This is a genomic window from Phycisphaerae bacterium (assembly GCA_019636475.1).
GTDB lineage: Bacteria > Planctomycetota > Phycisphaerae > UBA1845 > UTPLA1 > JADJRI01.
Genome location: JAHBXN010000007.1, coordinates 57,672 through 115,342 on the forward strand (window position 1 = coordinate 57,672; position 57,671 = coordinate 115,342).

Annotated in this window: 47 protein-coding genes (3 of these 47 running past the window's edge); 24 read left to right on the top strand and 23 right to left on the bottom strand. The window is 58.6% G+C overall.

Annotation, left to right across the window (positions count from 1 at the left end):
* Positions 1–7 carry the start of a HypC/HybG/HupF family hydrogenase formation chaperone gene (locus KF841_12305; GenBank protein MBX3396136.1) on the bottom strand. Its footprint begins 269 nt before the window's first position, so 7 of the gene's 276 nt are visible here — the first part of the coding sequence; the start codon lies at positions 5–7; the stop codon falls past the left edge of the window.
* Positions 1–1,116, bottom strand: the 5' portion of a protein-coding gene (locus tag KF841_12310) for a carbamoyltransferase HypF (protein MBX3396137.1). The gene continues 3 nt to the left of window position 1, outside the view; 1,116 of the gene's 1,119 nt are visible here — the first part of the coding sequence; the start codon lies at positions 1,114–1,116; its stop codon lies off the left edge, out of view. Before KF841_12310 ends, KF841_12305 begins: the two co-directional genes overlap by 10 nt.
* 560 nt (positions 1,117–1,676) lie before the next feature.
* Here KF841_12310 and KF841_12315 point away from each other — a divergent pair.
* On the top strand, positions 1,677–3,023 hold the full coding sequence (locus KF841_12315; protein ID MBX3396138.1) for a PLP-dependent transferase: 1,347 nt from the start codon (positions 1,677–1,679) through the stop codon (positions 3,021–3,023).
* A gap of 45 nt (positions 3,024–3,068) precedes the next feature.
* Here KF841_12315 and KF841_12320 read toward each other — a convergent pair whose 3' ends face one another.
* Positions 3,069–3,893, bottom strand: coding sequence for a methyltransferase domain-containing protein (locus tag KF841_12320; protein MBX3396139.1), 825 nt, complete (start codon positions 3,891–3,893; stop codon positions 3,069–3,071).
* A gap of 195 nt (positions 3,894–4,088) precedes the next feature.
* Here KF841_12320 and KF841_12325 point away from each other — a divergent pair, with 195 nt between their 5' ends.
* Genes KF841_12325 through KF841_12335 form a run of 3 tightly spaced genes read left to right on the top strand, consistent with a single transcriptional unit; the run spans position 4,089 to position 6,372 of the window.
* Entirely contained in the window at positions 4,089–4,925 is an 837-nt protein-coding gene (locus KF841_12325) for an ATP-binding protein (GenBank protein ID MBX3396140.1), read from the top strand.
* Positions 4,922–5,305 carry a DUF971 domain-containing protein gene (locus KF841_12330; GenBank protein MBX3396141.1) on the top strand — a complete coding sequence of 128 codons (384 nt, stop codon included), beginning with the start codon at positions 4,922–4,924 and terminating at the stop codon, positions 5,303–5,305. Before KF841_12325 ends, KF841_12330 begins: the two co-directional genes overlap by 4 nt.
* A gap of 2 nt (positions 5,306–5,307) precedes the next feature.
* Positions 5,308–6,372: an NAD(P)H-hydrate dehydratase gene (locus KF841_12335; protein MBX3396142.1), complete on the top strand. Its 1,065-nt coding sequence runs from the start codon at positions 5,308–5,310 to the stop codon at positions 6,370–6,372.
* Between the two features lie 59 nt (positions 6,373–6,431).
* Here KF841_12335 and rpsG read toward each other — a convergent pair whose 3' ends face one another.
* The 5 genes from rpsG to rpoB form a co-directional block, all read right to left on the bottom strand.
* Positions 6,432–6,908: a 30S ribosomal protein S7 gene (rpsG, locus tag KF841_12340; protein ID MBX3396143.1), complete on the bottom strand. Its 477-nt coding sequence runs from the start codon at positions 6,906–6,908 to the stop codon at positions 6,432–6,434.
* Between the two features lie 164 nt (positions 6,909–7,072).
* Positions 7,073–7,465 (bottom strand): 30S ribosomal protein S12, encoded by a 393-nt coding sequence (gene rpsL / locus KF841_12345; protein MBX3396144.1) that lies wholly within the window; start codon positions 7,463–7,465, stop codon positions 7,073–7,075.
* A gap of 182 nt (positions 7,466–7,647) precedes the next feature.
* Positions 7,648–12,135: a DNA-directed RNA polymerase subunit beta' gene (gene rpoC / locus KF841_12350; GenBank protein MBX3396145.1), complete on the bottom strand. Its 4,488-nt coding sequence runs from the start codon at positions 12,133–12,135 to the stop codon at positions 7,648–7,650.
* A gap of 108 nt (positions 12,136–12,243) precedes the next feature.
* Complete coding sequence (locus KF841_12355) at positions 12,244–12,750, bottom strand: hypothetical protein (GenBank protein MBX3396146.1); 507 nt, start codon at positions 12,748–12,750, stop codon at positions 12,244–12,246.
* A gap of 31 nt (positions 12,751–12,781) precedes the next feature.
* Positions 12,782–17,248, bottom strand: coding sequence for a DNA-directed RNA polymerase subunit beta (gene rpoB, locus KF841_12360; protein MBX3396147.1), 4,467 nt, complete (start codon positions 17,246–17,248; stop codon positions 12,782–12,784).
* A 604-nt stretch (positions 17,249–17,852) separates the two neighbouring features.
* Here rpoB and KF841_12365 point away from each other — a divergent pair.
* On the top strand, positions 17,853–19,034 hold the full coding sequence (locus KF841_12365) for a thrombospondin type 3 repeat-containing protein (GenBank protein ID MBX3396148.1): 1,182 nt from the start codon (positions 17,853–17,855) through the stop codon (positions 19,032–19,034).
* Positions 19,035–19,698: 664 nt separating this feature from the next.
* Entirely contained in the window at positions 19,699–21,234 is a 1,536-nt protein-coding gene (locus tag KF841_12370; GenBank protein ID MBX3396149.1) for a glycosyltransferase, read from the top strand.
* Between the two features lie 184 nt (positions 21,235–21,418).
* Here the strand turns inward: KF841_12370 and KF841_12375 are convergent, their stop codons facing one another.
* Positions 21,419–21,559, bottom strand: coding sequence for a hypothetical protein (locus tag KF841_12375; protein ID MBX3396150.1), 141 nt, complete (start codon positions 21,557–21,559; stop codon positions 21,419–21,421).
* Between the two features lie 168 nt (positions 21,560–21,727).
* Positions 21,728–22,498 carry a single-stranded DNA-binding protein gene (locus KF841_12380; protein MBX3396151.1) on the bottom strand — a complete coding sequence of 257 codons (771 nt, stop codon included), beginning with the start codon at positions 22,496–22,498 and terminating at the stop codon, positions 21,728–21,730.
* 115 nt (positions 22,499–22,613) lie between these two features.
* On the opposite strand from KF841_12380, the gene KF841_12385 reads away from it, so the two are divergent.
* Positions 22,614–23,111 carry a DnaJ domain-containing protein gene (locus tag KF841_12385; protein ID MBX3396152.1) on the top strand — a complete coding sequence of 166 codons (498 nt, stop codon included), beginning with the start codon at positions 22,614–22,616 and terminating at the stop codon, positions 23,109–23,111.
* Positions 23,112–23,157: 46 nt separating this feature from the next.
* Here the strand turns inward: KF841_12385 and KF841_12390 are convergent, their stop codons facing one another.
* The 3 genes from KF841_12390 to KF841_12400 all read right to left on the bottom strand — a co-directional run bounded on the left by KF841_12390 (position 23,158) and on the right by KF841_12400 (position 33,203).
* A complete protein-coding gene (locus KF841_12390; GenBank protein MBX3396153.1) occupies positions 23,158–23,703 on the bottom strand; it encodes a hypothetical protein in 546 nt (181 codons plus the stop codon).
* 323 nt (positions 23,704–24,026) lie between these two features.
* Positions 24,027–25,052: a prepilin-type N-terminal cleavage/methylation domain-containing protein gene (locus KF841_12395; protein MBX3396154.1), complete on the bottom strand. Its 1,026-nt coding sequence runs from the start codon at positions 25,050–25,052 to the stop codon at positions 24,027–24,029.
* Positions 25,053–25,676: 624 nt separating this feature from the next.
* Entirely contained in the window at positions 25,677–33,203 is a 7,527-nt protein-coding gene (locus tag KF841_12400) for a proprotein convertase P-domain-containing protein (GenBank protein ID MBX3396155.1), read from the bottom strand.
* Between the two features lie 589 nt (positions 33,204–33,792).
* Here KF841_12400 and KF841_12405 point away from each other — a divergent pair.
* The gene (locus KF841_12405) at positions 33,793–34,122 is read left to right on the top strand and encodes a 4a-hydroxytetrahydrobiopterin dehydratase (protein ID MBX3396156.1); all 330 of its coding nucleotides are present in this window, start codon (positions 33,793–33,795) and stop codon (positions 34,120–34,122) included.
* A 49-nt stretch (positions 34,123–34,171) separates the two neighbouring features.
* Here the strand turns inward: KF841_12405 and KF841_12410 are convergent, their stop codons facing one another.
* The 3 genes from KF841_12410 to KF841_12420 form a co-directional block, all read right to left on the bottom strand.
* Complete coding sequence (locus KF841_12410; GenBank protein ID MBX3396157.1) at positions 34,172–35,128, bottom strand: GDP-L-fucose synthase; 957 nt, start codon at positions 35,126–35,128, stop codon at positions 34,172–34,174.
* A 13-nt stretch (positions 35,129–35,141) separates the two neighbouring features.
* Positions 35,142–36,158 carry a GDP-mannose 4,6-dehydratase gene (gene gmd / locus KF841_12415; GenBank protein MBX3396158.1) on the bottom strand — a complete coding sequence of 339 codons (1,017 nt, stop codon included), beginning with the start codon at positions 36,156–36,158 and terminating at the stop codon, positions 35,142–35,144.
* 80 nt (positions 36,159–36,238) lie between these two features.
* Positions 36,239–37,240, bottom strand: coding sequence for a GDP-mannose 4,6-dehydratase (locus KF841_12420; GenBank protein MBX3396159.1), 1,002 nt, complete (start codon positions 37,238–37,240; stop codon positions 36,239–36,241).
* 419 nt (positions 37,241–37,659) lie between these two features.
* Here KF841_12420 and KF841_12425 point away from each other — a divergent pair, with 419 nt between their 5' ends.
* From KF841_12425 to KF841_12440, 4 genes are all read left to right on the top strand, one after another.
* Entirely contained in the window at positions 37,660–38,442 is a 783-nt protein-coding gene (locus KF841_12425; protein MBX3396160.1) for a type II secretion system protein, read from the top strand.
* Between the two features lie 530 nt (positions 38,443–38,972).
* Complete coding sequence (locus KF841_12430) at positions 38,973–39,851, top strand: hypothetical protein (GenBank protein ID MBX3396161.1); 879 nt, start codon at positions 38,973–38,975, stop codon at positions 39,849–39,851.
* A gap of 4 nt (positions 39,852–39,855) precedes the next feature.
* Entirely contained in the window at positions 39,856–40,431 is a 576-nt protein-coding gene (locus tag KF841_12435; GenBank protein ID MBX3396162.1) for a hypothetical protein, read from the top strand.
* Positions 40,432–40,513: 82 nt separating this feature from the next.
* Entirely contained in the window at positions 40,514–40,726 is a 213-nt protein-coding gene (locus KF841_12440) for a transposase (protein MBX3396163.1), read from the top strand.
* Here KF841_12440 and KF841_12445 read toward each other — a convergent pair.
* Both KF841_12445 and KF841_12450 read right to left on the bottom strand, forming a co-directional pair.
* Positions 40,716–41,612: a class I SAM-dependent methyltransferase gene (locus KF841_12445; GenBank protein ID MBX3396164.1), complete on the bottom strand. Its 897-nt coding sequence runs from the start codon at positions 41,610–41,612 to the stop codon at positions 40,716–40,718. The two genes, KF841_12440 and KF841_12445, sit on opposite strands and share 11 nt — an antisense overlap.
* Positions 41,613–41,759: 147 nt before the next feature.
* Positions 41,760–42,305, bottom strand: a complete 546-nt coding sequence (locus KF841_12450; GenBank protein MBX3396165.1) for a winged helix-turn-helix transcriptional regulator — start codon at positions 42,303–42,305, stop codon at positions 41,760–41,762.
* 221 nt (positions 42,306–42,526) lie between these two features.
* Between KF841_12450 and KF841_12455 the strand changes: the two genes are divergently transcribed.
* Together KF841_12455 and KF841_12460 are read left to right on the top strand one after the other, a co-directional pair.
* On the top strand, positions 42,527–43,285 hold the full coding sequence (locus tag KF841_12455) for an ATP-binding cassette domain-containing protein (GenBank protein MBX3396166.1): 759 nt from the start codon (positions 42,527–42,529) through the stop codon (positions 43,283–43,285).
* On the top strand, positions 43,282–43,689 hold the full coding sequence (locus KF841_12460) for an ABC transporter permease (GenBank protein MBX3396167.1): 408 nt from the start codon (positions 43,282–43,284) through the stop codon (positions 43,687–43,689). The genes KF841_12455 and KF841_12460 overlap by 4 nt, the downstream gene beginning before the upstream one ends.
* 89 nt (positions 43,690–43,778) lie before the next feature.
* Here the strand turns inward: KF841_12460 and KF841_12465 are convergent, their stop codons facing one another.
* Complete coding sequence (locus KF841_12465; GenBank protein MBX3396168.1) at positions 43,779–44,951, bottom strand: putative sulfate/molybdate transporter; 1,173 nt, start codon at positions 44,949–44,951, stop codon at positions 43,779–43,781.
* Positions 44,952–45,105: 154 nt separating this feature from the next.
* On the opposite strand from KF841_12465, the gene KF841_12470 reads away from it, so the two are divergent.
* From KF841_12470 to KF841_12480, 3 genes are all read left to right on the top strand, one after another.
* On the top strand, positions 45,106–45,447 hold the full coding sequence (locus tag KF841_12470; GenBank protein MBX3396169.1) for a helix-turn-helix transcriptional regulator: 342 nt from the start codon (positions 45,106–45,108) through the stop codon (positions 45,445–45,447).
* Positions 45,448–45,716: 269 nt separating this feature from the next.
* Positions 45,717–46,040: a DUF1801 domain-containing protein gene (locus KF841_12475; protein MBX3396170.1), complete on the top strand. Its 324-nt coding sequence runs from the start codon at positions 45,717–45,719 to the stop codon at positions 46,038–46,040.
* A 123-nt stretch (positions 46,041–46,163) separates the two neighbouring features.
* Positions 46,164–47,018 carry a DNA alkylation repair protein gene (locus tag KF841_12480; protein ID MBX3396171.1) on the top strand — a complete coding sequence of 285 codons (855 nt, stop codon included), beginning with the start codon at positions 46,164–46,166 and terminating at the stop codon, positions 47,016–47,018.
* 64 nt (positions 47,019–47,082) lie between these two features.
* On the opposite strand, the gene KF841_12485 is transcribed toward KF841_12480, so the two are convergent.
* The 4 genes from KF841_12485 to KF841_12500 all read right to left on the bottom strand — a co-directional run bounded on the left by KF841_12485 (position 47,083) and on the right by KF841_12500 (position 50,781).
* Positions 47,083–47,400, bottom strand: coding sequence for an HPF/RaiA family ribosome-associated protein (locus tag KF841_12485; GenBank protein MBX3396172.1), 318 nt, complete (start codon positions 47,398–47,400; stop codon positions 47,083–47,085).
* A gap of 39 nt (positions 47,401–47,439) precedes the next feature.
* A complete protein-coding gene (locus KF841_12490; protein MBX3396173.1) occupies positions 47,440–47,691 on the bottom strand; it encodes a hypothetical protein in 252 nt (83 codons plus the stop codon).
* Positions 47,692–48,061: 370 nt separating this feature from the next.
* On the bottom strand, positions 48,062–48,724 hold the full coding sequence (locus KF841_12495) for a uracil-DNA glycosylase (protein ID MBX3396174.1): 663 nt from the start codon (positions 48,722–48,724) through the stop codon (positions 48,062–48,064).
* A gap of 221 nt (positions 48,725–48,945) precedes the next feature.
* Positions 48,946–50,781 (bottom strand): HEAT repeat domain-containing protein, encoded by a 1,836-nt coding sequence (locus tag KF841_12500; GenBank protein ID MBX3396175.1) that lies wholly within the window; start codon positions 50,779–50,781, stop codon positions 48,946–48,948.
* A gap of 242 nt (positions 50,782–51,023) precedes the next feature.
* Between KF841_12500 and KF841_12505 the strand changes: the two genes are divergently transcribed.
* The 7 genes from KF841_12505 to KF841_12535 form a co-directional block, all read left to right on the top strand.
* Complete coding sequence (locus KF841_12505; GenBank protein MBX3396176.1) at positions 51,024–51,566, top strand: DUF2752 domain-containing protein; 543 nt, start codon at positions 51,024–51,026, stop codon at positions 51,564–51,566.
* A 5-nt stretch (positions 51,567–51,571) separates the two neighbouring features.
* Positions 51,572–52,282: a hypothetical protein gene (locus KF841_12510; protein ID MBX3396177.1), complete on the top strand. Its 711-nt coding sequence runs from the start codon at positions 51,572–51,574 to the stop codon at positions 52,280–52,282.
* The gene (locus tag KF841_12515) at positions 52,275–52,916 is read left to right on the top strand and encodes a hypothetical protein (protein ID MBX3396178.1); all 642 of its coding nucleotides are present in this window, start codon (positions 52,275–52,277) and stop codon (positions 52,914–52,916) included. The genes KF841_12510 and KF841_12515 overlap by 8 nt, the downstream gene beginning before the upstream one ends.
* The gene (locus tag KF841_12520) at positions 52,913–54,031 is read left to right on the top strand and encodes a glycosyltransferase family 4 protein (GenBank protein ID MBX3396179.1); all 1,119 of its coding nucleotides are present in this window, start codon (positions 52,913–52,915) and stop codon (positions 54,029–54,031) included. Before KF841_12515 ends, KF841_12520 begins: the two co-directional genes overlap by 4 nt.
* A gap of 171 nt (positions 54,032–54,202) precedes the next feature.
* On the top strand, positions 54,203–55,549 hold the full coding sequence (locus tag KF841_12525; GenBank protein MBX3396180.1) for a hypothetical protein: 1,347 nt from the start codon (positions 54,203–54,205) through the stop codon (positions 55,547–55,549).
* A 140-nt stretch (positions 55,550–55,689) separates the two neighbouring features.
* On the top strand, positions 55,690–57,099 hold the full coding sequence (locus tag KF841_12530; GenBank protein MBX3396181.1) for a VCBS repeat-containing protein: 1,410 nt from the start codon (positions 55,690–55,692) through the stop codon (positions 57,097–57,099).
* Positions 57,100–57,228: 129 nt separating this feature from the next.
* On the top strand, positions 57,229–57,671 hold the beginning of the coding sequence (locus tag KF841_12535) for a prolyl oligopeptidase family serine peptidase (protein MBX3396182.1). It continues 706 nt past the right edge of the window; only the first 443 of its 1,149 coding nucleotides appear in the window; its start codon is at positions 57,229–57,231; its stop codon lies off the right edge, out of view.

Genomic DNA, 57,671 nt, shown 5'->3' on the forward strand with positions numbered 1-57,671 from the left:
GGCACATTGTTGCACCCTATCGCTGACGGCCGCACCGGCAATGCACTGTCCAAGTGCCAATGTCTCGTCACCCCAAAGAAGCTGTCTCGAAGCGCACACGCGAAGATGGCGGTCCTCCAGTCGCTGGGTCAGCCGTGACCGCAGCTTCCGATTAGCGAAACAGCCGCCGGCGAGGACAACCGTTGTCAAACCACACGCATCGCAGGACATCAAGGCGGTAGCCGAGAGCATTCGCGCCACGGTCTCATGAAATCGTGCCGAGATTTCAGCTGCGGAATGCCCAGCGGCGATGTCTCGCACGATTCCACGAATCATTGGCGCCGGCGACATGATCATCGCGCCTCTTTCGAATCGTGTTTCATAGGGATAAGGCTCGGCGCGGCCGTCGACGGCGATTGCTTCGAGCGCGGAGGCCGCATCCGCCAGCCCGGTGTTGCGGTCGCAAATTCCCAGCAGGAACGCAACCGCGTCGAACAATCGCCCCATGCTGGAAGTCACCGGCGCATTGAGCGCGCGCGTCCGCATCTGCTCGAAAAGTTCCAGCGTCAACTGCGGAATGCGTGCGAATATCGGGGCGCAATCGACACGCCAATTGTTGCCGAATGCCTGGCATGCCAGCGCGGCCGCCGGCCGCCATGTCTCCACGGCCGCAAGGTTGCCGCCGACAAGGGGAAAGTATTCCAGATGCGCCCGCCGCTCGAAACTGGCGGTGTCACACGAAAGCACTTCGCCCCCCCAGGCCGCACCATCCGTTCCGTATCCAACCCCGTCACAGCAAATCGCGACAACTCGGCGGTCGATGCCCCACTCAGCCATGACGGACACGGCGTGAGCGTGATGATGCTGCACACCGACACAAGGCAATCCGATGGACTTGGCCAATATGGTCGACAGATACTGCGGATGCAGGTCATGTGCGATTACATCCGGTCGATAGTTGTCGTTCTTCATGATCGAACTGACGATTCTCGTAAAGTGCCGGTACACACTCGGCACTTTCAAATCGCCAACAGGCCCCATGAGCACGGCCCGCCGACCCCTCGTGGAGCAAACGGTTGACTTGAGTTCCCCACCGACGCCCAAGACGCGCACCCGAGATGCACGAAACAGTCGCAAGTGCCGAATCCGAAATGTTCGGTTCCGATCAGACGTTGCCGAATCGCTCTGCACGCTGTGTTCGAATGAGAGACTCGGGCTCTCTGTATTTACACCCGCTTTCGCCATCGATTGAACTCCGTTTCATAGATCCGCCGATGTCAGAGCGGTCCACTGAACTGGCATGTCGCAAACTGAGTGCCATTCGTGTGATGAGATTTTCAACGGGCCGGCCCGGGGGTGAACCGAATCTCGATGCCAATTCACGAATCGACTTGGAGGAATGTGGAGGCACTGCGAACTCCATCCACTTATCGGGACCGATCGGATCACTATGGCTGCCCCGGCAGAACTCGCCGGATGGAGTCCATTCGTGTATTTCCTCGCAACCCTGCGCGACAACTCGCACTTGAGCGGCGAGCGCGCCTCGAAGCACCGACTTCTCACGAGCCCAGGGGGCATCGGCGGACGTTCAATCCTTGCCGATAACGATCGGCAATCGAATTGCAGTCGCAAGAGTGCGATGACTGCGTTGCCGCCGAGCGCCGGCACCCGAGGGAACCTGGAGGCACGAGGTGGAGATGGACCTGACGCACAATCGATCTGACGGAGGCAGTCCAGTGAAAAACAAACAGGATGAGAAGAGTCCCGAACGACGCGCGCACCTGCGGACCCGCATGATTCACGGTCACGACCGCTCTCGTCATTGGGAATACAGTCACCATGTCGTCCCCCCCATCACGAGCTCTGTGACGTTTCGGCTTGACTCAGTCGAGCGTGGCGCAAAAGGTTTCACCGATTTCACTCACGAAACGGACGCAGACGCGAACCCGGTACCGATTTTCATCTACGACCGCCTCGACGAACCGACACGAGGCATGCTCGAAGAGAATCTCGCGTCAGCAGAGGGGGGTGACACTGCGCTTTGTTTTGCATCGGGCATGGCAGCGATCAGCGGCATTGTGCATTGCCTGCTCCGCTCTGGCGATCACATTGTCACACACCACGTTCTCTACGGATGCACCTATTCGCTGTTTACGAATTGGCTACCGCAGTACGGCATGGATGTCACGTTTGTCGACATGACGGACCTGAACTCAGTACGCGCCGCGATTCGGCCGAATACGCGAATTATCTACTTTGAGACGCCGATCAATCCCGACATGACGATCATTGACATGACCGCCGTGCGGGACATCGTCGCCGAATGCAACCGTTCCCGAAGCGAATCTCAGAAAATCCGGTCCATCGTCGACAACACATTCGCCACGCCTCACTGTCAGCGGCCGATCGAATTCGGAATGGACATCGTGTGCCACTCACTGACCAAGGGCATCGGCGGATTCGGCACGGACGTTGGTGGCGTGGTCGTAGTTCCGAATGAACTGCATGGCCGGCTGCTTCTGTATCGAAAGGATTTCGGAGGCATCCTGTCGCCCAAGTCGGCATGGGCGACGCTGGTGTACGGGCTTCCGTCATTGGCGGCCCGAATGGTCAACTATCAGAAGACCGCTCATCACGTCGCCAGGTTTCTATCGGAACATCCTAAAGTTGAGCGCGTCTTGTATCCGGGGCTCGAGTCTTTCCCGCAATTCGCATTGGCGAAGCGTCAAATGCGCGACACCAAAGGCCGATTCTCACCGGGCAGCATGCTCTATTTTGTGCTCAAAGACGCGACACCGGAAGGCCGGCGCGGCGCGAGATTCGTCGACTATGTCGCGAGAAATGCGTATTCCATCTGCCTGGCTGTCAGCCTGGGCCAGATCAAGACCCTCATCGAATGCCCATTTCACATGACACATTCGGCATTACCGCCAACGGAAATGGCGAGGCACGGCGTTGTGCCGGGAGGAATTCGCCTAAGCTGCGGACTCGAGGATTGGGAAGACATCGTCGCGGACCTCGCTGAAGCACTGGATGCGATCTGATTTCATAATCGCGACCGATACGATCAGGCCGGCGCGCCGCGAACGTCAAACCGGCCTGAACGCGATCAATGATGCAACGAATCGCCTCGGAGCCGCGAGTCCCTCCGATTTGTGGATAATTTCCCATCCCGGGAAATACCTACACAACTCGCCGTTCTTCAGCAGGTGAAGATCACTTCGAGGCTTGCCGAACAGCCGGCGTTGCTCCTCCACGAACGTTTCGTAAACTACGATTCCACCGGGCCGCACACCTCTTGCAATCGACGCCATCAGCGGCCGGTGCAGAAAGTTAAAACAAACGATTGCGTCATAAGCAGCGTCTTCAATCGACAGATCACATTCGACATCTCCAACACACGCGGTGAGGCGCACGCCATTCCGATCGGCCAGATCGCGGCAACGCTCGAGCGCATCCGGTAGAATGTCCCATGCCTCGACCGACATGCCGTGGAGCGCCATACTCACGGCATCGCGTCCAGTCCCACAGGCGATATCCAGCGCGCGACGACCGACGAGTCCTCCCCACCTTGATTCGGCCACCTCCAGACCCCGAAGCAGCAGGCTGTGTGGCGACCAGAGCCGTCCCATCGAGCGTCCACACTCGATCGGTCCGGACAACAACCAGTGCCTGCCGGCACGCCAGACCACCTGATCACGTCCGCGCGCCCGCAGTCGGGAAACGGCCCACCGCGCGCGACGCGCATCGTCGTCGTAAATGCAGACCGGGGCATGTCGCGACGGCAGTTCGTGAATCCGCGCCGTTAGTTCCTCCAGTGCGATGTTCACCGCACCCGAGCGATGCCCCTTCTCGAATGCCGACGGTTGCCGCACATCCAGAATGGCGATCCTGAATTCCGGACTCTTATCCACTTAACAGACCTTTCCAGCGTCTCTATTTGCTTCGTCGCCAGGCCCGCCCCGCTTTCGCCGCTTTGCGCGAGGCGGTCAGTTCCACCGATCGCTGGCATTCGCCCAGCCGTTTCGTTCTAATGAATGAAGCGGTTCCAGTCGGCCTGGCATGGGTTTGGAACGCCTTGCCACGCTGCATTCTCGCCGGGAATGACTATGTCCCCCGCCGTTATCCATCTCAGCGGACCAGCCGGAAGCGGCAAGACAGCGATGGCCAAACTGCTCATCAATGCACTTCCGGCGGAGCGATTCTATCACGTCCGGTTCGACATACACCGTCATAACACGCCCCACATGCTACGGGTCGTCTCCGGTGACGACGGCCGTGAAAAAAACTTCCATTGCTATGTTCGACCCGATATCGTATTCGAATCGTTTTCGGAGCTTGTCCCCACGATTGCGGCCGACCCCCAGCGTGCCGTCATCATCGCCGAAACAGATGTTCATCCCTGCTTTCGACATGCTTATCCATACGACGTCAAAATTTTCATTTTCGGCCCCCCGCCCTCGATCGGAGAGCTATTCCGATCCGAGAACGAGACGGCCCACGCGATCGATCGGGCAATGCATGACACCGCGGAGTTTGCCGCTGAGTTGTTCGGGCTCGATCGCGTCGGTCCGCAGGATTCGGCATGGGTTCCGGCGCTTGATTCAATGGATCAGGAGTTGCATGCCGGGCGGCAGACGTTTGACGACTTTCTTCAATCGCCTGTCGGCGCGGAGATCGCCGCTCGACTCCGACTGCGGCCCGAGTTCCAGGGCATCGTCGACAGCGACGTTGTGTTTCTTAATTGCTCGATTCGCCCTATCATGGGCCGACTGATTGACTATGTTGAACGTATCGAATCGCTGCTCACGCCGCTTCGGAATCGACTCGAGCGGCAAATTTACTTCGCAGCGTGTGATCCGACTGATCTCTGCGATCCGAAATCCGAAGCGGGCATCCAGAGAATTGCCGAGGCGCTGATCGAAGCTCGAACGAGCCTTCAATGACCGAAAACGAACTCATCGATCTCGCACTCAATCAACCGCTTGCCGCGAGCCAATTCAAACCGGTCGACCTGCGGCTGGATCGTCGCGATGGATTGACAGTCGTTTGGGGTGACGGGCGGACCAGCACATATTCGCTTGTGTTTCTCCGAAAAGTCTGTCCTTGCGCCTCTTGTCGGACCGCGCGAGAGACTCCCGGACCGAAAGGCTCGCCGCTTTCATTGAACATCCTGCCGGCGGGAATCGAGAAGGCGACCGAGTTTCGCAATGCGGGCCTCGTGGGGAAATATGCCATTCAGATCGACTGGGCCGATGGGCACAACACCGGCATCTATGACTTTCGATATCTCCGGTTGATCGATCCGAACGAACCGCGCGAATAGCCATGGCGAAACAAACAAAGCGCCGGCAGGTCGTTCAATTCTCGCGGCAGCCCGCGCCAACGCGAATCGTTACCCTTCCAAGAATTCCACGGCGACCCCGGGATTCCCACAAAGGTGATTTTGGCCGAGTGCTGGTGATCGCCGGATCGCGGGAAATGATCGGCGCTCCGGCGTTGGTCGCTTTGGCGGCGCTCCGGAGCGGCGCCGGATTAGTAACGATCGGATGCCCCCGCAGCGTGCAGCCCGCCGTGGCCGCGCTCTGCCCTTGTGCAACGTCGCTGCCCCTGTCGGAGGATTCCAACGGATGCATCCGACCGGCGGACGCGATTGCGATTCTTGAAGAGAACGAATGGTTCGATGCCCGATCGGCGCCGTCCGTTGTCGCGGTCGGCCCGGGAATCGGACAATTGGGCGTGAATGCGGGCGATTTCGTCGAACTGATTCGGCGGTTTACGCGTACGCCGCTGTCAATTCCACTTGTCCTAGATGCCGACGGACTCAACGCGGTTTCCTCAGTTCACAATCCGGCCGGCGGAAACCTGACTTGGGCGATTGGCTCGAATGTCGTATTGACGCCGCATCCCGGCGAGATGGCTCGCATGTACGGCATCTCCTCGAAGGCCGTGCAATCGGACCGCGAGCGCGTCGCGCGCCAGGCAGCATTCGATATTTCCACTGCAAATGGCACAGCACAACTCGCGAGTGACGCTCATTCGGTTTCCGAGGCCAGCCCCATCGTTCTACTGAAAGGAGCCGGGACGATCGTCACTGACGGCCGGCGCGTATTCAAATGCAAGACCGGAAACCCCGGAATGGCAACGGGCGGCTCGGGTGACGTTCTCACCGGCGTCATTGCCGGACTCATCGCACAGGGGCTCGCAAGATTCGACGCAGCCGTACTTGCTGCACATCTTCACGGGCGCGCCGGAGACATCGCGGCTGCAAAGCTAGGTCAAATCTCCTTAATTGCAAGCGATCTGATCGACCACCTGCCGGGCGCATTCCGAGAACTCTCGCGCCACGTCACGAAACAGGAAGGCCGACGATCGTTAAATCGTCGGCCTTGAATCGCATCAAAACTTTTGGAGACGACGGCCGATTGAGCCCGCCACTCAGACGGGAGATATCACCAGGCAAAGTGGGCGAAGGCCTTATTCGCCTCAGCCATGCGGTGAACGTTATCCTTGGTCGTCACGGCCGCGCCGGAGTTATTGAAGGCATCAAGCAATTCGGCCGCGAGACGATCCTTCATGGGCCGTCCCTTCTTCCCGCGGGCGGCTTCGAGAATCCATCGAATCGCGAGGGCCTGGCTGCGCTTTGGATTCACCGACATCGGCACCTGATAGTTGCTTCCGCCAACTCGCTTGCTGCGAATCTGAACGCTGGGCCGTACATTGTTGATCGCCTTCTCGAAAACCTCGAGCGGCGGAACGTCCTTCACTTTCTTCGAGACGGCATCAATTGCTTCGTAAAATACCTTCTGAGCGACGGTCTTCTTGCCGCTCCACATCATGCAATTGATGAATTTACCGACAAGGACACTGTTGAATCTCGGATCCGGTCGAAGCTGATCCTCCGACCTCGTCCACTTCTTGAAACCCATGCTGAAACCTCAAACTTCTGGTTCGCCGCATCCATCGTCGCGACGATCTGCCGACGAATTCCCTCGCCGGACACCATACTCGGCCGGGCACTCGCCGACCGTCATGTCACATATTAATCACACCGACGTCGCGAGAATGGCCGCGCCAGATCGAATAGCCGGGGTTACTTCTTTCGCTTGGTGCCATACTTGCTGCGAGAGCGATTGCGCCGTGTGCCGAACTTCTCCTGCTCCTCAACGGCCGAACAGTCCAGAACACCACGAATGATGTGGTATCGGATACCGGGAAGGTCTCGAACTCGACCTCCGCGAATCAACACAATCGAGTGTTCCTGAAGGTTGTGGCCGATGCCGGGGATATACGCAGTCACTTCACGGCCGTTCGAGAGTCGGACACGAGCCACCTTTCGCAGCGCGGAGTTCGGCTTCTTCGGCGTCATCGTTTTGACGATGAGACACACACCGCGCTTCTGTGGACAAGCATCCAGATCGCGCGACTTGGACTTCGCAACTTCCGGTCGTCGTGGCCGGCGGCAGAGCTGATTGATCGTGGGCATTAAAACCTCTTCTACTTCACAACACTTTCAAACGCCGCTTCGCGGCGCGATGAATCACACTTTTTCTGGTGCGGCAATCAAGCCGGCACCCATCCAAACGCCGATTGCGTCCGATTCGGCGACGATGCGCTATGCTTCGGCGGTGCGAAGCCACGCATCTTATCTTGAATGACAGCCGCTCGTCAATGCGACGATTGCGAGGCCGCATCATCCTTCGGCTCGGACGGCGATTCGCTGATTCCGGGCACCGTTGGCGTGCTGAATGGTGCGCCGCTATCCAGCGCCATGGTGGCATTGGCCGTGACGCCGCCGCCGAACGCAGGCTTGCCTTCCACTTCTCCAGCCGTCGCACTCGGAGGCAACTCGCCGACCGCTTCGGAGATTCTCATCTCCGAAGTCTCCTCCTCAATCGGCTCTCCAAGATGCTGTAACTCCATATCCTGAAAAGGCTTGAACGCCGTTCCCGCAGGGATCAGATGGCCGAGAATCACGTTCTCCTTCAGGCCGTACAACCGATCCATCTGGCTGCTCAAAGCTGCCTCGGTCAGGACCTTGGTGGTCTCCTGGAAGCTGGCCGCAGAGATGAACGACTCGCTTTGCAACGCGGCCTTGGTGATACCCAGAAGCAGGGTCGACGCGCTTGCGGGCTTGGGCTTACGACCCTTGGCCGGGTCCTTGCCTGCGGCTTCAAGCTGCTCATTTGCCGCAACGTAGTCCTCCTTGGAGACGATCTGGCCTTCCTTGAATTGCGAATCGCCGGGGTCGGCAATTTTGTAGCTGCGGATTAGTGCCTGGTTTATCGACTGGAATCGGTGACGATCGACGACCTCACTCGGCAGCAACTCCGAGTCGCCCTGATTATCGACACGCACCTTGCGGAGCATCTGCGACAGAATCGTTTCGATGTGCTTGTCGTTGATACTAACGTTCTGCGAGCGATAAACCGCCTGCACTTCATTGATCAGATAGCCATGCAACGCTTCTTCGCCCTTGATCGCGAGAATATCGTGTGGAACGAGCGGGCCGTCGCACAACGGATCGCCCGCATCGACATGATCTCCCGCATGCACGAGGAGGTGCTTGTCCTGCGGCACGTGGTGGTCGCGCGGTTCGAGTTCCTTGCTGTCCGGATGCACGGTGATGGTCATCTTGCCTCGACGCTTGTCGCTGCGAATCTCCACCGTCCCGGAAATCTCAGACATCACCGCCGGTTCCTTCGGCTTGCGAGCTTCGAACAACTCCGTGACGCGGGGCAGACCGCCGGTGATGTCCTGCGTACCTGAAAGCTCTCGCGGTCGGCGTGCAAGCAGCCAGCCGGCCGTCACAACCTGACCCTCAGAGACTTCGATTCGAGCCTTTGACGGCAAGTAGTGATACTCAATGATCTTGCCTTGCTCGTCCTCGATGATGACCTGCGGGTTCTTGTCGCCGCGGTGCTCAACCACAACGAGCTTGCTGGTGCCTCGGGCTTCCGAGTCGGTTCGGACCGTCTCGCCCTCCACGACGTCCTGGAAGCGAATGACACCTGCCGCTTCCGCAAGAATCGGCGTCAGGTGAGGATCCCACACAGTGATGACGTCGCGCCGCTGAACCTGCTGCCCCTCGCGGACCAGCACGCGTCCACCGTAGGGAATCTTGTATCGCTCAAGCTCGCGGTCCTTCTCGTCGTTGATCGAGATTTCGCCATTTCGCTTGAGAACAACGAGACACTGCTCCTTCGACTCAGGATCCGTGAATTCCACGGCATTCAGATTGTGGAACTTCACAAAACCGGCATTCGAACACTTGATGTCGCTCTCGATGACCGCGCGGCTCGCAACACCGCCGGTATGGAACGTTCGCATCGTCAACTGGGTGCCCGGTTCACCAATCGACTGCGCGGCGATGATGCCGACGGCCATTCCCCGCTCCACCAGTTGACCAGTGGCCAGGTCCATACCGTAGCAGCGAGCACACACGCCGGTGCCCGCCTCGCACGTCAACGGACTGCGGACACGAATCGTCTCAAGGCCCAATCCTCCCTCGGAAGGCGGGCTTTCGATTCGTCGCGCGATCACGTCGGTGATAATGTCATTCTCTCGAACGACGATATCGTCGGTCACGGGATGGCGGATGGTGTCGCGTGCCACGCGGCCGATGATTGACTCAGCCAGCGAGATATCAACTTCCTCGCCCTTGTACTGCACGCCCTTGATCACACCCTTGATCGTGCCGCAATCGAGCCGACTAACGATCAGATTCTGTGCAACATCCGCCAGTTTTCGAGTCAAATAGCCGGAGTCGGCCGTCTTGAGCGCCGTATCCGCCAAACCCTTTCGTGCGCCGTGGGTCGAGCTGAAGTACTCAAGAACCGACAGACCCTCGCGGAAGTTCGCCTTAATCGGTGTCTCAATGATTTCGCCGCTGGGCTTGGCCATCAGAGCGCGCATGCCGGCCAACTGGCGAATCTGGTCGACGCTGCCGCGAGCACCCGAGTCTGACATGAGGTAAATCGGATTCAGATATCGCCGAGCGCCGGCATCTCCCGAGTGGGCATATCGGAAATCGTCGGTGCGATAGTCGTTCTTGAATTCGGCCATCATCGCCTCGGTCACTTCCTCGCGGACGTGAACCCAGATGTCGATCAGGGCGTTGTATCGCTCGAGGTCTGTGATCGCGCCTTGTTGGCACGCCTTGACGATCTTGTCCACCTTCTTCTGGGCGGCTTCGATGATCGCCTTCTTCTTTACCGGGATACGCATGTCCGCCAGACCGAACGACAAGCCGGCCAGCGTGCTGCGCTTAAATCCAAGCTCCTTAATGCGGTCGAGCAGGATGATCGTTTCAGGACGACCGAGCAGCTCGTAGCAGATCGCGATGACGCGGGCCGCGCCCTTGGAGCTCAGCGGGCAGTTGAAGAACGGCATCTTCGGGTGAAGGATGTCGTTGAATATCAGCCGGCCGACCGTCGTGACGATCACCTTGTTATCCGGCATCGGCTTCGACAGTTCCTTGAAGTGTTCCACGATGCGCTCGCGGTCGACGCGCACCTTGATTCGCTCGTGAATCCCGATCTTCTTCAAGTCGTAAGCGAGCATCGCTTCAACCGGATTGGCGAATGTGTGCTTCGGATCATCCGGCTTGTCGAAGTAATGGTGCTCACAGGTCAGGTAGAAGACGCCCATGACGATGTCCTGGCTCGGCGACATGATGGGTGAACCGCTTGCCGGACTGAAGATGTTATTGGTCGCGAGCATCAGCACATGCGCCTCGGCCTGTGCCTCGATCGACAACGGAAGGTGAACCGCCATCTGGTCACCGTCGAAGTCCGCATTGAAGCCGCGACACACCAGCGGGTGGATTCGGATCGCATTGCCTTCGACAAGTACCGGCTCGAATGCCTGAATACCCATGCGGTGCAGTGTCGGTGCGCGATTCAGCAGCACCGGATGCTGATGAATCACTTCCTCGAGAATGTCCCAGATTTCCTGATCGCGACGCTCGAGCATTTTCTTCGCCGACTTGATCGTGTCAGCGAGGCCGAGTTCTTTCAGGCGACGAATGATGAATGGCTGGTAAAGCTCCAGCGCGATGCGTTTCGGCAGACCGACCTGATGCAGCTTGAGTTCCGGACCGATTACGATCACGCTTCGCGCCGAGTAGTCCACGCGTTTGCCAAGCAGATTCTCACGGAAACGGCCCTGCTTGCCCTTGATCATGTCGGTCAAGGACTTCAACGGTCGATTCGAAGAGCCGAGCACTGGACGACGGCAGCGACCGTTGTCGAACAGCGCATCCACCGCCTGCTGAAGCATCCGCTTCTCGTTGCGAATGATGACTTCGGGCGCGTTCAGATCGATGAGCTTCTTCAGACGGTTGTTGCGATTGATAATGCGGCGATAGAGATCGTTCAAATCGCTCGTCGCGAAGTTGCCGCTTTCAAGCAGAACGAGCGGCCGCAGGTCCGGCGGAATGACCGGAATGACTTCCATGACCATCCAGGTCGGGTCGTTTGTGCTGGATCGAAGGTTCTCGCAGATCTTCAGGCGCTTCGAGAGGTCCTTGATCTTCTGCTTGCTATTGGTCTTCGTGATTGCATCGCGCAGCTCGACCGACAATTGCTTCAAGTCGATCTTCGACAGCAACTTCTTAACGGCCTCGGCACCGATGCTCGCTTCGAAGCTGTTGCCATGCTTCTCGACGGCCTGACGATATTCGTCCTCGGAGAGAATCTGCCGCTCCTTCAGAGGTGAATCACCCGGCTCGATGACGACATAGTCCTGGAAGTAGACCACCTTCTCGAGATCGCTGGTCTTCATGTCGAGCAGCGCGCCCAAACGCGACGGCATCGCCTTGAAGAACCAGATGTGGACGATCGGCGCGGCCAAGTTGATATGGCCCATGCGCTTGCGCCGAACGCGGCTGTGTGTCACCTTGACGCCGCAACGATCGCAGATCATGCCCTTGTGCTTCGTGCCCTTGTACTTGCCGCAGAAGCATTCCCAGTCGCGCTCGGGACCGAAGATGCGCTCACAGAACAGGCCGTCCTTTTCTGCGCGGTAGGTCCGGTAATTGATCGTTTCCGGCTTGCGAACTTCGCCGTACGACCACGAACGAATGTCGTTGGGCGACGCCAGCGAAATCTTGACCGCTGCGTAGTCATTAATCCGGTCGTATACGCTCTCTGCCATCGATAAACCATCCTTCTGTTCAACGAAGGGATATCTTTCGTCTGTCGTACAGGTCAGCTGATGCAAACTCACTCGCAGCCGGCCGACGCCGTCATTCCCATTTGAAACTTACGCGTTCGCCCGGCGTTCCGACACCGAAGCGCGGTGCGCCGGGTGATTCGTCAGACTCAGGCTCATCGGCACAAGACCGACCGCGCGCTTGAAGCCCAACTCTTCACAAAAATCCACTTCCGTTCCGTAGGCCGCGGCGTCAACACGTTCGCAACCCATTTTCGCGAGCGACTCGATCACGCGCATCGCCATTTCCTTGGCGATGTTGAACTGATCGTGCTCGATGCGGCCATCAACGTGCGTTACGGCGCCGGGGCCCTGGCACGACGGATCCAGCTTGCACTCCGTCAGATAACCACGAATGCCGTCCGCCAGGCCGCGTGCAATGCCGAGCAAACGCCCGCTCGACTTCTCGCGGGCCGTGACAAAGCAAACCGACTTATCCACCATTGTCGTCAGCTTGTCGATCGACTGCGGCAACATAGAACCCTGAGCACTGTAAAATGCCCGAAGGTCATCCACATCGATCTGCTTGACAGCTTCGAACTCAATATCACTCTGCACCGATCTGCTCCAACGCAATGGCCGACGACGATTAGATTAACTTGCCTTTCTCCAGCTGAATGTTGAGGCCCAGACCCCGTATTTCGTTGCAAAGTACGTCAAACGAAACAGGCGTGCCGGCCTCCAGCGTGTTTTCGCCCTTGACCATCGATTCATAGATCTTTGTGCGGCCTTCGACGTCGTCGGACTTCACCGTCAGCAACTCCTGCAGGACATGCGCGCAACCGTAGGCTTCAAGACCCCAGACTTCCATTTCGCCGAATCGCTGACCACCGGTCCGCGCCTTGCCACCTAACGGCTGTTGGGTGATGAGCGAATAGGGACCGGTCGCCCGTGCGTGAATCTTGTCGTCAACGAGATGGTGCAGTTTGAGCATGTAGATGCAACCGACCGTGACGGGCTGGTCGAACTGCTCACCTGTTCGCCCATCAACCAGACGCAGCTTTCCGCCATAGGGCATCCGGGTGAGGATCAGCCGGTCGAGCTCGGCGCGCCGCACCATCTCAATGTCACTGCTGAGTTCGCCGACCTTGCTGTTCGCCTCTTCGACCGCGGCATGAAGCTCGGCTTCGGTGCAGCCGTCAAAGACCGGCGTGACTGCCTGGAACCCGAGGATTCTCGCGGCCCAGCCAAGGTGGGTCTCAAGAATCTGGCCGACGTTCATGCGGGACGGAACGCCAAGCGGATTCAGCATGATGTCCAGCGGTGTCCCATCTTCGAGAAACGGCATGTCCTCGACCGGCAGGATCTTGGCGATGACACCCTTGTTTCCGTGGCGACCGGCCATCTTGTCGCCCACGGACAATCGCCGCTTGGTGGCGATATACACCTTCACCATTTCAAGCACGCCCGACGGAAGTTCATCGCCGCGCTTCAACTGAGCGATCTTGCGCTCGCGCTCATCGAGTTGCTCGACAATTCGCGGCCAATACCGTTCATAGATCGGCATGCATTCATCACGCAGGTTCGCGGGCTTGATCCATTTCGGATCGAACGCCCAGTTACCCGGCTCGCCGATCTGTTCCATGATGACATCGGGGATGTCGCTGCGACCGACGAATTGCTTGGTGTTCGGATCGACAACAGGCTGTCCGGCGACCCTTTCGATTTCCTGAACCATGCGCCGGAACAACGCGATGGCCCGGAGATTCATCTGATGCCTGTATTCCTTGATTCGCTTCTGCAATGCCTGCTTCTGGTCTTCAGACATGCCGGTCCGGCGACTGAAGCGCTTGGTATCGATCACGATGCCGGAAACGCCCGCCGGAACCTCAAGCGAGTCGTTCTTCACGTCCTCGCCGGCGCGGCCGAAGATCGCATGAAGCAGCTTTTCTTCGGGCGACAGTTCGCTCTTGCTCTTCGGTGAAACCTTGCCGACGAGAATGTCGCCCGTCTTCACTTCCGTACCGATTCGAACGACACCGTCCTCGTCGAGGTTGCGAAGCGCACGCTCCGAGACATTCGGAATGTCGCGGGTGAACTCCTCCTTGCCCAATTTCGTTTCGCGGACTTCGACGTCATATTCCTCGATGTGAATGCTCGTGAAAACGTCATCTTGAACGAGGCGCTCGGAAATCAGAATGGCGTCTTCGAAGTTGTAGCCGTCATAGGTCATGAAGCCGACGAGCAGGTTGCGGCCCAGCGCGAGTTCGCCGTTACGACAGGCCGGGCCATCGGCGATGATCTCACCCTTCTTCACTTTCTGACCGATCTTGACGAGCGGCTTCTGATTCAGACAGGTTCGTTCGTTCAGACCCTGAAACTTCCGAAGAACCAATTCTTCCGTATCATCGATCACGATTCGCTCGCCATCGACGTACGTCACCGTCCCGTCGCGATCCGATCGAATCACCATACCGCTGTTCTGAGCGACAATCCGCTCCATGCCCGTACCGACGACCGGAGGTTCGGTCACAAGGAGCGGAACAGCCTGCCGCTGCATGTTCGAACCCATGAGCGCGCGGTTGGCGTCGTCGTGCTCGAGGAATGGAATCAACGCGGCCGACACACCGACCGTCTGCTTCGGCGAAATATCGACGTACTCGATGTCCGTCGAGCCGACCATCGACAAATCACCACGAACGCGAGCGACAATGTGATCGCCAAGCACACGATGGGTCTTCGGATCAACGGCGTCGGGCGGTGCAAGAATCGACTTCATTTCCTCGTCCGCGCGAAGGTATTCCGTTTGACCGTTGACTTTGCCTCCCCTTTCGACGCGGCGATAAGGCGTGATGAGGAAGCCGTATTCGTCCACGGTCGAGTAGATCGATAGCGATGCGATCAGACCGATATTCGTGCCTTCTGGCGTCTCGATCGGACAAATTCGCCCATAGTGGGAAATGTGAACGTCGCGAACCTCAAAGCCCGCTCGCTTTCGATTCAAGCCGCCAGGACCGAGCGCGGACAATCGCCGTTCGTGTGTCAGCGTGCTGAGCGGGTTTGTCTGGTCGACTACCTGTGACAGCTCACCACGACCGAAGAAGTAGTCGATCGCGCCGGACACCGCTTTTGAGTTCACCAGTTCCGCGATCTTGCCGAGCTGGTCAGGATCCTTCATGCTCATGCGCTCCTGCACCGTGCGCCGGAGCTTCAGGAAACCCTTGCGAATCTCGTCGCAGGCCAGTTCGTCAATGGTTCGAAGACGTCGATTTCCGAGATGATCGATATCATCTTCGGCGACAATGACGCGCGTCTGCTTCCACGCATATTCATGCACATTTCCAGCGATCGACTCCGTATTATGCTTGTTCTTCAGCAGCACAGAGACTTCTTCGATCGAACCGAACGCCACGTGCTTGGCCGAGACTCCGAACAAATCCGACCATTCAGACTGGTTCGCCTTCTCCGCGGCAGCCGCCTGCTTCTTCGCGCCGGCTTCGTCAAAATTGTAAATCGCGCCGGGCCGCGGGTAGTAGTTCATGAATTCCAATTGGGCGGTTTCCGGCCGGCCGTCCTGGTACACTGCGAGATAACGGTCAATTCCCTCAATGATTCGCAACGCCCGCGTTCGAATTGTCGACACGACGAAGTCCTTCGCGGCGCGCGTCACGTCCTGATCGCGATCCATCTTCGTGCGGCCAAGCAGCGGACGCATCACGTTCAGGTCGAGCGTGGTCGGCGGAATCCACTCCGTCGGCACATCAACAATCCCCTGCAATTGCCTGCGAAGCTCCTTTACGGCTTCGATCGGCGAGAGTTTCTTGCGGCCTTCCTTCAGCGCGCCGAACTCGCCGAGCAGAGTTTCCTCCTTCGGATCCTTCACGGGCTCATTATTGACACGATACGCCTTCAGTTGCTCGGCCAGCTCCCGCGTCCAGCGAAGCACCGCCAGTTCAAAAGGCAACCGCTCGGGAACCGAGATCCCGACGCGATTCTGGCTTCTCAGATCCATCAGATAGCGCAGACACGCCACGAAATCGGACACGGTCAGCGTATTCAGTGCCGTGGGAATCGACAGGCCGAACTTGCGATTGATTCGAAACCGGCCGACCTTCCCGAGGCGATAGCGGTTCTCGTCGTAGAATTTCTCGTGAAACAGCTTCACCGCCTTGTCAAGCTGGGCCGGATTACCCGGACGCAAGCTCTTATAGATGCGCATCAACGCGTCTTCATGCGTACGGCTGGCATCCTCGGCAAGCGTATTCAGGATGAGGGGATCGAGCACGTTTTCGATCACTTCAAGCTGCTTGTGACTCGTGGCCTGAATTCTCTCGATCGCGTCGCCGATCTGGCACCCGGATTTGACCAAGGGTTCACCTTCGGTCCGATCTGCCTCATCCGCCCAGACATCCGAAACGACGTACATGTCGGGCTTCAGGTTTGCGGTGCGCACAGTCCGTGTTTCGTAGAACGTGCGGATGATCGCCTCATCCGAGCCATAGGCCGGATCCATTGCGCGCAGAAAGCACGTCGCGGGGATCTTGCTGGACTGATCAATACGAACAGCCAGCACGTCCTTGCGGGTGATGTTGATCTCTATCCAGCTGCCGCGCTCAGGAATAATTCGACATGCATGAAGCGGCCGGTCCGCTTCGAGCGTCTCCTTGATGAAGTCAACGCCGGGCGACCTGTGAAGCTGCGAGACGATGACGCGCTCGGCACCGTTGATGATGAACTCGCCGCCGCCGATCATAATCGGGATTTCACCGAGATAGACACGATCCTCGAAAATCTCATCCTTGTCCTTGCGCGTCAGCCTCAGCCGAACGCGCAGCGGCATGCCGAACGTCAGCCGCAACTGCCGGCACTCGTCCGGCGTATAGCGCGGCTTGCCCAGTGTGTAATCAAGATAGTCGAGACTGATATTCTCATCGTAACTTTGAATCGGGAACACTTCCCGCAACAGCCCCTCAAGTCCGCTCGCCGTCCGAGCGTTTGGGGCCGCTTCCTCCTGAAGGAAACGTCGATACGAACCGACCTGAATCTCGATCAGGTCGGGCGTCTGCATGGCATCGCCGAGCTTGCTGAAATTCCGAACGTGCGTTGGAACGATCATGCCGATCCCTCTGTCATTAACCAGTCCGCAATGGGCGGATCACTCCGCCGCGCGAACGCGATCCTCTTGTTGCTTTGCGTGGGGAGCCCGGTGAATCGGAATGAAACCTGGGCGAATTTCGCATTCGCCGCCTGTCCCGGGAACTCACCCGCTCGCTGCTTGCGCGCAGCTCCACGCCTCCGGTTCGTGCCGGAGTTACGTCACTTCACTGAGTGCTCTTCGCTGGTAAGGCAAATCTGCAAGGCACCCAAAATTCACTGCCAGGGTTGAATTTCTTCCACGGGACTTGCCCGAAGCGCCCGCCATCTATTAGGAAGCCGATTAGTCCCACCGGATCGACCTAGTTCCGCGCGCACGTCGGTAACCGGGAAATTTTAACCGGACCTTCCGAGAACGCCAGCCCTTATCAACAATTTTCCACAATATTTTCTCGGACCTGCTCCCAATTGCACTGCAATCGGGTTAGCCTCGGCGGGGACCCGACTGACCCAGCCACGGCCTGGTGACCGTCAAACCCAATTTTGTCCGTAATTGACAGGTAGAATGCGGTAGAATTGTCCGGATACGGCCCGCCTGGACATCCGACCCGGTCGGAGGGGAACTCATGCTCAAAATCAGCGCCTTTGCCTGCCTGCTCGCGATCGCGTGCGCCACAAGACTTCAGGCACAGATTCTCTATCAGACCGGATTCGAGTCCCCTCCTTTCACCGATGGCAACCTTGTAGCGCAGGACGGCTGGCTTTCCACAAACAACCCGCCAACCCCCGGCCTGGGGATTATTCAGTCCGCCGTCTCGGCAACAGGCGCCAGGTCACTCCGAATCGACGCCGCGCAAACCTTTAATTCCACGTGGTACTATCGCGAATTAAGTCACACGCCAGATGTCAACGCAGCCCCGATTCTCCAGATTCGCTGGTCCGCTTACTTTGACCGGGACGGCAATACACCCAGCGGACTCTGGGGAATCGATCTTCATGACAGCTCCCTACCGGTAAACAAGCGGATCACCGCAGCCGGGATAAACGCGGTTGGAACAGTCGTGGCGTGGAATGGGAATTCGCTTCAGGATTGTGGCGTGACGCTGCCTGACAATCAGTGGCATCACTTCAGGCTTGACATCAACTGGCGTCCCGAGGTGCTTAAGGCAAACCTCATCGTTAACAACCAGGTAGTGGCTGCCAATCTGAACCTAACGCCGACGCTGACGATGCCCGTCTCCGCCGCCGCGATCTGGAATCTGCACGCCGGCGGCGAGGACACCGCATATTTCGACGACTTCCGAATCGGCATGTTCGCTGACGCAGATGGGGACGGCTGCGGTGATTCCGATGACCTATGCCCATCAACGAATCCCGGAGACCCCATCGATGCTTTCGGCTGCTCAGCCCTCGACGACGATCAAGACGGCGTGACCAATCAATTGGACCTATGCCCCAACACTCCAATTTGCGTCACGTCGGTCGATGCAAATGGATGCCCTGATCTCGATTCCGACAATGACGGCGCACCGGACGGATGCGACAATTGCCCGGGATTGGTCAATCCGGATCAGCTCGATTCAGACGGCGACGGCATCGGCAATGCCTGCGATCCTTGTCCATTTCTCGCGTTCGGTGATCTCAACGCGGACTTTTCATTCAACGGTGCGGATATCCAGCGATTCGTCGAAATCCTGGCGGGCGGTCAGCCGACGGCCGAAGAAATATGCGCGGCCGACTTCAACGGGGATCTCGACGTTAGCATGGCGGACCTGCCCCTACTCGTGGAGTTGCTCCTCGAAATGTGATGCAAGGGAATTATGGCTCGGAACCTCTGTTGATCGGGACGAACAAACCACCCCGGCGCTCGAGGCGAAATCGGAACATTAGAATTTCCTCATCCCGGATTAAACAACTTTAACCTCCATTTCACGGCCAATTCAGTCATCTGAACCATACTTTTTTCGGTGTCAGGCGGAGAACCGCGCTTGCGCTGCAAGTTCGCGACGTGTCGCCCGCGCCCGACCGGGCAACGCGCCCCCGTAAAAAGGCGCGTTTGCGGACGCGCCGTTGGCCGGCGCTGGATTCAAAGACTGCGTGCATACAATCCGAAGACGCGGCAGGACCCACGTGGGCTCGTAATACCGAGCCTGACTGAACCACACCTGTCGATCGACCTCGGCCACGGCGCCGATTGAAATCGACGAATGCAAAGTGACCCCAGTGAATGATTGTGTGGAGCTCGGAGGGAAACCTCTGCATCGTCCGGAGCCGAAGTGGTTCAGAGGTGAGTCCAGAATGCACGCAACGCCACGATAACCATTGGTCGGCAAAACAAAATAAGACGCCGACTCACGAAAGATTGAAAGGTCTGTCTGATGCATTAACCCGAGGCGGGCGAGATCAGTTATCAGCCAAGCCTCGAATGCGTCGGACTACACGCGAGTTTAGAATTCGCAAGGAGACTGCAGAGTGTCAGTGCTCTCGACTACCACCGGTTTTTTCACGACCCTCTTCGACAAGCCTCGTCGAACGACCTACCAGTCCATTCCGGCCCTTGGCTGGACGGACTGGGCGGGCAAGTGCTCCATCGCCATCCTCGCGATTGCGATCATGACACTGTCATGGCACTTTGATTCCCTTCGCATGGCGGGTCGGATTCTCTGGTATTCGCCAACGGGCAAGGCGTTGATCCTCATCGGCGGTGCTTACGGCTCGCTCGCGACCGTCTGGACGTTCTGGCGACTTTGGCTCGCATTCAAGTACCGGCCGATGTCGATCGTCGATTCAGCACGACTCCCTCGAATTACCGTGCTCGTTCCCGCGTTCAATGAGGGCGCACTCGTTGGCAGCACGATCCGGCATCTAGCTGCGGCCGACTATCCTTCCGACCGGATCGAGATCATTGTCGTCAACGACGGAAGCGATGACGACACATGGCACCATATCGCGACGGCTGCCCGTGACGTCGGTGATCGCGTCACCGCCATTAACTGCACTGAGAACCGCGGCAAACGTTGGGCGCTCTGGGAGGGCATCCGCCGTGCGACCGGCGATATTTTCATCACCGTCGATAGCGACTCGATCATCGAAAGGGACGCGCTGAAATCAGTCGTCAGCCCGATGGTCCATGACGAGCGGATCGGCGGTGTTGCCGGAAATGTCCGCGTGCTCAATCGCGAGGACGGCATCATTCCTCGCATGCTCAGCGTGCGATATGTGATGACCTTCGACTATAAGCGCGCTGCACAGAGCATGATGGGCGGAGGCGCCGTCCTGTGCTGTGCCGGCGCGCTTGCGGCCTATCGCCGAAGCGCCGTCATGCCCGTGCTCGATCAATGGCTCAACCAGACATTTCGTGGTGGACCGGCTCGCGCCGGTGAAGACCACGCCATGACGAACTTCATCATCAAGCAGGGCTATAAGGTGGTATATCAGAGTTCCGCCCGCGTTTACACAAAGAGCCCCAGGACGTACGCCGCCCTGTGCAAGATGTTTCTCCGCTGGGCTCGCAGCAATACCCGGGAGTCGCTTCACACGCTGTCTTATGTCTTCAGCAACTTCCGATCGGAGAATAAGTCGGGAATTCGGTTTAATTATCTGATGGCAGCGGTCGGGCTGTTCCTGCCATACCCGTTCCTCTTCACCGGCCTGCTCCTGAGCCTGTTTCTCCCGACGATATTCGGCCTGAAGCTTCTGGCATCCTGTGTCACCGCTTCGACACTGACGCTCGCCTTCTTCGCCATCCGTGAACGCAGCACCGAGGCGATATACGCCTATGTGTATGCATTCTACTCCACCATCATGCTCTGCTGGATTCAGCCCTACGCTCTGCTGACCTGTGGAAAGAGCGTCTGGATGACGCGGGTGCTCAAGAAAGAAACGAATCGGCGAATGCACGTCGATCCGGCTCAGGCCCACTCGGGCAGTTTGCCCGAAAAGCGCCGGTTCCTGCTACCGGCGGCCGCGAACGACGATGCGATGCCCGAAATCGAACTCGTGGCATGATTCCCGAACGCGATTCGCGCGGGTTTGCAATGACAACCCCGAGGTGAGTCGCAGGGGGCTATGGCCGGCATTCGAATAAGTAAACCAGGACCAGCCGGGATTCGGCTGATCTGATCGCTTACCCGGGTCCGGGCCCGCGAAGACATTTCGCGGGTCTGGATTTTTTCAAACTGACAGGGCCCAATCACATCCCGCCGAAAATCGCGGCCACAATCGCCTCAAACAGAGGAACAACGACGACATCGAAAAGGACTCCAACAACGCTGCTCAGAATCAACCCCAGCACGTTGAAGAGCACATCAAGAAACTGTTGGTCCGGACTCATTTTCTAACTCCCATGCGAGGGTCAATTCTCACCCAAAACTTCAGCCATTGATTTACCGTCGCAAAAAGCCGATCGAACTCCAGCGGCCCCATCAGCCCGGCAATCGCGAGTCATATGCATGCACTAGATAATCTCTGATTGCTCATGAACACGCAAGCTTGCCGCACCTCAGCTTGGCTCCAGCCCCAAGGTCCGGAGCGCACCTTCCGCGGCCGCTGACCAGCCGCGATTGGCTGCCGGGCTCGCTGGACTCGGGTGCGGGATACGACCGATCCTCACGTCTGTCTCCGCCAGCGCCGACCGCGCTCGACTCTCGGCAAATGTTCCGACTCCGATCACCCATTGTGGCTGTAGCAATTCGACTGTCGCTTTCAGTGCCGCATCGCACACGGCGAACAGGGATTCCCGCTCGGCCGGCGAAAGTTTGTCCGGTGTCCGATTCCGACCTGTCGATTCCAAAAAACACAGCGGACAATAATTTGCAACGAAATAACGGCGGAAGAACTCGGCCGGCTGTTTGAATCGCTGGGCAGCCCAGCCCCACAATCGTGCACCCGATACTTCATTCCGAAGACACGAAAGGCCTTGGACCGGACGTTTCGGATGTTCGTTTCTCGGACGAACCAACTGGCCGTCCAGCCTTAGCCACTCACGAACCGAACGGACTTCGCCGAAAGGCACGCCGGTCTGCGCCATTCCCCATGGACCGGGGTTCATCCCAAGCAGTATCGCCTTCACGCCGCGGTTAGCGTACCGCAGAAGATACTGTTCGTGCAGGGCGCGGGCATAATCCAGCGGTCGATAGACATGCGTCACGGGTGACCCAAATTTCAACGAGCCGGTGCGCGCGGCAAGATTGCGGGAAATCGATATCAGTGACTCTCCGATGGACCTGGAGCCCGGTCCCGTCGTCTCCGCAAGCGCGAATTTGTTCGGCATGAAATGGCCTTTGTATCAGATTTGGCGAAATTGGCATCTGTGGGGCAAACCCGGATACAATCAGGAGATATACTGAGATGCTGACATAATCGCCGCTTCCTCCGGAACCACGCAAGTGAAACCTTCGGAATGTTATCGCGTACTCGGTCTGCCGCCGAATGCACCGCTCAGCGACGTGCGCCGCGCCTACAAAAGGCTGGTCTGGGAATTCCACCCCGACCGAGCGCAAGACCCGACGCGCGACACGAATCAGTTCAGCCGAATCACAGCGGCCTATCACACGCTTCGTTCCATCGCGCCGCGCCGAACGACCCGCTCAGTGAGCATCGACGAATGTCCATTGTGCGGGGATATCGAAACACTATATGCCCGACTCGAGGGGGGACGACAGTGCTCGGCCTGCCTGCTCGCCCAACGGCGCAAGAGATTGCCGATGCCGCCGATCAAGACCGTGAGGTGCTTCATTCCGATCGCGCTGCTGGCGGTCGCAACCCTGCTATTGATACAGTCCGCGCGATCTGGAAGCGAAACCACCAGCGCGCTCTGTCTCGCCAATATCTTCACTGCGCTTGCGTTTCTCACGCGAGATGTGCTTCGATCGGTGGTCTCATAGAGCGCCTGAAGAAAGTGGAAGCCGTGCCGCATCCTGTTGCACCGCCTCAACCGCCGCTGGCGGTCTCTTCCATCGTGCGCTTGTCCCAGAGATCGTTGAGATACTGTACCTTGGCATTGGCTGTCCGGAGCCGCTCCTCAGCAGCCTCGATCTTTGCCGCATCGCGAGAATGCTCAGCCGACTTGAGGTCCTCGCGGGCCCGATCGACATCGAGATCCGCGTCCTTGATGGCGGCTTCGACGAGGTCCCGGGTGGACAAATCCATACCTTTCAAGCTGTCTGGATTGAAACCAACGATGTTGTACCCCGACTGCCAAGCGTTCGGCGCTCCACACTTCGGGCATTTGAGCCCGGCAGCGTCCAAACGGCGAAATTCCTTCAACGCCGCCTGAAAATCACTCACCGACATCTCGCTGTCCTGATTGCAGGAAGAGCAATGAACGACGTAGGTTCGGCCTTTTAGTCCTTCGACGACTTCGGATTCATTTACATGATCCGACTCATGAAAGAAAACCCCAATCCCGACGGCCGCTGCCAAGGCCACGCCGGCGAAAATCAGTTTACCCTTCGAGGTTGCAAGGAAATGCTTCATACAGTCAGCCTTACTGATCGCAGCTTCGTCGACCGAGATGAGCTCCGGTTTGCTGCGTACAAATCCGATCTGGCATCAATATTATCAAATCATGTTAAAGATGCCACGTTACCGGAAAGCGAGTTGCTCATCACCATGGAGAAGGCGAGAAGCATCGCTGGGTGATTTTCGATTCAATGCGCACAACATTCATCACCGCCGCAACAACAATTGACCAATTCGCGAGTTCCGAAATAGAAGCCGCCTGCGCGACAGGCACGCAGGCGGCTGGATTACGTCAAAGGTAGTTCAGTGCTGATCGAACCGTTGCAATGCAGATCCAATCATCCACCGTATTCCATGATGCGCCGCATCGGTTCCGTCCAGGGTGAGACCCATCGCTGCCCGATCAGCGTGGGTAGATTGTCATACCGCCAGCCCGCACCGCGCCATCGCAGTCGCCAATATGTGTCCTGCGGACCCATCGAAGTGGAACGATACATGTCGCCTTTCTTCGTGAGTTTTACGTTGCTGGTGTGACCGTCCGCGAAGGCAACGTTAAATCGACCGAGCTTCCCGTGAGAGCCGGGGATACTCGTCGGACTGATGCCGGCACCGATGCTCGAAAGCCCGTGCGCCTGAATCTCCTGAGTGTTCATCATCGCCTGCATGAATCGCGACTCCCAGAAGAGCAAGGCCGCGCCGGAGTCCGCGAACAGGTTCGCCGGTCGTCGGAAGGCGCCAAACCGGCGATAAACTTCCGGCTCGAATTGGGCGGCGTGAACCTTGAACCAATAGTAGTCGCCCATATAGCTGTTACCGACCGCGCGGAACATTGACTTGGCGTGGTCCGGTGTCGGCGCCGGATCACTGGCGACATCCAAGACCATTCCTTCCTGACCGCCGCACTCAAAGAGCTTGAAATCTTCCGTGTCCGTGTACCCCGCGCCATATGCGAGACGATTCATGAAACGCCCTTCAGCGCCTTTCGTATTGCCGCCGTAGACCGACTTGCGGAAGTTGGGGTCAACGCCATTGGCTCCACCCCAGTCATGGTCGCCGGCCCCCATCCATGCCTCGCCGACGGTGAGGATGCCGTCTTCCGATCCGGGAACGGCGGGGTTGGGTGTCACGTCGCGATTCTTGATGAACTCGTGGCGAGTGTGCATCACGGATCGCTCATCGTCATTGCCGTTCATCAGAGCGAACGCCGCATGCTGCTTCAGGTTGGTCTGACACTTGACCTTCGCACCCTCTGATTTTGCCGAGCTAAGCGCCGGCATGAGGATCGAAATCAATAACGCGATAATTGCGATAACAACCAATAACTCAATGAGCGTAAACCCCGGCCGACGACCCTTACCTTCCATTTGCATCGCAACTCCTCTCATTCTCGGGCGGAAGCGCCCACCAGGACTGAAACACCAACCATGCTTGTTCGCATCGCGAACGGCGGTGCAGGTTCATACCTGTCACAAGTCAGACCAGTCACGACTTGAAACGACTTCTGGGCGAAATACAGGTTAACACCAGTTTCTTAATGAACCGTCGACGGCTTAGGCAGAATAGCCTCAAACGAAAACCGACACGATCCAGATTGTCTAACAGCGTACTCGCCTGTGACAGAACCCTGGCACCACTTTGAAAGCCGCTGTCAGGTTGGTCGGACCTGAACGCTCGACGCGATCCCAGAGCAATTAGAGTCTAGAATATGAACAATTTCGGACGCATGCAAGCGCAAACTCAAAGATTTTCCGCACTCAGCTGCGGCGGGCAATCCTTGGGGGATCTCACTTCTTCCCCCTCCCCCCGACGATCCTCTATCTTGCCCCCACTCGGCAAACCCAAATCTCGTGAGTCAGCAATGAAAACGGGTGGCCGCAACCCGAAGGCCGCGACCACCCGCTTTACACTCATTCATTCACTAACTCAAGATAGAGCAAGCCTTTAGCGAGGCTCCATCTCACTGGATTCCCTTCAGCCAGCCGGCTGCATCAGTTGCAGGATCCGGTCTGATTGAGAAGCTTGTCAACAAAGCCCTGGATATCGCCCAGATCCACGGACGAGTTGCCATTGATGTCCGAACATGGGCAGCCACCCGGCGAATTCAACAGGCAATTAACGAATGCGGCACAATCGCGGCCGTCAATAACGCCATCGCCGCTCGAGTCGCCAAGGCATGTCGAACAAACGGGAACCGATCCGCAGCTTCCCGAGCCGGCAAGCAGCGTCTGAACGAAGCCCGGCACGTCAGCCAGATTGACCGCCGAGTCATTGTTCATGTCGCCGCACGGGCATCCGGCACCACCGGCAATCAGACAATCCGAGAACGAATCGACATCGCGACCGTCGAGAACGCCGTCGCCATTCGTATCACCCGGACAGGTGGTGCATTCGGTCGAGCTAGCACAAACGCCCGCGCCGAAGCCGTCGATGTGCAGGCTCCACGAGACGAGCGTGCCGATACCGAACGCATCCGCGTCGATCACCTGAATGGTCCACGTTCCCGCCGCATCCATGCCGTCGAATGCCGAGAGCGTCTGGTTCGGCGTGAAGCTCGGCGGTGATGTCGGAAGCGGAGTGCCCACGCCGCCACTGCACGCATTCTCGATCGGGCCGCCTGTACCTTCGTCGTCAAGCCGAACGTTGATGTTGTTCTGCAGACATCCGAATGCCGAGATGGCAGGCGAACCGATTCGCTGAATCACCGAGCGGGTCACGCCATTGTGCGTGATGTTGACCGTGATCTGGCCGACCGCCTGAATCGTGATGTTCACGCTCAGATCGACGTCGGCGATCAGATACGAATTCGGCACGACAATCGAGCGGCTCAGGCCGGTCGGGTTGTTGTTCGGAATCGCAACGTTGGCCGTGTCGGTGTAGGTCGTCGGGTTGTTCGCGGGGCCGCCGCAAGGCACGCCGACGCCTTCGAACGATCCACCCAAGCCCTGGCAACAGACACTCGACGTGATCACGCACTCAGAGGCACTGAGACAGCAGGCGCCTGTGACCGTCTCGCAGGTCGAATTCGCGCCAGACCACGTTCCGCCTGCCGCGTTGCACTGCGGCAGCGTGCGTGCATTCTGGCACGCGCCGGTACCCAGACAGCACGCACCGGTCAAAGCCGGACAATTCGCTGTCGCACAGGTGGTGAAATTGCCCTGATATGTGCGGTTCGGACCGACGCACTCAGCCTGAGTCGTCTCAACACAGGTCACGTTTAGCGAATCGCAGCAGGCGCCCCGAATGATGCACACACCTGGAGTGCAGGTTGTGCCCGCACCGAGATAGCGGCCGCTGAGGGCGGCGCAATCGGCGGCAGTCTGAATCGAGCAGTCGGTATCCAACTGGCCGACGCAGCATGCGCCAGGCGTTGCGTTACAGGGGTTCACGCCTTGACCGTCTAGGATAAGCTCCCATGAGATCAAGGTCCCCGTGTCAGTTGCGGCATTGTCAATCACCGTCAACGTCCATGTGCCGGCCGAATCCTGCCCATCAAACGCACTGAGCGGGTTATTCGGAATGTAGTTCGGCGGCGACGTGAGGTTCAGCACGCATTGCGATTCAATCGCCAGCGTCCCCTCGTCGTCGAGCACGATGTTATTGAGGTTATCCTGTGCGCAACCGAACGGCGTACCTACGTGGCACGGCGTACCGGCCACGACAGCCCCCATGCGCTGAATCATGTCCACCGTCGTGGCGTTATGAGACAAGCTGACGCACAGATCACCCACGAAGGTGTGTGTGATATTCAAACGCACGTTGACGTCACCCAGAACGAAACTGGCAGGAACGTTGATGGTATCCGAAGTGCCCGCAGGAGCGTTATCCGGAACCGCGACGTTCGGCGTGCTAATGAACGTCTGGGGATTTCCAGCCGAATCGCCGCAGTTCTGGCCCGGCAAGAACGATCCGCCCTGAGCGTTGCACGGGTTGAACTGCACGCCGGCCTGGCAACCGCCGCCCGGCAGACAGCACGCACCAAGAATGATCGGACAACCGGAGCAGTTGGTGAAGCCACCAAGCCAGTTGCCGCCCTGGGTCGAGCACTGGGCACTCGTCAACTGCTGACACGCACCCGTCACCGGCAGACAGCACGCACCGAGAATCTGGCATACGTTGCCGGAGCAGGCCGTGCCGCCACCGATGAATCGACCGCCGGCTGACGCGCACGCGACAGCATCAAGCAGCTGACAATCCGCGACTGTTTCGCTGAAGCAGCAAGCGCCCGGCTCCGTATCGCATGGGTTGGCGCCCAGACCGTCAATGATCAACGACCACGACACCAGTGTGCCTTGATCCGCGGCGGCGTCGTCGAAGACATTCAGCGTCCAGAGGCCCGATGCATTGATACCGTCAAACGCCGACAAAGGACTGAACGGCTGGTAGGTACCCACCGTCGGCTGGGCGCAGACGATCGGAGCAGCTTCATCATCGAAAGTGATCTGCATATTGTCGTTTGCGCCACACTGGTCCTGCATCACTCGAACAGTGACGCCGTTGTGGATCAGATCGATATCCAGATCCGCAAGGAATGTGTGGTTGATGATAATCTCGACGTTGACATCACCAATCGTGAAGCTGTCAGCAATGTTTTGAGTAACCGTCGTGTTGGTGTTATCAGTGATCGGAGCATTGGGATTCGCCGTGTAGGTCGTCGGATTACCCGCCGACTCACCGCAGTTAAGGCCGTCACCGAGGTAAGCCCCGCCAGCCGCCAGACAGCATGCCTGCGTTGCGATGTTGCACGAGCCGTCGCCGAGACAGCACGCGCCAGTCGTGGTGCAGTTGCCGCCCGGATTGAAGCTGCCGCCCTGAGCCGTGCAGCTGGAGAACTGCGAATTCGGCAGACATTGCAGATTCGGCAGGCAGCATGTGCCTGTCACGACCGGGCACTGTGAACAAGGCGTGAAGTTGCCAAGGTAGTTGCCGTTCGGGGACGCCTGACAAGCCGCCTGCGTCAGTTGCTGACACGCGCCTGTCACGGTATTGCAGCAGGCCCCGCGCGGAACACAGATATCACCCGCACACGCCGTGCCACCACCCTGGAACCGCCCGCCCGCAGTCGAGCAATCGACGGCATTGAGCAACTGGCAACCAGCCAGCGTCTCAGTGAAACAGCAGGCGCCGGGATCCGTATCGCACGGGTTCACGCCGACACCGTCCACCACGAGCGACCACGACACGAACGTACCGAGATCGCCGCCCGCATTGTCCACAACATTCAGCGTCCAACTACCCGACGAATTCAATCCATTAAACACGCTGAGCGGGTTGTTGGGCGTGTAGTTTGGAGGAGATGTCAGGTTCTCAACACACTGCGTCTCGATCGCCCCGCCGGTACCCTCGTCATCGAGAACAATATTGACAAGGTTGTCCGTCGCACATCCGAATGGAGCTCCCGCCGGACATGCACCGGCCGCACCCATGCGCTGAATCAAGCCGGCCGTGACGCCGTCGTGTGTCAGGCTAACACAAACGTCACCGACCCACGTGTGCGTGATGTTCACGACGATATTGACATCGCCGACCGTAAAGGAATCGGCAACGTTAATCGTGTCGTTTATGCCGGCCGCGACAGCGTCCGGAATCGCGAGATTGGGTGTTGAAGTCAGTGTCGTCGGATTTCCCGCGGCGTCGCCGCAGTTAGTCCCGTTGCCCAGGTAAGCTCCGCCCGCTGCCAGACAACAAGCCTGCGTCGCGACCGTACACCCGGAAACGCCGGTGCAGCAGGCGCCGACCGTGGCGCACTCACCGCCCGGATTGAACGTGCCGCCTTGTGACGTACACGAATTGAACTGGGTGTTCGGCACGCACTGGAGGTTCGGCAGACAACAGGAACCATTCACCACCGGACACTGCGAGCACGGCGTGAAATCGCCAAGGAAGTTACCGTTCGGCGAGGCTTGGCAGGCTTCTTCCGTCAGTTGCTGACACGCGCCCGTCACCGTATTGCAGCAGGCTCCGCGCGGAACGCAGATGTCGCCGGTGCACGCCGTGCCCCCGCCCTGGAATCGGCCGCTGGCCGATGCGCAATCCACGGCGTTAAGCAACTGGCAATCGCCGATGCCCTCGCTGAAGCAGCAGGCGCCCGGTTCCGTGTCGCACGGATTGATTCCAACGCGGTCGATAATCAGCGACCACGAAACTAGTGTGCCCTGGTCTGCGCCGGCGTCGTCAAACACATTAAGCGTCCAGACGCCCGTTGCGCTTTGACCGTCGAATGCCGACAGCGGACTGAACGGCTGGTAGGTTCCAACCGTCGGGCTCGCACAGACGATGGCTGAACCTTCATCGTCGAACGTGATCTGCATGTTGTCGTTCGCACCGCACTGATCCTGCATAACCCGAACAGTCACCCCGTCATGCGACAGGTCGATGTCAAGGTCGGCCAGGAAGGTGTGCGTGATGTCAAGGAACAGATTCACGTCACCAATGATGAAGGAATCCGCCACGTTCTGATTGACGTTCGTGTTGTTGTTGTCCGTAATCGGCGCGTTCGGGTTGCTCTGATAGGTGGTCGGATCGCCGGCGGCCTCACCGCAACCGGTCAGAGGCAGGAAGGAGCCTCCCAGCGGCGTGCACTGATTGATTCGAACGTTTGCAATGCAACTGGTGTCAGGCAGACAGCAGGCGCCCAGAATCACCGGGCAGTTCCCGCAACTCGTGAAGTCTCCAAGGAAGTTTGAATTGGGCAGCGCCTGACAGGCTTCCTGTGTAAGTTGCTGACAGCTGCCATCAAACGTGTTGCAGCAGGCGCCGCGAGGAATGCAGATGTCACCCGAGCACGGCGTGTTGCCGCCTTGGAAGCGACCGCCGGCCTGAGCACAGTCGATCGCATTCAGTTGCTGGCAGTCGCCCGTGCCTTCGCTGAAACAGCACGCGCCAGGATCAGTGTCGCAAGGACTGAAGCCCGTGCCGTCCAGAATGATGGCCCAGGAAATCAGCGTCCCGTCGTCCGCCGCGGTAAACGCGTCCGAAACCGTCAGTGTCCACGCCCCATTGGCGTTCATTCCGTTGAAAGCGCTCAACGGATTGTTCGGTGTGTAGTTCGGTGGCGAAGTCAGGTTCGCGACGCACTGATTCTCGATCGCACCGCCCGTGCCGGAATCGTCCAGAATGATATTGACCAGATTGTCCGCCGCACAGCCGTCGGTCGGATCAGGAATCGGGAACCCGGGTTGATCGATGATCCGGACCGTGGTGCCGCCATGTTCGAGGTCGGCAATCAGATCGCCGATCCACGTATGCGCAATATTCAATCGCACATTCACATCGCCAAGCGTGAAGCTCGTGGGCACATTGATCGTGGAAATGGCGGTTGCAACGCCAATTGCCGCATTCGGCGAAGCAGACAATTCCACGGGCTCGCCGGCTGATTCGCCGCAGGACACACCCTCTCCAAGGAAAGCGCCGCCGGCTTCCGCACAGCATTGCTGATTAGACTGGACGCAGAGCGTTTCAGAAATACAACATGCACCCAGCGTACCGCATGTCGTTGCGTCGCCGTTATAGGTGCCGCCCTGAGTCGCGCAGGCCACTTCATTCAGAATCGCACAATTGCCAGTCGGCAGACAGCAAGCGCCGGTTGAAGCGCAGGTCAGGCCCGGGCAGATCACTTCCACCGCATACGGTCCAACCGCTCCGGCCGCCCATGCAGCGACTTCGATGTAGTAGGTGTTGCCGACAATCAGGTTCGTCACGCAGACACTCGACCGTAAACCGTTCGTACCGCAACCGGTCGTGTCGTCGTTGCAGGCCAATTGGGTGCCGAGCGCGCCGCACTCGCCACTGAAAACCTGAAGGATCGAGTCCGTTGCCGGAGCAAGACTCGAGCAGGTTCGAATCGTCGCAGAAGACGTCGTCGGAACGAAAGTAAACCAGATCGTGCCGAACCCAGCCTGCGGGCCGCCAACACGGCAGGGAAACAGCGGATCGGATGCGTCCGTCGTCGCTTCCGTGTTGTCCACGGTGATCGTTTCGCCGCACTGAATCGGAATCGCGTTGACGCACAGATCATTGATCGGCGGAATCGGACACGGTGTGGCGCAGGTTATCCCAGCGTCCCATCGGCTGCCGGCGATAAGGGCGCAGGCAGCCTGTGTGCGAATTTCGCACTGGGTGCCCGCATTGAAGCAGCATCGTCCGGTTCCCGGACAGGCCGTCTGCGAACAGAGCGACCCGTCACCGAAATACTGGCCGCCCTGGCTGCCGCAATCCGAGGATGTCAATTCCTGGCATTCACCACTGCCGAGGCAGCAAGCACCGACGCAAGGATTCGGCGTGCAGTCTTCGAACGCGATAAAAGAGCCACCAGCCGCGGCGCACTGGGCGCCCGTCAGGATCGAACAGTTCGCGCCAACGCAGCAGGAACCCGTTACCGATCCGCATGTAGGATTCAACTGAGCGCAGGTCTGGTCCACACGGAATCGATGGTCACCGCCCGCGAAGTCGGTGCACTGATTCGCAGGCACGTTGTCCTGGCAGGATCCGCCCTGAACCGAATCGTCGCAGCACGCGCCGTTAACGGGATTAAACGTGCCGGAAATGCAAACCGCGACGTCCTGAAGCAAGGCGTTGGGGTCGACGATTCGCACGCCGTTATGAATCAGATTGCCGGGACCGAACGGACTGCTGATCCAGCGAAAGTTGCATGGACCGCCATCAGCCGCGGCCTGAATGGCAAGCCAGCCGTTGAGCAGCGCTACCCGCTGCGGAAGCGTTGCGGTGTATTCCCAGAGCAACTGGCCGTTATACGACATCTGATTGCCGTCGAGCGCATAGTTCGCGGCGCGGAGGCGCGTCACGGGAACATTGTTGAACTGCGCGACGACTTCAGGAGTTGGATTTGTCGGGCCACCGCCGAGAATGCCGGCGTCAGCGAAGAAGGTGAAGTTGAAGTTGTTGTTGGTTCGTGTGCAGTTGGTCGCGCCGTTGATTTCAAGTCCCCAGAACCGAATCGTCGTGATGTCGCCGCCAGACGTCAGAAACCCGACGAGCGCGAGCTGGTTCGCATCGACGTCGCTCAAGTATGACGTGAAAGCGATCGTTCCTGGATCAGGCGGAAGCTGGCTCAACGCCGTATTGGGTGCCGCGGGCACATCGCAGTCTATCGGCTGCACGCAGGGGTTATTCGGGGAACAGGTCGTGCCATTGCCCTGAAACAGTCCGCCGACGTTCGCGCACGCTGTCGCGGTACGAATCGAGCAGTTGCCGCTGAAGATATCGCAGCAGGCGCCCGGTACGTCACCGCGAGGCTCGCCGCCGTCACCCGCCTCCGAATCAGTCGGAGGCTGCGTTTCGCTCTCCAGCTTCTTCAAGTCCGCGTCGGTCAATGTATTGGCAGTCCGCTTCGACGGAGTCTCCTGCTTCACTCCATCGATCACAGTCACACGCGGATTCTGAACCGAATGATCCTGCGGCGACTTGTCGTCGGCGTGTACTGCCGGTGCTCCTTGGAACCATGCCGTACACAAACAAAGTGTCAGGGCCAGTGATGCGAAACAAAACGTGCGCTTCATGTCCAATCCAACCTTCCCGATAATTAACCTAAAAAACCGTCGGATGACGGTCGTTCGCCACAGCAAGGCGGCGTTCGCCGTCCCGTAATATCACAGAGTCCCGAGTGAGGCGCGAAAGTTGAATCGGTCTTTCTCGCCTGATATCTAAGTACAAATCAACGCCGAAACTGGCTGGAGAAGCGGTGTGGGTGGCTTCATCTGCGTAAAAGGGCCGACGCCCCACTTCGATGCCGCAGGTTTCCCCTCGACCAGCGAATCTTGTTCCCCACCAATAGTCCCCACAATGTATCAGGAATCGGACTCTCGTTTCAACCGTAAAATCGCGAACCCCTCCGGCCCGCGCACATCGCACCCAAAAATGCCTTCAATGGGCCGCACGCGCCGTCATTCCTTCCTTTCCTTTCACTCGGCCCGGCCCTCCGATAATATGCCGTCGTTCGGCGACCTTTCGTCCGAACCGTGATCCGGGAATCTCGGGGCGCTTTGCCGCCGGTGCTTTCAAGGGCAAAACGATTTTCCTGCACCCCCTTTCCGGCCGAAGGTGCACGTCAGGCGTCGGATGTGCCGATTGTCCGAAGGAGGCTCCAGCATGGCCAATCTCGCCGACAAAACCTGCATCCCCTGCACAGGAGGCGTCCCCCCTCTCGATTCTGCTTCTATTAATGAGTTGCTGGCCCAACTCGACGGCTGGAAACTCGAAAAGGAGTATCACCTCGCCCGATCGTTTGTCTTCCCGAACTTCGTGACCGCGCTGGCATTCGTGAACCGCGTCGGAGAACTGGCCGAACAGCAAGGCCATCACCCGGACATCTATTTGGCCTGGGGCTTGGTCAAAGTCGAAATCTGGACGCACAAAATCAAGGGACTGACGGAGAGCGACTTCATTCTTGCGGCCCGAATCGACAGGTTGCCAAGATAAAAAACCTGCTCGGAACCGAAGCCCGCGCGCAAGAACTGGAACGACGCGCTCACGCCGGCGCTTCGATCGACGCGAGATACCACTCAATCGTCCGCCGAAGCCCATCATCGAGCGACGTGCTGCTACGCCAGTCGAGCCACTGCGCCGCGCGTGACGTATCCAATCGCCTCCGCGGCTGACCATCCGGCTTCGATGCGTCCCAGGCGATTCCACCTTCGTATCCGACAATCTGCCGAATTCGATCCGCCAGGGATTGAATCGTGATTTCCTCGCCAGTCCCCAGGTTGATAGGTTCAGGGCCATCATAACGCCGCAGCGCCGCGACAATTCCGTCAGCACAATCGTCTACAAATAGAAATTCGCGACTTGCCGACCCCGTGCCCCACAGTACGACGTCGGCCGCGCCCCCGGCTCTGGCCTCGACGAACTTACGAATCATCGCGGGAATCACATGACTCGACGCCGGATCAAAATGATCTCCAGGCCCATAGAGATTCACTGGCTGAAGGAAAATGCCGTTGAGACCATATTGAGTCCGATAGGCCTGAAGCATCACCAGGAGTGCCTTCTTCGCGACACCATAGGGCGCGTTGGTCTCCTCCGGATACCCGCTCCAGAGATCGTCCTCGCGAAACGGAACCGAAGCGAACTTTGGATAGGAACAAACCGTTCCGATCTGCACGAATTTCGCCAGCTCATTCCGCCGCGCATGCTCGATCAGGTGCAGCCCCATCGCCATGTTTGCATAGAAGAAGCGGCCGGGGTTCTCGCGATTTGCGCCAATCCCCCCCACCTCCGCCGCCAGATGTATCACCACCGTCGGTTTTAGCTGACGATACATGCGTTCCACCGCATTTTCCTCGATCAGATCGAACTCGGATCGACGCGGCACAATGATTTGGTCCGCAGTAACTCCTGCCCGCCCAAGCGCTGCACACACCGCACGGCCGAGAAACCCCGCTCCGCCGGTCACGACAATTCGCTGCCCTGAGGTCAAATCCAGCATGACGTGTCCAGGCTCATGACAATCCGCGATGTGCCGCCAGCACCCGTTCCTCTTTCGCCAATCGCCAGTCGTGATCGACCATCATCCTGACCAGGTCGCGAAAAGCAACCGTCGGCGCCCAGCCCAGTTGCTCCCGGGCCTTGCTTGAATCGCCTTGCAGTTCATCCACCTCGGTCGGCCGCAGATACCGCGGGTCTTTCTCGACGTGTCGCGCGGGATCCAGCCCAAGCAGACCGAACGCCTCGTCGACAAACTCCCTGACGGAATGGGTTTCGCCTGTCGCAATCACATAATCATCCGGCTCGTCCTGCTGAAGCATCAGCCACATGGCCCGCACAAAATCCCCCGCAAATCCCCAATCGCGGCGTGCTTCAAGATTGCCGAGATAGAGCTTCTCCTGAAGTCCTTCCTTGATTCGCGTTGCTCCTCGAGTGATTTTTCGGGTCACGAAGGTCTCCCCGCGCCGGGGACTTTCGTGATTAAACAGGATGCCGCAGCAGGCGAAAAGGTTGTACGCCTCGCGATAGTTGACGGTTTGCCAGTGTGCGAATGCCTTCGAGCAGCCGTATGGGCTCCGCGGATGAAACGGCGTCGTCTCACGCTGCGGCACCTCTCTTACCATGCCAAACATTTCGCTGCTTGATGCCTGATAAAATTTCGGCTTCGCCCCGACATCGCGAATCGCCTCCAGGAGCCTAAGGGTTCCAAGGCCGTCCGTGTCCGCGGTATAGACCGGTTGATCGAAACTCACCCGAACATGCGATTGCGCGGCGAGGTTATAAACTTCGTCCGGGGCGATTTCATCAATCAATCGCGAAAGCGACGTGCCGTCCGTTAAATCCCCGTAATGCAGCATCAGTCGAACGCCGGCAACATGGGGGTCTTGATACAGATGCTCGATTCGGTCCGTGCTGAAAGTACTCGAGCGCCGGATCAGTCCGTGCACCTCATAGCCCTTGCTGAGCAGCCACTCCGCCAGATAGCTCCCATCCTGACCCGTGATGCCTGTAATGAACGCACGCTTGCTCATCTATCAATCCGGTCGAACAGGGCGAATGGCACGACGTACTCGCGCCAGCACGGCTGCACTCACCAACAGCGGGCGGGTAACTAATTCGAAGCGGAACGCAACACCAGCTTCGACACCTCGCGATACCAGGCCACAAACAATTTCAGTCCGTCGTCAAGATGCGTCCGCGGCTCATACCCGAGGTCCCTCGCCGCAAGTGACACATCTGCATACGTCTGATGAACATCACCAGGCTGCAACGGCTGTCGATCGATGACGGCCTCTCGGCCCAATGCACGTTCAATCGATTGAATCAACACGCTGAGCGACACAGGCCGCGATTCGCCAAGGTTGTAAATATGATAACCGCAACAGCGCTCCATCGCTGCAATCACGCCCGCGACAATGTCGCCCACAAACGTATGATCCCGGCGCATGCCCCCATCACCAAAAACCGGGATCGGCATGCCCGCATCAATCAATCGTGTGAACTTATGAATAGCCAGGTCCGGACGCTGGCGGGGGCCATACACCGTAAAGAACCGTAGGCAGGTCACATCCATGCCATAAAGATGATGATATGTGTGGCACAGCAGTTCGCCCGAACGCTTCGTGGCTGCATACGGTGAAATCGGATGATCCACTGCGTCAGCTTCCGAATACGGCACCTTTGCATTGTTTCCGTATACGCTCGAACTGCTGCCGAAGATGAAACGCCGAATCCCCTGTTTACGCGCGCACTCCAGCATCACGGTCGTGCCATGCATGTTGACCGACTGATAAAGGATTGGATCCTCAATCGAAGGTCGCACACCGGCACGCGCCGCCAGATGCACGATGATTTCCGGTCGTGCAGCCTTCAAGGCTCGGTCTGTCGTCGCCATGTCACGAATATCACCCTCGACCAGCCGAAAGCGATCATGACCGATACAGCCGGAGACGTTGCGTCGCTTCACTGCCGGATCGTAGAACAGATCGAAGTTGTCATATGCTGTGACCGACGCCCCGAGCGACAGCAGCGCCTCGCACAGATGCGAACCGATGAACCCGGCTCCGCCGGTCACGAAGATCGACGAGCCTGCAATGCCAGCCTGATGAATCATGCTTTGGATGCCATCGGATTTTCACGCCGCGCTTTGCACATCGAATGCGATCGCCAGCACCCGCACATGTCGAATTCCCTCCTTTTTTCGGTCCTTCGCAAAGTCACCCTGCCAAACCGCGATGCGATGAGGCTGCACGGTCGGCTGATTGAACCGAGTCGGCTCAGAGACGCTATCGATAGGGCATACACCCTGCCCAACTGACCAGATCGAGCGGTTTTAAAGTGGCGGGGCCGATGGCAGACCATGTCGGACATGACCGGAATTTCGCGTATTCGGCGCGGTGTGGAGGTGCCGCTCTGTGGAGAGTATATTGCACAATTCCATTTTAATTTATCTAAAAATCCTTGACTTGTGGAATTGAGAGGCGTAACGTCAGCGCCATCATGGCAGTGCAAGCTGCCAGAAGGGCCAGCCAAATGACAACTTACCGGGACACTCCTCTGTCTACGAAGTGCTCCGGCCATTCACTGGTCGAGTTGCTCATAGTCCTTGGCATTATGTCAGCGCTCTTGGGTGTCTTGATGCCGGGACTGGGGCACGCGCGCAGTCGCGGCACCGAGGGACGCTGCCTGAATCAGCTTCGCGAAGTCGGTCTTCAGATACACTCCTTTGCTCATGTCAATGCCGACCATGTTGCACCCGTGATCCGACAGCGGGATTTCTCCTGGACCGATCCGGATGCCGCCGGATGGGACATTGACGTTGGCCGATGGTCCGGCCTCCCCGGCGGTCCTCGCACCATTTGGTCCTGCCCGAAAGAGTCATATCCATACGTCGGAAACGCCCGAGCCCTAGGGCTCGACAACACGCGCACAATCCTCGGCGGACGAAGGCATCACGCCGGACCGAGCGTCTGGAACGAACCGTCTCGGCTTCTCATTGCATATGACGCCGCATCGCGGCAGACTATCTTCCCAAATGGCCCCGCCGATCCTGAGGAAATCGGTCAGGCGCAATGGCGCCAGATCGGCGATGTCTCCGACGAATGGAAAGAGGCATGGCCGACGGACACAATGCGACCCGTTATCGAATTTCATTCTCGCGGCGACGGTCCCCATTCACGCAAAACGAGCAGCCTTTTGTTCGCGGACGGACACGCGGGACTTTCGTCTTCCGGTAGGGAACATCCTCAGGCATTCCTCTGGATCGGCGATCGATGGTGGCCGGACAAGGTCGAGGTGAGACCTTATCTGAACTGACGTCAGCAGTTTGAAACGGTCAACTGCATAGTGCGGTGATTACGGAGGCTGGCTGGCATGAGAATTGCCTTAATCCTATTCACGACGGCAGTGGTATTGGGAGTCGGAGTCAGTCGCGCATTGGCTGTCATTGACTGCGGCCCTTGTGCAGGCCGCATTGCGCAGGACTGCACAACTGGCAACTGCGGCGGTGGCGCTGCAAAGGTTCTGGCCGAGTGCATGGAAGCCTGCTGTTATGGATCGGGCAATAGCCTGTGCGGCGCACGTGAGCCGAGCGCTGCGCCAACTCCATGAAAGCGCGTCGTGGACGGATCCTTGGCGCGATGAACGTTAACCGTGTCGGCGCGTCGCGTAAACGGCCGGATACGGCGTGGGCACATCCGCATCCGACCTTCGTAGCCACGTTGGAATGATTTCACTGAACCACGGAGCTGAATGTGCCCTTCGCTCCCGCCTTTACAAACGATGAAGGACGCTCTGATCGCTTACGAACGATTTTCGTGACTTCTGGTTACAGGTGGAGCCTAATCATGATTTTATTACCCAAGCGCAATCTTCTTGCCGGCACCTTGGTTGTGGTCGGAGTCGGTTCGTATCTCCTGGTACAAAGTGCCATGAGCCCTGCATTACCACCCTTGGTAATGGCGCCACCCCAGCTCTTGTCCGCGCTCGACGACTGGCGCGCACCACTCCTTAACGACTGGAATGCCGCCCAGGTCACCCCCCTGTCACAACAAGACGACATTCGACTCGCTCTCGTGTACCTCTCCCGTGCCGCGTCCATTTCCGAACACATGGAGGACTCTCCTGCAAAGCGAGAGGCGCTTGCTCGTTGTGTCGCGGACTTCCTCATCGCATGGTCGAGTCCCGACGCCGATCAATATCTAAATTCAATCAATCCCGATCGCATTCCCGTCCCACACGCCGCGGACGGACAGGGCGTCCTGGGTGCATTTCCCGTTGTAACCGGACGGACGCTCCCTCTCGACATGCCCAGTGCGGATGTCCTTCAGGTTTTCTGGCGAAGCCGCCCCGATCTGTTGTCACGACCCACCGCGATTGCACTGACGCCGCCGAACGCCATCATCGACTTCCATCAGTACAATCCGGACGAAGGTCCCAGAAACTGCTGGCGTTACCGCCAATGGGACGAGCCAACCTCCGATCGATGGATCGGCCCGGTTGCAGCCGCGTGCGTCAGACTCACGCAACCCGCCATATCCATGGATGAAGTTCGCGCGGTCAATGGCCCTTGGGTGGATGCCGCCTTTGTCGGCCTGTTGGTTCAATTGCCCGATGGATCCCGCTTTCCAATGGCCATTCGCTGCTACTGGGTGCCGCAGACTGCGCGATGGAACATCAGTTCTATCAGCCTCATCACAGCGCACCCGGCACATTGGGCCTATTGATCAAATGTCCGATCAACTGGCAGCGGTCGATCCGCCTGAAACGACAGCCTCCGCAGTCTTTACGCATGACGACTTAAAGCCGCGCCGGATCGGCATCATTTCCGACGGGGTCGAGTTCGCGACTGCCACAGTACTCGCTGCCGTGATGGCCCTTGCCGGCGCCACCAAAATTCTCGACCCAGGAGGCGCAATCGCGTTTCTAAAGAACGGCCTCGGATTGTCCGCCGCTGTCAGTATACCAGTCGTCTATTCGCTAAGCGCGCTGGAACTACTGCTCGCAGGGGCAATCATACTGGGAATCTGTCGATGGAAATGGCCGATCCCGGCAACTCTCGCGCTGATCGGCTGCTTTTTCGGTCTGTTGTTTGAAGTACGTCGGCTTCATCCGAACGTCGGTTTAAGCTGCGGATGCTTTGGGCGCCTGCAGTCGTGGCTGAGTGGCGAGTCAATAAGTGGCCACATCATGTTGAACTCCCTGCTGGCCTTGGCATGCTTCCTCAATCTTGTTGCAGTTTTCATGCGCAATCGCACAACGCGCGGCCTGGACTCATCCAATGAGATCCCTCCACCGCATGCCTGACCTGCCCCCTCATAACCGGGTGCCCTTCCCCACCTTAAGTGGACACCCAGAATGGAGACATAAGCCTCGGATGAGGTATTCAATGGGTCGAGGAAAAGCCCGTCGGAAGTACACCAAGGAATTCGATCTGGAGACGGTCACGCCGTGCCGCCAGCCGGGAATGAGCGTGGCGCGGGTCACGGCCGATCCGGGGGTGCCGGCCAATTCGCTTTACCACTGGAATCAGGAACTGGTCGCACACAATTCCCATTTCACGAAGCACCGCCCATCCGCACGCCGTTCGGCTATACGGTGACGTTGGGGATCTGGCTGAACAACTCTCCCCTTTTTCGTGCAACGATAGTGACATACTCCAACGGCTTGCCATCCGTTGCGAGGCGATGCACATATCGGAAGGATGATTTTTGCTCCAGTACCCCATTTTCGAAAGCAACACGAATCAGCCGAGCAAACTCGGACTTCGCGGGATCGCGGACAAACTCGTCCTTGATATTGAACGCGAGCCAACCGCCTACTTCGATGAGCGACGCCGCTTGGGCAAAGGCGGCAACCGGTATATCTTCAAATCCCAGCGCTGCGACGCACGTAAGGCAATTCAATCGAAAGTTCGAAAGGGTCTGCCGTTCACCGGCGGCGATTGCCGTGAGGTCCATGACGAAGTAATCCAGGTAAACGGAGGGCCGATCGCGCCGTGCCGCCTCGCGCGCTTCGGGCAATATGTCAATTCCCACAACACTTTCGACACCCATTTTCTTTAATTGTTCGCCGACCATTCCGTTGCCGGCACCGCAATCGAAGACGCGAAGGGTCTGCGGGGAGACGCCCTCGCGCTTCAATTCCGCGTGAAGTGCGTTACAGACGACCGTCGGCGAATCGCATTTCAGAATGCGATAGAAGATTTTCTCGTAGAGCCCATGAACCTTGTAGATTTCGGCGTAGTCATGAAATCGTACCTGCTGCCACTCACCGTCTCGCTTTACGAGAAACCACTCCGCATCCTGTGACAATCGTAGATCTGGCTCGGGAAGCGCCACGATCGGGGCGCCGCCAAGACCGGAAGAATGAGCGCGGGCCGGGCGCTCCGTAGTGCCTTCGTGGTTTCGACTCCGACTTCGATTGCGAGCCGATCGATGCAAACTCTGGTTCAGGCCCCGCTCCAGGGTTGATTCATTTCCGGACATTCTGACCACCTTTCTGCAAAATGCGAATCAGCCCAGCATCGTTTTCGATCAAGGGCCGCCGTTCGCCGTCGACGCGTGCGGAGGATTAACCATTGTCTGAATCCGCACTGAAGACGCCTGATATCGATGTCGATTCACGACGGCACGTCACGTGCATTCCGGGCCCGTGATAAGGTGCGGCGCTGCCTCCAGCTCATCCGCGTTCAACATGTGCGCCACACGCTGGAGCGTGGCGAGGATCTGCGTCTGTTCCCAATCCTTCAGCTTTGAAAGCTCCGCCACGAACCGCGCCTGCAAGTACGGCGGCGCTGCAGCGATCGCCTCGCGCCCCCCCGCCGTGAGGACAATATCGACGCTGCGACGATCGGCGCCGTTACGCGATCGCGTGATATGTCCGGCTCGCTCCAGTCGTTCAAGAATGCCGGACATCGTCGCCTGGCTGACATGAATGAGACGGGCTAGGTCGCGTGCATTGCTTGCTCGGTCGCGGGACAGGGCCCGCAATGTCGCCAACTGGGGACCCGTCAGACCGCAAGAATCCATCATCTGATGAGAGTTCAGATCAATGGCCCGGATGATGCGGCGAATTGCGGCGACGATCATCTCGTCGATGTCCCGGACCTTCTCCAGCGACCCGCGCCCAACCTGATTACATTGCTCACTAAGCATTGCTTCGGGTAAGGTTCCATGCATGACAGGATCGAATTATACCCCTCGGCGACCTTTTCGCAACGGCAAGGCCGACATAACATGTTCTCAATATATAAGTTATGGATTTCAATGCAGTTAGACGTCTTTCGCCCGACGCGGAGCGGCGAGCGAATTTCTTCTCTATACGAGGACCAGCTTTCCCTAGAGTTAATTTGCGTGGAAACTAATTTCGGTGACCTCGCTCACACGTCTGAGCCAATCAAATGATCCAGCTTCGCTCTGTCTGCAAATCCTTCGGCCACCATCGACCCATCCTGGACGGCATCGATCTGCATGTGCCGGCCGGAGAAACCACGGTGCTGCTCGGCGCGTCCGGTTGCGGAAAGACAACCACGCTCAAACTCATCAATCGGATGGCGGATCCGACTTCCGGACTCATCGAGATCAACGGCACGGACATTCGCTCAATGAACGTTCTCGAGCTGCGCCGATCCATCGGCTATGTCTTTCAGGGAATCGGACTCTTCCCGCATATGACGATCGAGAACAATGTCGCCATCATCCCGCGCCTGCTTGGCCACGACCGCGACGACCGTCGCAGACGAGCACGCAAATTACTGAATCAGGTCGGCCTCAAACCAGATCGCTTCGCGGATCGATATCCGCAGAGCCTTTCAGGCGGACAGCGGCAACGCGTCGGCGTTGCTCGGGCGCTCGCCGCAGACCCCGCGATCCTCCTGATGGACGAGCCGTTCGGCGCCCTTGATCCAATCTCGCGGGAGATGCTCCAGCAGCAGTTACTCCGACTAAAGTCCGAATTGAAAAAGACAATCGTCTTTGTCACACACGATCTATTTGAGGCCATGCTATTGGCCGACCAGATCGCCGTGATGAGTGAAGGCCGCATTGAACAGGTTGGCCGCCCCACTGATCTTGTCAGCCGGCCGGCCACGGATTTTGTCGCATCCTTGTTCGAGAAGGCATCGCGTTCATGCGATCTGCTATCGAGGCACACCCAATGAAACGGAAATTCAGCCGCTGCACATCGAAGTGGCTCCCGCTGCTGCCGATTGTCCTTAACACATTCACCGGACTCCGGCAGATTCCATGCGAAACGCGAGAGGCTGCGGAGGGAATTGGTATGTCATCCGAACAGAAACTGCGCCTCGTGGAGCTGCCCTTGGCGCTCCCGGTGATTATTGCAGGCGTGCGGACGGCAACCGTCTGGACGGTGGGCATCGCAACACTCTCCACTTACATCGGCGCCGGCGGACTCGGCGATTTCATCAGCCGAGGACTGGCGCGAAATGACGCAGTTCTGACACTTTTGGGAGCGGTACCGGCCGGTCTGATGGCGGTAGCGTTAAGTTTCTCGATTCGTCTGCTCGAGCGCCGACTCCGGCGACGTCTCGGAATGAGCGTATGATGCGGATGTGCTGCTTCGACTGTGGAGCGACCGCAGACATCGAGCGAAGCAGACCGCGGCGGGACTTGACACCTGTCGCTCGTTGCAACTCATCCTGGTTTCGTAGTGGACGGATCCACCCCGCACCGCCAGAAATACCAGATACCAGTGCCGACAATCAAGCCGATCATGAATCCCTGAGGCAATCCAAATGCCAGCGCGCCAACAAACAATGCAACCGTCATCTGTCGTCGATCGCCGGCCTGATCGCTGATGAGTCGCATCAGCCCGACCGCCTCAAACAGCAAAATGACACCAAGCACCGGGCGCGGATAGGCGGCCGCAAATGACCCCACGGCGTCGCCCAGCAGCAAGCCAAGCGCCACATAAATTGAACCATAAATCACAACGGATCCGCCCGTTCGAGCGCCGAATGCGTGGTGGCCGGCCAGTCCCCCGCATCCATGACAGACCGGAATCCCCCCGAAGATCGAGGCGCACACATTTGCCACGCCGTAGGTAATCCCGATCCGTCGCATGGTGACGCTGCGCTCCGGAAACAAATCATGCAGAGTCTGATGGGTCGCGATCACGGCATTCGAAAGCGATAATGGAAGCTGGGGCAAGGCGAGCAGGAAGAGCCCGGTCCAGATCGACTCGGTTGAAGGCATGCGAGGCGTCGGCAGATGCATCGTCCCGGGAAATGTCACAGCGGACCAGTCGATCGTGACAACGCAGGCGTAGATGAGGCCCAATCCAATCACTGGCAGTGCCGCCGGGAATCGTCGATTGCCCCAGAGCAGGACCACCAGAACGAAGCATACCGCGGCAAGGATGAATCCGCTCACTCCCAAAGACGGGACGTAGTCCTTCAATGCGAGGGAGGCGAGACTCAGACCCAATCCGAACTGCACGCCGCGAACCGCACTTCGCGGGATGACATGAGCCAGCCAGGTCAACGCCCCCGTGAGGCTGAGCGTGAGCATGATGATGGCAATCGCAAAGCCTCCCCCAAGCAGAGTATCCGCTCCGATCCGCTGCGTGATGACCAGCACCGCCATCGCTTTAAGCGGCTGCATCGGCATGGGGACGCCGTATACGATGCCCGTCAAAATCTGGAGGAGACCGAAGATGACAAAAACCGTCGAGCCGTCCAATCCGGCGGCGGCGATCATGGCGACGATCAGCGGCAGGTCAGTCCCGACGTCGCCGAAACTGCCGGCGAGTTCGTTTCGATCAAACCGAACGCGCGGTTCGCGTGAGTGTTCTTCGACGATGATCATAGCGCAAAGTATCTGTACCAGCCGGACCCGATGCAAGACCGAAGGATGTGGCATGGGCATGTCGCACACGCTCCGCGACATGCAGGATTACGGCCACCGGAATCGGTGAACTGATTGGTTGACTATTTCGAACACTCAGCGTAAATTAAACCATATGGTTCCAGATAAATCACTGACGCTTGACCGAGTTTTTCACGCGCTGGCCCATCCGGCCAGACGTGCCATTCTTCGTAACCTGACGCACGAAGAGCGAAACCTGAGTGAGTTGGCCGCGCCGCTGCGCATGTCGTTCCCAGCCGCTTCAAAACACGTCAGGGTGCTGGAGCGGGCAAAACTGGTGCGCCGCCGCGTTGTGGGCCGATCACACTTGTGCCGAATCGAGCCGAAACCACTGGGCGAAGTCACGGAGTGGCTCGAGGGATATCGCCAAATGTGGGAGGAACGATTCGATCGATTGGATTCGCTCTTGCGAGAGATGCAGGTCAAAGAGAATTAGCGGAATCGTCGTGGCGCAACCGTGCCTGTGAAAAGCCCCTGACTGGAGTCAGCCCAATGGCCGCAGAAAGACAGACCAAACGATCGCAGCGAAACAATAAAACCCGTCGTGCCCGCCCGGCGACCACTAAAACCGCAGTGCGGACTGCCTCCGTCGGCAAGCGCAAATCGCCGGCCACCCGTTCCGCCGCGGCGGGTCCCTCCTCGCGGCCCGATCCGCAGGTCGTCGCTTTCCTTGCAGCACTCGGCGGTCCACTCCGATCGAACATCGTGGCCGTTCGAAAAATGATTCTTGGAATCAGTCCGTCTATTCGCGAAGCAATTAAGTGGAATGCACCGAGCTTTCAAACGACGGACTACTTTGCGACACTGAATCTGCGAAAAGGCGGCACCGATGGTGCGGTCCGACTCATTCTTCACACCGGCGCGAAGCCGAAGAATTTGACCATGCGCGGCGCCGTTGCCGATCCGGACGGCATCCTTCAATGGCTGGCGAAGGATCGCGCAATGGTGACAATCGATGATTCCGAGGACCTCAACGCGAAGCTGAAGCCCCTGGCCGAGGTGATCAGAGGTTGGATTTCTCTTATGTAAGCGTCATTCCGTGCGCGTTCGAGCCGGGAACGATGCCATCCGAAAACGGTGTTCAGCAACCGCGTGCCTACCACGGGTAGGATCGCCGGTGAGTATCAGTTTGCCTGTCAGAAGGGTCAGTCCATGCCGGCAGCCAAGGGTAGAAAGCGGAGTGCACGAGCACGAGCAGGATCAGATCATCCGAAGGCAAGCGCCGCGGACAGTCCCCCTGTCGCATTGCCCGACGACGAAAACGTTGACGCGATCATCGGAAACCTGAAACGCCTTGCATCAAGGAAGCACCGCGACGCGCTCGCAAGATTTGCAATTCCTGACAAGAATGCGTTTGGTGTACCCGTCGGCAGGATCCAGTCGCTCGCAATGCAACTGAAGCGGAGTGCGGCACGGTCCGACGATTCACTCGCTGCTCGACACAGACTTGCGATCGCACTTTGGGACACGGGATGGTACGAGGCCCGATTACTGGCCGTCTTCGTGGACGAACCCAGTTTCGTCACGGCTTCACAGATGGATCGCTGGGCAAAGCAGTTCGAGCACTGGGCCGATTGTGATACGGCCTGTTTTCATCTGTTCGACCGCACGCCGCACGCATTTCGCAAGGTTCATGCATGGGCCGCCCGGAAAGAAGAGTTCGTCAAGCGCGCGGCCTTCGCCCTGCTCGCGAGCATCGCACTGCATGACAAAAACACCGACGACGATGTGTTCGCGGAATGCCTGGTCTTGATCGAACGTGAGGCCGGTGACGATCGAAATTTCGTAAAGAAGGCGGTGAACTGGGCGCTGCGAGCCATTGGAGGTCGGTCTCCAGCACTCCATGGATATGCCGTATCGCTGGCACAACATCTCGCGGAGTCGGAGACTCCTTCCGCTAGATGGATCGGGAAAGACGCGCTCCGCGCGTTTCGCTCCCGGGCAATGCAGTCGAGATTGAATCGTAAGGCACGGAAAAAAAGTGCAACGACCAGGCGATCGAGCTGACCAGCATGGCGGCGAATCCCCTCAACCTGCGCCGCGTTCGGCATGCGCGCCGCGCCTTCGGCCACTATCGTTTTTCAAGTTTGCCAAGCGTGCGGTCGATCAAGTTCTGCATCTTGTTGACGGCCCCTCGTAATGCCTGATCCTGTGAATTGCCGCGTTCAGTGACGCTCACCGGCTGCAAACCCGCGAGCCGCACCTCCAGCAGACATCGAATGTCGTCGCCGCCGGTCTTTTGCGGGCCATTCGCGTCCGTCAAATGGACCTCAACGCGAGTGATCCGCTCGCCAAAACGCGCCAGCTTCTCCGCGACAAGAGCCTTGAAGTTGCTGATCTTCGGCGCTGTCCCGCCGATCCGATTGTCCATATTGACCTGGATCCGCATTTGAAAATTCCCCGATCAATCCTGAATGAAGGTCGCACCCTACTTGTTTCTGGAGTCGCGGCGACCCTGAGCCCGTCGACCGCTGGACGACACATGTCCGAGCAATCGGCTCTCGATGCCCGCTCGCCGAATACGGGCTTGATTGGCTTCGGCAGTGGCTCGACGCTGAACGGCTTCATCCGGAGAAAAGACGGTCGTCGCGTCCGGCTTCCGCTTCCTGCCCTTCGCCCGGGCAGGTGGCGGCTGCAACAGTGAATCGGACGGATTCGCTGTGACCTCTGGTGTTTTCACCTCAGTCTTCGAACTGTCCCCATTTGGATCCTCAGCCGATTCAGCATTCGTGGATTCTACCAACTTTGGCTTCTCGGATTTCAAGTTCTTGGGAGTTCGGGCATGACTCATGTCGGTTTCCTTTCTCCACAGATCGAGGGGTCACACGGCGTGCAGGCGGCGACGAACGAAGCCGCATGAAACGCAGCTTGCCCTCGATTCCCAGGAGAGTGTAGCGCCGACAGCGATCATCGATCAGAAATTATCGATGAGCGGCAATACGAAATTGCGCAGATCCAAGACACAAATGGGACGATGAAACGCGACGCATACGCCTGCGGAGTTGACTCGATGATCAGATTGACAGGCAAAATCGGCAGATTGCCGTTAATCAGGACGGCACAAACATTTCCAGCCGGGCCATTACGGCTTTGAGGTCAAGCCAGGCCAGCGCCTTCTCGCCGGGGACGCGGAGAAGATACGCCGGATGGAACGTGGGCATGAGCGGAATCGGATCGCCGATCAGTGATGTGCCGCTGACGAAGAAGTCCCGCCATTGGCCGCGAAGCCGCGTGATCCCCTCGCGCGTGTTCAAGAGCGTCTGAGCAGCCGGCGCTCCCAGCGCAATAATTACCTCGGGTTTGATGATTTCGATCTGCCGCAACAGGTAATCCTTGCACATGACAATTTCGTCCGGCAACGGCGTTCGGTTCTTTGGCGGCCGGCACTTGACCACATTCGCAATGTACACATCCTCTCGCCGCAGACCCATGCCGAATTCGATCATCTTCGTGAGCAACTGACCAGCGGCTCCGACGAACGGGATGCCTGATGCGTCCTCATCCGCGCCAGGCCCCTCGCCGATGAACATAATCCGCGCCACCGGGCTTCCAACACCGAAAACCGTCTGTGTGCGGTGGGCGTGAAGACCGCAACGCGTGCAGTCCTTCACCTCTTTCGAGTCGATCACCTCAAGGCGGAATCTGCGTTCCGCGAGTTCCACTTCGCCGATGCCCGTCTGCAACCCATGCGCGGCATTGAAATGCCGGCCCATCTCAACGGGACGACTGACCGGCTGTCGTGCAGCGACCGAGATCGTCTCGTCAACGGTGCGCACGGCGCTCCCATTCGCCTTCGCGGACGCGGCAATTGCCGAGCCGGCGGCCGATTGAGGAATATGAATGGAAACCGCCCGGACGCCGAGGATGCGATCAGCCTCGAAGCGGTCGCGAAGCGCGACGGCCAAATCCACTTCAGGGGTTGAGGCGCTATCGCTCATTGGATCTCCAGTGTCATGACCAGATCACCGATTCGAATCGGCAATGCCTCAGATTCGATCCTTCCCGCGCCGGATCGCTGCGGCGTGAAACGGCGGTTCACCCTGATTGTGCCAACAACGTCATCACCACGCATTACGCGCAACGGCTGCCCGTAGTATACCGAAGCGCCGTCCATCTCAAACAACAGCATCCGCGCCTGTGAATTGATCTCCGTGACGCGGCCGAAGGTCGTCCTTTTCCGCGGCACCGCAACGCGGGCGATCGCAGCATCCAGTTCCGCCCGAATGTCTTCGCTCGCGCGCTGCCTGGCCCTGCGAAGCTCCGGCAGAGCCATCGGAGAGCCCAGTTCCGCCAAAGTGATTGCCGCACGGGTTCGAACATCCAGGTTAGGCGACTCAAGGAGCTCCAGCAGAATCGGCTCGCCTGTGTCCGGATGCAATCGTCGAGCCAGCGTCAGCACCGTGCCGTGTTCGTTCGGCAGAAGCGTCTTCAAATAGGTTCGAACCTCGATCGGCCCCAATAGTCCGCGCGGCGAAAGGTATGCGGGAACATGGCGATAGTAAATCTCAAGCGTGAGCGTGTTGATCGCCGTCGAGTAGATGCGTCCGCCGCTCCGGCCCCATCGGCCCCACTCTTTTCCAAAAGCCGGCCAACTGCCGTAGCGGTGTCCGCGTTTTCCTTTGCGCGAAACGGGTCGCTCCTGATGCTCCAGAACCGTTCGACGCAGCGCGGCATTCCATTCCCGCCACGGCTCGCCGCCAACATTGAACATCGCCATCGTGCCATAGTACCAGGCGTACTCGTTGTGCCACACTGTTGACTCTCGGCGATTCAACTCGACGAAATCAGGCAGATCGCTCAAAAGCAGCTTCAACTGGCGTTCGGCCACCGGTTCATCCATCCGCAGGCCGAAGGCCGCTCGTGCGTACAGACCGGTCGCCGTGATGCCCGGTCCGAATCGGCGATCGCTGACGCCAAGAAGGACCGCGGGGCGCCGCGCCGTGCGTTCAGTCTTGTCCGAATGCCAAACGCGTCCGTCAGGCAGAGTGGCTCGATCGAAGTGTGCGAGCAATCGCAGGCGGGTTTCAACGGGGGCGGAGACTCCGGCCGCCTCCGCCGATTTAAGAGCCATCAGCACCCATGCGCTGACTGTGGTGTCGTTACGGTTCGTGCTCGTGTCGGCCGTGAGATCCCAGCCGCCGCCGGCCTGCTGACACCTCGCGAGATGTCCGATCACTCGTTCAAGCGGCTCTTTCAAGATCGGTTCTCGGGTCATCGCATAGGCCTCGGAAATGGCGATGGCCGCAACGGAATCGTTGTAAATCTGATAGCTGCTATCGGACGCGAAGCTGCCGCTGACGTTCTGCTGGGCGAGAATATAGGAGAAAACGCGGCTCAGTGTTTCGGCGTATTTTCCCGACTCGTGGGTGAAACCCGCGCCCAGAAACGCCATCGCCGCCAGGGCGCTGACACCCACATCAGCATCCCGATCCAATTGGGTCAGTGCGGTCTGGCTGCAGCGATCGTCCTCCGGGCACAACTGATCGAATCCACGCCGATCCCACACGCCATCGGAGCGTTGATGGGCGGCCAGCCAGGCAAGTCCCTCCGCGACCGCTCTCTCGGTTTCATCGCTCCCGCCGAATTGCTTCAAGGCAGCCGCCTTTTCGGCATCCGTGCGATTGATCAGAGGATTGTCGTCGTTCTGGGTCCACGCCAAGGCCGTAGACGGCATCGGCGTCGTCACGGATAGACAGATCAGGACAGCGATATTCCGGGCGAGCATCACGATTCGAGCAACTGCCTGTCGGCCGGCGGGAGCAACTTTCACGCTCAATTCGTCGGGCGTCTATGTCGCGGTGGCTGATAACGAGACCTTTATCGGATTGTATCGCACCACGCCACCTCACCCAAATGTCTTTTGACGCGCTGAACTCACGTCAACATCCGCCGCTCGCTGCCGAGAGGAAGCCGCTTCAGCGGATCGGGAGCTTTTGACGGGGGCTCACTGGCAGCCTATCCTCTATTGGACCCGCCTTTTCCAATTCAGCCCGTTGGATCAGAATGCTCCCAATGACCTCTCCCTTATCGACTCCACCCCTGCCGACGGAATCGACTCCGGACGAGCCGCGGTACTTTCGGTTTCTCGGGGTCATCATCGGACCGCGAACCCGGACCCGAGCGGCGACCCGGTTCGCCTGGGGAGTCACTGCGGCGGTTTGTGCGACGATTCTGGGAATCGCGGCGTATCTCTTGCCCAGCCCCGCGGGACACGGAACACACGAAGCCCTGAGACTGAACCCGTGTGGGTTTATCATTCGCACCGGCCTGCCATGCCCCACATGCGGCATGACGACCGCCTTTTCCCATCTTGTTCGCGGCCATATTGTTCGATCGTTTATTTCGCAGCCCGCCGGCATGATCTTCGGGCTGTTGACGATTGGCCTTACGATCGTCGGGACAGCAGTGGCGGTGACGGGGCAAAGCTACTACCTCGATTGGAACGGGGTCTCGCCGCGCGTTTTACTGGGGCTCGGCCTCTTGATTCTATTTGGCTGGGGCTTCAAACTCGCCCACGGACTCCTAACCGGCGAATTGCCGATTCAACATGGATGACAACGATGCAACGATGCGCCACTCCGATTTCGCAGCCTGATTCGCCTCGCCGACGAGGCAGCGGGCCGACTTCCGCCTGCTGGATCGTGACGACTCTGATAGCTCTCATGGCACTTGGCGCGACCGGCTGCCAGCTTGGTTACTTTCTGACTGATCCCGACGCCACCAAGAAAGTGCCGGCGGAGTATGACAAGATCGGCGGCCGTCGCGTCGCCGTCGTCGTCTGGGCTGATCGAGCCACCCTCGACGAATACCCCAATGCCCGAAGGCAGATCGCCCGATCGATGCTTCACTATCTAAAGACGCACCTTGAGAAGGCGCAATTTGTTCCGGAGCCTCGCGTAAATGAGTTACAGGCAAAGTCCGGCATGGATTGGGAATCCATGACGAATGGCGAGATTGCGGCGGAACTGGGCTGCGACCTGGTGCTCCGGATCGACCTGCTCGAGTTCACGACGCGTGCCGCCGATACGCCGCAACTGCGAAAGGCTCGTGTCGCCGGGAATGTCCGGTTGTATGAGCTGCGCCCCACTGAGAATATTGACGCGGTGTACGATACTGACGTCAAGATTACCTATCCGCCCGGCTCGATTCACGGGACGCAGGACGAAGACGAAGCCGATCTCCTGCACGGCGCGGTGGAATATTTCGCCGAAATGGCGGCAAGGAAGTTTTACGCTCACGAAGTCAAATTGAAAGGGCGCCCAAGTGATTAGCCGTTGGCTGCCTCTGCTCACCTCGATCGCGGTCTCCGGGCTCGGCCTCATGTCGACCGGCTGTCACGACTTCGCCGTGCTCATCGCCAACATGCAGGGAGGTGACACGATCGAAGCCGAGTTCAAGCTGGACAAGGGACCGCTTCTCATCTTCATCGATGATCGCCGAGGGCTAATCACGGAACCACGCGCGATGCGCGAGTTGCACGACACCATTGCCGACAATTTCATCCGGTACGATGTCAATAATCGAGTCATTCCCTTCAGGGAACTTCAGCGTCTGCAACAAAGCGAGCCGAAATTCGACAAGTTGAGCATTCGCGAAATCGGCGAGCGACTCGGAGCCGACCAGGTTCTTTACCTCGGCGTTGAGAAGTTCACGCTCTACTCGGAGCCGGGCGCGCCTCTGTTCAAGGGGCTCTTTGCAGTGCGTGTCAAAGTTCTGACTACCGAACGAAAGACGGAGACACGCGTCTGGCCTCGCGAAAAGATCGGTAAGCTCGTCCAGTCGGAAACCCGACCGACTCCGACCGAAGGTGACAAAGCCCCTTCGGATATCGCGACCGAGCTGGGCGTGAAACTTGCTCAGCGCGTGGCGGGTTTATTCTACAAGCACAAGGAATTTGCCGATTGACCACGATTCTACACGTCGTTGATCGTTCATGCGGGCCATCGACGTTGCAAGCGCTCAATCTACTGCGCTCGCGACTGGCCACCGCGACGCCCTCCGCGGTTGCGACGATTGATCCCGCTTCGCGCCGGACCGCCGAAATATTTGTCAGCGGCGGCATCGTCCCGGCGCCGCGTCTGCTTCCAACCCGGTTCGTCAATTTCGCCTCAGGTCTGGCGAAGTTCGCCAAATCCTGCCGCGCCGAGGTGATACACGCATGGGGCATTGAAGCGGCGGCGGTCTGCATGACAACGCTCCCAAACCGGCCGCTGCTGATCACTTTGATTGAACCTGAGTCGGCTGAGGACGCCGCAAAGTGGATTCGCTCTTTCCCGATCGGCGCGGGTGTCGTCGCGGACAGCGAGTTCATCCAGTCAAGGCTGGTCACGTCGGGATTGGATATGGGACAGGTCATCGTGATCCGCGGCGCGGTCGACCTGGGAGCCATCAACAAGGCACGCCGCGACGATGTCCGACGCCGAATTGTCGGCGACTCCGGCCCTGTTATCCTGATTCCCGGGCCGCCTGAGCGCGGCGCTGGACAGGAAGCAGCCATATGGGCCGCAGGCATCATTCAGTTTCTTCATCGCAATCTGCGCGTCCTCATGCCGTATGCCTCGACTGAAGCGGATCGACTGATTCGCTGGGTCCGGACGATGGGACTCGGGCACATGCTCATCGTACCCGATGCTCGCCTGACCTGGCACGAACTCGTCACCTGCGCGGATGTCTTTCTGCAGCCCGCGGAGCGAGAGGTCTGCACTCCGCCGATCGCCGCCGCGATGGCAGCGGGCCTTCCCATTGTCGCAACCGCCATTCGGTCTATTGCCGAGATGATTGCCGATCGCCATAACGGACTGCTTGTCAGGAAGGCGGAGCCCAAGGCAGTAGCCGCCCGCCTGCTCGCGGCCATTGAAGACCAGCCGCTGGTCCGCCAGATCACCGATGTGGCACGAAGCCAGGCATTCGAGATCTTCAGTCCACGGGCATCAGCTGACAACTATCGCAGGGTGTATGAAAACCTCGCCGCCGGGCGGCCGATCGGTGAAGGCATCAACGACACCGCCCGCGTTGCCTAGCTGAAACGCCCCGTGACTTTGGCGATGATTCAAGCCGGCCCGATGCCGCAAGGTCAGAGATTCGCCGAATCTCGGCGATTGGCGGCAGATGCCTTTCACCTTCATTTCGAGTAAACTTCCGCGGGTACAATCATTACGCAATCGCGCGATCGTATGCCGAGGATCATGTCCATGCAGAATGAAAAGACTTCCCACACACGCGAGAATTGGATCGAGCAGTCGGGATTCACCCGACTCTTCCGGGCGCTGTCTATCACCTTCAGCCCTTCGCTACTGGCACCGGCTTTCATCGGCGTCTTGCTGACTGGTGTGGCCGGCACCGGTCTCGATTGGATCTGGCCAACAAAGAGCAAACCCGCCGCCGCGAGAATCGGCGGCGCTTCGTTCAATGAATTGGAACAGTACCTTGCATCAAGCGGCAGCCGCGACGCGATGTCTCGGTTTGTCGCGTCCGCAAATTCCGATGAATCGACCGGACGCGCCGGCATCTTCGAATTGCTGGCGCTTCACACGCGGCGGTCGGTCAATGCCCTGACAGAGGGCGCAGTCTCTCTGAGCCCCGGCGCGATACTCGGCGCACTTCTGGCACTGTTGGGCGGACTGGGCTGGCTCATCACCATGCACGCCGTGTATGCCGTCATTTTTCTTTTCGCGCTCTTTGCAATCTGGGCGGTCTGTGGCGGCGCCGTGTGCCGGTCGGCTGCGCTGATCTTCAGCCGCGATGCGGATGTCTCCACGCGAGAGAGCATCCGATTCGCTCGATCGCGATGGACATCCTTCTTCATTGCCCCGCTGATTCCATTGGTCCTGCTCGCCGGCATTGCCTTCGCTTTGTGGGTCATCGGATTGTTCGGAGCAATCCCGGCGATTGGAGAATTCTTCGTGGGCGTGGGTTTCATCTTCCCGATCATGCTTGGTCTCGCCGCGGCGGTCTGTCTGTTAGCCGCGATCCTGCTTTATCCCTTGCTTGCACCCGGCATCGCATCCGACGATCTTCTGGCCGGCGATTCCCTTTCGACCGCCGGAGAGTTTGTCGTCACCCGCCCCATCAAGTATCTGCTCTTCCTGCTGACTTCGATCACATTCGGTGCGGTCTGCGTGATGCTACTCAAGATATTTATCGCCACGGCCTTGTGGCTGACCGCCACGTTTCTCGGCGACTCGATGAATTGGGGAAGCGCCTTCGCACTCGACGCGGACGGCGTCACGACGAAAGCGGCCGAACACAAGCTGTCTGCGCTGTGGCAGGCTCCACGGCCCGGTGACGGGCGCCCGTTCTATGGGACCTTCGATGGGCCGAATTTGCGCCACGTCAGCCGCTTCGCCGCAGTCTGCATCCATGGCTGGATCCTCGTGTTATGGGGCGTGGTCGCCGCCTTTGCCATCTCTTTTTTCCACGCTTCTGGCACAATCGTATATTTCATCATGCGACGGGATATCTACGAAACCGATATTGAAGAAGTGTATCTGGACCGGGCGGACTCCGGCGCACCCCTGCTTCAGGAGCGCGTATCCTAACTCGCGCCGTCCCTCTGACCGATGCAGAACACACTGATGCTCCGCGCGAGCGCCGCGCACGAGGATGCGGTCTTGCGAGCATCCCCGCGCGAGAAAAGCGTTCGGGCCCATGAAACCCTGTTTTCCCTGAGGAGCTTCGCATGAGCGTGCGAAAGGCGGTTATTCGCATACCGGCACTTCTTCTCCTGACGTTCGGCTGCACGGGCTGCACGGAATTGTTCGCACTCTTCGGTCCCGGAGGCGTCTTCGGCCCCGGCGCCGGTGTTCTCGGCTCCACGAGTCGACAGCAGTCAATTCCCGCACCGACCTTCAACGTTTCCCAACTGGACCCCGCATTTGAAGCCACCAGCGGCGCGAAGGTCATCGTCGTCGCCGACATGGATGGCGACGGGAGGCAGGACCTCGTCTCCGGATCCAATGAGAATCAGCCTATTCAGCTTCACTTGCGTACCGGTGTCGCCTCCGTCGTGAGTTTCGACACATTCACAATCGCCGGTGGCGGCCCCATCGCCAGGATGGTCGATCTTGCTGCCCGCGATCTTGACGGCGACGGCCGGCTCGACGTCGCGGTACTGGTCAATGACACCGGCTTCGTCCCGGTCGATGGCGCCAGCATTCGAGGTTCGGTCTCACTGCTCTTTGCGCCGGCCGATCCGCGCGAAGCGCTCCAATGGGCGCATGTCACGATTGATGAGATATTCAATATTCCGGGCGACGGGAAGGGATTGACCGATTTCGCCGTCGTAGACATGAATGGCGATAATCTGCCGGATATTGTTCTCGCTTCGAATGAGGTCGATGACACCGACGTAATACGCCTCTTCCTCAATCCGGGTGGAGCGGCCGCGCGTGTCGGAGCCAATTGGGTCCAGGCGGCTCTTCCGCTCACTGCGGATGTGAACCAGATTACTTCGATGGAAGTCGTCGACATCGATGGAGATGGAGACCTTGATATCGTCGGTTCGTTCCCAACAGCGAAGACATTCAACATTCGCTGGCTCCAGAATCCATTCGTCGAATCCGGCGCTGGAGCCGTTGCCGCCGGAAACTGGACGGCGCGCTTTCTGGGTCAGCAAGCTGAAGCCGATCCGGATAACCAGGGTGGCGATTACATTGCCGCGGGGGATATCGACGGAGATGGTGATATCGATATCGCCGCCGCCCATGCGTCGCTTGGATTGATTCAGTGGTTTGAGAACCCCGGCCCGGATCGCGTGACATTGCAGACTTTTCCGTGGCGCGTCTTCAATCTGGGGCAGTTGCAGTCCGGCGTGACGATCAACCAGCTACAGTTGGTGGACCTAAACCTCGACGGACAGCTCGATGCGTTCGCCACCGCCAGCGGGAACATGGTCGGGTTTCAGCCGGGCAATGAGTTGTTCGATTTCTGGCTCGGTTTCTCAATTCTCGCGACAAATCCGGTCGCCGACATCGGACGGTGCGCATTCGTCGATGTCAATGCGGATTCGCGTCTGGATATTCTCGCGCCGATCGACCGCGTCGGGCTCTCAACGGACCAATTCATGATCTTCACGAGAACCTCCCCGTGAACCTCGTGACTGAAGCCGGCGTACCAGTATGAATCAACCTGAAGCCCACGGCCGAGTTAGCCGTGGGCTTTCGATTTTGGCATCGCTATGATGATGCAATAGTCGATCCACCGCGAGAGCACCTACCACATGATTCGATCCGCATTACCCACGCTGCTCACGGCTGTCGTGATTGTGGCACTTCCTGCGATGATTCTGCTGGAGCACGACCCGCCTTCCGAATCGACGACGGTTTCGCGAAACCCGCAACTTCCTGATAATTTCATCGAGAAGCGGATCCAGCTGCCGGACAGGAGCGAATGGAAATACGTCGTGTACATTCCTCCACAGTACAATGACGATCCCCATCACAACTGGCCGGTCATCGTCTTTCTTCACGGAAGCGCTGAATCCGGTACGGACAACATCCGACAGACCCAGGTCGGCCTGCCCGCCTACATCCGACAGAACATCAGCAATTTCCCGTTTATCGTTATCATGCCGCAGGCCCGCGGAATGTGGTTTCGAGGGCAGAATGCTCTCGCTGTCTGGTCGGCACTTGACACCACACTGCGAGAATACCGAACCGATCG

What these genes read in the sequence shown, in the direction of transcription:
- KF841_12315 (MBX3396138.1), top strand. Translation starts at nt 1,677, where the DNA reads ATGGACCTGACGCACAATCGATCTGACGGAGGCAGTCCAGTGAAAAAC.
- KF841_12325 (MBX3396140.1), top strand. Translation starts at nt 4,089, where the DNA reads ATGTCCCCCGCCGTTATCCATCTCAGCGGACCAGCCGGAAGCGGCAAG.
- KF841_12330 (MBX3396141.1), top strand. Translation starts at nt 4,922, where the DNA reads ATGACCGAAAACGAACTCATCGATCTCGCACTCAATCAACCGCTTGCC.
- KF841_12335 (MBX3396142.1), top strand. Translation starts at nt 5,308, where the DNA reads ATGGCGAAACAAACAAAGCGCCGGCAGGTCGTTCAATTCTCGCGGCAG.
- rpsG (MBX3396143.1), bottom strand. Translation starts at nt 6,908, where the DNA reads ATGGGTTTCAAGAAGTGGACGAGGTCGGAGGATCAGCTTCGACCGGAT.
- rpsL (MBX3396144.1), bottom strand. Translation starts at nt 7,465, where the DNA reads ATGCCCACGATCAATCAGCTCTGCCGCCGGCCACGACGACCGGAAGTT.
- rpoC (MBX3396145.1), bottom strand. Translation starts at nt 12,135, where the DNA reads ATGGCAGAGAGCGTATACGACCGGATTAATGACTACGCAGCGGTCAAG.
- rpoB (MBX3396147.1), bottom strand. Translation starts at nt 17,248, where the DNA reads ATGATCGTTCCAACGCACGTTCGGAATTTCAGCAAGCTCGGCGATGCC.
- KF841_12365 (MBX3396148.1), top strand. Translation starts at nt 17,853, where the DNA reads ATGCTCAAAATCAGCGCCTTTGCCTGCCTGCTCGCGATCGCGTGCGCC.
- KF841_12375 (MBX3396150.1), bottom strand. Translation starts at nt 21,559, where the DNA reads ATGAGTCCGGACCAACAGTTTCTTGATGTGCTCTTCAACGTGCTGGGG.
- KF841_12380 (MBX3396151.1), bottom strand. Translation starts at nt 22,498, where the DNA reads ATGCCGAACAAATTCGCGCTTGCGGAGACGACGGGACCGGGCTCCAGG.
- KF841_12390 (MBX3396153.1), bottom strand. Translation starts at nt 23,703, where the DNA reads ATGAAGCATTTCCTTGCAACCTCGAAGGGTAAACTGATTTTCGCCGGC.
- KF841_12395 (MBX3396154.1), bottom strand. Translation starts at nt 25,052, where the DNA reads ATGGAAGGTAAGGGTCGTCGGCCGGGGTTTACGCTCATTGAGTTATTG.
- KF841_12400 (MBX3396155.1), bottom strand. Translation starts at nt 33,203, where the DNA reads ATGAAGCGCACGTTTTGTTTCGCATCACTGGCCCTGACACTTTGTTTG.
- KF841_12405 (MBX3396156.1), top strand. Translation starts at nt 33,793, where the DNA reads ATGGCCAATCTCGCCGACAAAACCTGCATCCCCTGCACAGGAGGCGTC.
- KF841_12410 (MBX3396157.1), bottom strand. Translation starts at nt 35,128, where the DNA reads ATGCTGGATTTGACCTCAGGGCAGCGAATTGTCGTGACCGGCGGAGCG.
- gmd (MBX3396158.1), bottom strand. Translation starts at nt 36,158, where the DNA reads ATGAGCAAGCGTGCGTTCATTACAGGCATCACGGGTCAGGATGGGAGC.
- KF841_12420 (MBX3396159.1), bottom strand. Translation starts at nt 37,240, where the DNA reads ATGATTCATCAGGCTGGCATTGCAGGCTCGTCGATCTTCGTGACCGGC.
- KF841_12425 (MBX3396160.1), top strand. Translation starts at nt 37,660, where the DNA reads ATGACAACTTACCGGGACACTCCTCTGTCTACGAAGTGCTCCGGCCAT.
- KF841_12430 (MBX3396161.1), top strand. Translation starts at nt 38,973, where the DNA reads ATGATTTTATTACCCAAGCGCAATCTTCTTGCCGGCACCTTGGTTGTG.
- KF841_12435 (MBX3396162.1), top strand. Translation starts at nt 39,856, where the DNA reads ATGTCCGATCAACTGGCAGCGGTCGATCCGCCTGAAACGACAGCCTCC.
- KF841_12440 (MBX3396163.1), top strand. Translation starts at nt 40,514, where the DNA reads ATGGGTCGAGGAAAAGCCCGTCGGAAGTACACCAAGGAATTCGATCTG.
- KF841_12445 (MBX3396164.1), bottom strand. Translation starts at nt 41,612, where the DNA reads ATGTCCGGAAATGAATCAACCCTGGAGCGGGGCCTGAACCAGAGTTTG.
- KF841_12450 (MBX3396165.1), bottom strand. Translation starts at nt 42,305, where the DNA reads ATGCATGGAACCTTACCCGAAGCAATGCTTAGTGAGCAATGTAATCAG.
- KF841_12455 (MBX3396166.1), top strand. Translation starts at nt 42,527, where the DNA reads ATGATCCAGCTTCGCTCTGTCTGCAAATCCTTCGGCCACCATCGACCC.
- KF841_12460 (MBX3396167.1), top strand. Translation starts at nt 43,282, where the DNA reads ATGAAACGGAAATTCAGCCGCTGCACATCGAAGTGGCTCCCGCTGCTG.
- KF841_12465 (MBX3396168.1), bottom strand. Translation starts at nt 44,951, where the DNA reads ATGATCATCGTCGAAGAACACTCACGCGAACCGCGCGTTCGGTTTGAT.
- KF841_12470 (MBX3396169.1), top strand. Translation starts at nt 45,106, where the DNA reads ATGGTTCCAGATAAATCACTGACGCTTGACCGAGTTTTTCACGCGCTG.
- KF841_12480 (MBX3396171.1), top strand. Translation starts at nt 46,164, where the DNA reads ATGCCGGCAGCCAAGGGTAGAAAGCGGAGTGCACGAGCACGAGCAGGA.
- KF841_12485 (MBX3396172.1), bottom strand. Translation starts at nt 47,400, where the DNA reads ATGCGGATCCAGGTCAATATGGACAATCGGATCGGCGGGACAGCGCCG.
- KF841_12495 (MBX3396174.1), bottom strand. Translation starts at nt 48,724, where the DNA reads ATGGGCCGGCATTTCAATGCCGCGCATGGGTTGCAGACGGGCATCGGC.
- KF841_12505 (MBX3396176.1), top strand. Translation starts at nt 51,024, where the DNA reads ATGACCTCTCCCTTATCGACTCCACCCCTGCCGACGGAATCGACTCCG.
- KF841_12510 (MBX3396177.1), top strand. Translation starts at nt 51,572, where the DNA reads ATGCAACGATGCGCCACTCCGATTTCGCAGCCTGATTCGCCTCGCCGA.
- KF841_12525 (MBX3396180.1), top strand. Translation starts at nt 54,203, where the DNA reads ATGCAGAATGAAAAGACTTCCCACACACGCGAGAATTGGATCGAGCAG.
- KF841_12530 (MBX3396181.1), top strand. Translation starts at nt 55,690, where the DNA reads ATGAGCGTGCGAAAGGCGGTTATTCGCATACCGGCACTTCTTCTCCTG.